This is a genomic window from Brevibacillus sp. HB1.4B (genome assembly GCF_013284285.1).
GTDB lineage: Bacteria > Bacillota > Bacilli > Brevibacillales > Brevibacillaceae > Brevibacillus > Brevibacillus porteri.
Genome location: NZ_JABSUT010000018.1, coordinates 1 through 57,671, shown reverse-complemented (window position 1 = coordinate 57,671; position 57,671 = coordinate 1). Strand labels below are relative to the sequence as shown.

Annotated in this window: 57 protein-coding genes (1 of these 57 running past the window's edge); 42 read left to right on the top strand and 15 right to left on the bottom strand. The window is 47.5% G+C overall.

The window, feature by feature from the left end; all coding sequences use genetic code 11:
* Positions 1-340, top strand: the final stretch of a protein-coding gene (locus tag HP398_RS29060; protein ID WP_017247091.1) for an ABC transporter ATP-binding protein. The gene continues 1,412 nt to the left of window position 1, outside the view; only the last 340 of its 1,752 coding nucleotides appear in the window; its start codon lies beyond the left edge, outside the window; the stop codon is at positions 338-340.
* A 70-nt stretch (positions 341-410) separates the two neighbouring features.
* Here the strand turns inward: HP398_RS29060 and HP398_RS29055 are convergent, their stop codons facing one another.
* Entirely contained in the window at positions 411-1,475 is a 1,065-nt protein-coding gene (locus HP398_RS29055; protein ID WP_017247092.1) for an SDR family oxidoreductase, read from the bottom strand.
* A 398-nt stretch (positions 1,476-1,873) separates the two neighbouring features.
* Between HP398_RS29055 and HP398_RS29050 the strand changes: the two genes are divergently transcribed.
* The gene (locus tag HP398_RS29050; protein WP_017247093.1) at positions 1,874-3,844 is read left to right on the top strand and encodes a methyl-accepting chemotaxis protein; all 1,971 of its coding nucleotides are present in this window, start codon (positions 1,874-1,876) and stop codon (positions 3,842-3,844) included.
* Positions 3,845-3,919: 75 nt separating this feature from the next.
* Here the strand turns inward: HP398_RS29050 and HP398_RS29045 are convergent, their stop codons facing one another.
* Complete coding sequence (locus HP398_RS29045; protein WP_173624353.1) at positions 3,920-4,501, bottom strand: TetR/AcrR family transcriptional regulator; 582 nt, start codon at positions 4,499-4,501, stop codon at positions 3,920-3,922.
* 250 nt (positions 4,502-4,751) lie between these two features.
* On the opposite strand from HP398_RS29045, the gene HP398_RS29040 reads away from it, so the two are divergent.
* The 5 genes from HP398_RS29040 to HP398_RS29020 all read left to right on the top strand — a co-directional run bounded on the left by HP398_RS29040 (position 4,752) and on the right by HP398_RS29020 (position 10,530).
* Positions 4,752-5,990, top strand: a complete 1,239-nt coding sequence (locus tag HP398_RS29040; protein ID WP_173624352.1) for an MFS transporter — start codon at positions 4,752-4,754, stop codon at positions 5,988-5,990.
* Positions 5,991-6,088: 98 nt separating this feature from the next.
* Positions 6,089-7,159 carry an LLM class flavin-dependent oxidoreductase gene (locus HP398_RS29035; protein WP_173624351.1) on the top strand — a complete coding sequence of 357 codons (1,071 nt, stop codon included), beginning with the start codon at positions 6,089-6,091 and terminating at the stop codon, positions 7,157-7,159.
* Positions 7,160-7,172: 13 nt separating this feature from the next.
* Positions 7,173-8,114, top strand: coding sequence for an alpha/beta hydrolase (locus HP398_RS29030; protein ID WP_173624350.1), 942 nt, complete (start codon positions 7,173-7,175; stop codon positions 8,112-8,114).
* A gap of 323 nt (positions 8,115-8,437) precedes the next feature.
* Entirely contained in the window at positions 8,438-9,817 is a 1,380-nt protein-coding gene (locus HP398_RS29025) for an amino acid permease (RefSeq protein ID WP_017247098.1), read from the top strand.
* Between the two features lie 188 nt (positions 9,818-10,005).
* Entirely contained in the window at positions 10,006-10,530 is a 525-nt protein-coding gene (locus tag HP398_RS29020; RefSeq protein ID WP_017247099.1) for a DUF420 domain-containing protein, read from the top strand.
* Between the two features lie 57 nt (positions 10,531-10,587).
* On the opposite strand, the gene HP398_RS29015 is transcribed toward HP398_RS29020, so the two are convergent.
* From HP398_RS29015 to mphJ, 3 genes are all read right to left on the bottom strand, one after another.
* The gene (locus tag HP398_RS29015; protein WP_017247100.1) at positions 10,588-11,097 is read right to left on the bottom strand and encodes a PepSY-associated TM helix domain-containing protein; all 510 of its coding nucleotides are present in this window, start codon (positions 11,095-11,097) and stop codon (positions 10,588-10,590) included.
* 116 nt (positions 11,098-11,213) lie between these two features.
* On the bottom strand, positions 11,214-11,531 hold the full coding sequence (locus HP398_RS29010; RefSeq protein ID WP_017247101.1) for a hypothetical protein: 318 nt from the start codon (positions 11,529-11,531) through the stop codon (positions 11,214-11,216).
* 147 nt (positions 11,532-11,678) lie between these two features.
* Positions 11,679-12,602, bottom strand: a complete 924-nt coding sequence (mphJ, locus tag HP398_RS29005) for a macrolide 2'-phosphotransferase MphJ (RefSeq protein WP_173624349.1) — start codon at positions 12,600-12,602, stop codon at positions 11,679-11,681.
* A gap of 225 nt (positions 12,603-12,827) precedes the next feature.
* Between mphJ and HP398_RS29000 the strand changes: the two genes are divergently transcribed.
* Together HP398_RS29000 and HP398_RS28995 are read left to right on the top strand one after the other, a co-directional pair.
* Entirely contained in the window at positions 12,828-13,589 is a 762-nt protein-coding gene (locus HP398_RS29000; RefSeq protein ID WP_173624359.1) for an exodeoxyribonuclease III, read from the top strand.
* A gap of 208 nt (positions 13,590-13,797) precedes the next feature.
* Complete coding sequence (locus tag HP398_RS28995) at positions 13,798-15,108, top strand: hemolysin family protein (protein ID WP_254476443.1); 1,311 nt, start codon at positions 13,798-13,800, stop codon at positions 15,106-15,108.
* Positions 15,109-15,267: 159 nt separating this feature from the next.
* On the opposite strand, the gene HP398_RS28990 is transcribed toward HP398_RS28995, so the two are convergent.
* Together HP398_RS28990 and HP398_RS28985 are read right to left on the bottom strand one after the other, a co-directional pair.
* Complete coding sequence (locus HP398_RS28990) at positions 15,268-15,819, bottom strand: dihydrofolate reductase family protein (RefSeq protein WP_173624347.1); 552 nt, start codon at positions 15,817-15,819, stop codon at positions 15,268-15,270.
* Between the two features lie 224 nt (positions 15,820-16,043).
* Positions 16,044-17,054 (bottom strand): alpha/beta fold hydrolase, encoded by a 1,011-nt coding sequence (locus tag HP398_RS28985; protein ID WP_173624346.1) that lies wholly within the window; start codon positions 17,052-17,054, stop codon positions 16,044-16,046.
* A 92-nt stretch (positions 17,055-17,146) separates the two neighbouring features.
* Here HP398_RS28985 and HP398_RS28980 point away from each other — a divergent pair, with 92 nt between their 5' ends.
* From HP398_RS28980 to HP398_RS28970, 3 genes are all read left to right on the top strand, one after another.
* The gene (locus HP398_RS28980; RefSeq protein ID WP_254476441.1) at positions 17,147-17,950 is read left to right on the top strand and encodes a MerR family transcriptional regulator; all 804 of its coding nucleotides are present in this window, start codon (positions 17,147-17,149) and stop codon (positions 17,948-17,950) included.
* 137 nt (positions 17,951-18,087) lie between these two features.
* A complete protein-coding gene (locus HP398_RS28975) occupies positions 18,088-18,867 on the top strand; it encodes a cyclase family protein (RefSeq protein WP_173624344.1) in 780 nt (259 codons plus the stop codon).
* A 4-nt stretch (positions 18,868-18,871) separates the two neighbouring features.
* Complete coding sequence (locus tag HP398_RS28970) at positions 18,872-19,261, top strand: hypothetical protein (RefSeq protein WP_173624343.1); 390 nt, start codon at positions 18,872-18,874, stop codon at positions 19,259-19,261.
* A 44-nt stretch (positions 19,262-19,305) separates the two neighbouring features.
* Here HP398_RS28970 and HP398_RS28965 read toward each other — a convergent pair whose 3' ends face one another.
* From HP398_RS28965 to HP398_RS28955, 3 genes are all read right to left on the bottom strand, one after another.
* On the bottom strand, positions 19,306-19,605 hold the full coding sequence (locus HP398_RS28965; protein ID WP_017247111.1) for an Ada metal-binding domain-containing protein: 300 nt from the start codon (positions 19,603-19,605) through the stop codon (positions 19,306-19,308).
* Between the two features lie 83 nt (positions 19,606-19,688).
* Positions 19,689-20,807 (bottom strand): deoxyribonuclease IV, encoded by a 1,119-nt coding sequence (locus HP398_RS28960; RefSeq protein ID WP_173624342.1) that lies wholly within the window; start codon positions 20,805-20,807, stop codon positions 19,689-19,691.
* 19 nt (positions 20,808-20,826) lie between these two features.
* Positions 20,827-21,759: a DNA-3-methyladenine glycosylase family protein gene (locus HP398_RS28955; protein WP_173624341.1), complete on the bottom strand. Its 933-nt coding sequence runs from the start codon at positions 21,757-21,759 to the stop codon at positions 20,827-20,829.
* Positions 21,760-21,928: 169 nt separating this feature from the next.
* Here HP398_RS28955 and HP398_RS28950 point away from each other — a divergent pair, with 169 nt between their 5' ends.
* The 6 genes from HP398_RS28950 (at position 21,929) to HP398_RS28925 (ending at position 25,793) form a co-directional block, all read left to right on the top strand.
* On the top strand, positions 21,929-22,489 hold the full coding sequence (locus tag HP398_RS28950) for a bifunctional transcriptional activator/DNA repair enzyme AdaA (RefSeq protein WP_035290891.1): 561 nt from the start codon (positions 21,929-21,931) through the stop codon (positions 22,487-22,489).
* An 82-nt stretch (positions 22,490-22,571) separates the two neighbouring features.
* Positions 22,572-23,678 (top strand): threonine aldolase family protein, encoded by a 1,107-nt coding sequence (locus HP398_RS28945; protein ID WP_173624340.1) that lies wholly within the window; start codon positions 22,572-22,574, stop codon positions 23,676-23,678.
* A 19-nt stretch (positions 23,679-23,697) separates the two neighbouring features.
* On the top strand, positions 23,698-24,252 hold the full coding sequence (locus HP398_RS28940) for a GNAT family N-acetyltransferase (RefSeq protein WP_371736813.1): 555 nt from the start codon (positions 23,698-23,700) through the stop codon (positions 24,250-24,252).
* Positions 24,253-24,313: 61 nt separating this feature from the next.
* Entirely contained in the window at positions 24,314-24,898 is a 585-nt protein-coding gene (locus HP398_RS28935; protein ID WP_017247116.1) for a TetR/AcrR family transcriptional regulator, read from the top strand.
* Between the two features lie 225 nt (positions 24,899-25,123).
* On the top strand, positions 25,124-25,459 hold the full coding sequence (locus HP398_RS28930) for a DMT family transporter (RefSeq protein WP_017247117.1): 336 nt from the start codon (positions 25,124-25,126) through the stop codon (positions 25,457-25,459).
* A 19-nt stretch (positions 25,460-25,478) separates the two neighbouring features.
* Complete coding sequence (locus tag HP398_RS28925) at positions 25,479-25,793, top strand: DMT family transporter (protein WP_017247118.1); 315 nt, start codon at positions 25,479-25,481, stop codon at positions 25,791-25,793.
* Between the two features lie 62 nt (positions 25,794-25,855).
* On the opposite strand, the gene HP398_RS28920 is transcribed toward HP398_RS28925, so the two are convergent.
* Positions 25,856-26,944 carry a response regulator transcription factor gene (locus HP398_RS28920; RefSeq protein WP_173624339.1) on the bottom strand — a complete coding sequence of 363 codons (1,089 nt, stop codon included), beginning with the start codon at positions 26,942-26,944 and terminating at the stop codon, positions 25,856-25,858.
* Between the two features lie 134 nt (positions 26,945-27,078).
* Here HP398_RS28920 and HP398_RS28915 point away from each other — a divergent pair, with 134 nt between their 5' ends.
* The 9 genes from HP398_RS28915 (at position 27,079) to HP398_RS28875 (ending at position 35,368) form a co-directional block, all read left to right on the top strand.
* Positions 27,079-28,476: an MFS transporter gene (locus HP398_RS28915; RefSeq protein ID WP_173624338.1), complete on the top strand. Its 1,398-nt coding sequence runs from the start codon at positions 27,079-27,081 to the stop codon at positions 28,474-28,476.
* Complete coding sequence (locus tag HP398_RS28910) at positions 28,473-29,561, top strand: saccharopine dehydrogenase family protein (RefSeq protein ID WP_173624337.1); 1,089 nt, start codon at positions 28,473-28,475, stop codon at positions 29,559-29,561. The genes HP398_RS28915 and HP398_RS28910 overlap by 4 nt, the downstream gene beginning before the upstream one ends.
* Before the next feature lie 35 nt (positions 29,562-29,596).
* Positions 29,597-30,100, top strand: coding sequence for a DinB family protein (locus tag HP398_RS28905; RefSeq protein WP_173624336.1), 504 nt, complete (start codon positions 29,597-29,599; stop codon positions 30,098-30,100).
* 208 nt (positions 30,101-30,308) lie between these two features.
* Positions 30,309-30,950, top strand: coding sequence for a nitroreductase family protein (locus HP398_RS28900; protein WP_017247123.1), 642 nt, complete (start codon positions 30,309-30,311; stop codon positions 30,948-30,950).
* 19 nt (positions 30,951-30,969) lie between these two features.
* Complete coding sequence (locus HP398_RS28895) at positions 30,970-31,920, top strand: ring-cleaving dioxygenase (RefSeq protein WP_173624335.1); 951 nt, start codon at positions 30,970-30,972, stop codon at positions 31,918-31,920.
* Positions 31,917-32,534, top strand: coding sequence for an alpha/beta hydrolase (locus HP398_RS28890; RefSeq protein WP_173624334.1), 618 nt, complete (start codon positions 31,917-31,919; stop codon positions 32,532-32,534). Before HP398_RS28895 ends, HP398_RS28890 begins: the two co-directional genes overlap by 4 nt.
* A gap of 280 nt (positions 32,535-32,814) precedes the next feature.
* The gene (locus HP398_RS28885; RefSeq protein WP_017247126.1) at positions 32,815-33,495 is read left to right on the top strand and encodes a response regulator transcription factor; all 681 of its coding nucleotides are present in this window, start codon (positions 32,815-32,817) and stop codon (positions 33,493-33,495) included.
* Entirely contained in the window at positions 33,492-34,883 is a 1,392-nt protein-coding gene (locus tag HP398_RS28880; protein ID WP_173624333.1) for a sensor histidine kinase, read from the top strand. The genes HP398_RS28885 and HP398_RS28880 overlap by 4 nt, the downstream gene beginning before the upstream one ends.
* Before the next feature lie 44 nt (positions 34,884-34,927).
* Positions 34,928-35,368: a hypothetical protein gene (locus HP398_RS28875; RefSeq protein WP_173624332.1), complete on the top strand. Its 441-nt coding sequence runs from the start codon at positions 34,928-34,930 to the stop codon at positions 35,366-35,368.
* A 67-nt stretch (positions 35,369-35,435) separates the two neighbouring features.
* On the opposite strand, the gene HP398_RS28870 is transcribed toward HP398_RS28875, so the two are convergent.
* Together HP398_RS28870 and HP398_RS28865 are read right to left on the bottom strand one after the other, a co-directional pair.
* Positions 35,436-35,909 carry a hypothetical protein gene (locus tag HP398_RS28870; protein ID WP_173624331.1) on the bottom strand — a complete coding sequence of 158 codons (474 nt, stop codon included), beginning with the start codon at positions 35,907-35,909 and terminating at the stop codon, positions 35,436-35,438.
* Between the two features lie 69 nt (positions 35,910-35,978).
* Complete coding sequence (locus HP398_RS28865; RefSeq protein WP_035290894.1) at positions 35,979-36,353, bottom strand: ArsR/SmtB family transcription factor; 375 nt, start codon at positions 36,351-36,353, stop codon at positions 35,979-35,981.
* 142 nt (positions 36,354-36,495) lie between these two features.
* Between HP398_RS28865 and HP398_RS28860 the strand changes: the two genes are divergently transcribed.
* Positions 36,496-36,792 carry a hypothetical protein gene (locus HP398_RS28860; protein WP_017247129.1) on the top strand — a complete coding sequence of 99 codons (297 nt, stop codon included), beginning with the start codon at positions 36,496-36,498 and terminating at the stop codon, positions 36,790-36,792.
* Between the two features lie 188 nt (positions 36,793-36,980).
* Entirely contained in the window at positions 36,981-39,212 is a 2,232-nt protein-coding gene (locus HP398_RS28855) for a heavy metal translocating P-type ATPase (protein WP_173624330.1), read from the top strand.
* Positions 39,213-39,265: 53 nt separating this feature from the next.
* On the opposite strand, the gene HP398_RS31310 is transcribed toward HP398_RS28855, so the two are convergent.
* Positions 39,266-41,269, bottom strand: a complete 2,004-nt coding sequence (locus HP398_RS31310) for an ABC transporter ATP-binding protein (protein ID WP_173624329.1) — start codon at positions 41,267-41,269, stop codon at positions 39,266-39,268.
* 245 nt (positions 41,270-41,514) lie between these two features.
* Between HP398_RS31310 and HP398_RS28845 the strand changes: the two genes are divergently transcribed.
* The 3 genes from HP398_RS28845 to HP398_RS28835 all read left to right on the top strand — a co-directional run bounded on the left by HP398_RS28845 (position 41,515) and on the right by HP398_RS28835 (position 43,800).
* Positions 41,515-42,165 (top strand): polysaccharide deacetylase family protein, encoded by a 651-nt coding sequence (locus tag HP398_RS28845; RefSeq protein ID WP_371736812.1) that lies wholly within the window; start codon positions 41,515-41,517, stop codon positions 42,163-42,165.
* A 69-nt stretch (positions 42,166-42,234) separates the two neighbouring features.
* Positions 42,235-43,200, top strand: coding sequence for a helix-turn-helix transcriptional regulator (locus HP398_RS28840; protein ID WP_173624328.1), 966 nt, complete (start codon positions 42,235-42,237; stop codon positions 43,198-43,200).
* A 54-nt stretch (positions 43,201-43,254) separates the two neighbouring features.
* Positions 43,255-43,800, top strand: a complete 546-nt coding sequence (locus tag HP398_RS28835) for a DinB family protein (RefSeq protein WP_254476437.1) — start codon at positions 43,255-43,257, stop codon at positions 43,798-43,800.
* Between the two features lie 283 nt (positions 43,801-44,083).
* On the opposite strand, the gene HP398_RS28830 is transcribed toward HP398_RS28835, so the two are convergent.
* The gene (locus tag HP398_RS28830; RefSeq protein ID WP_173624327.1) at positions 44,084-45,097 is read right to left on the bottom strand and encodes an ATP-binding protein; all 1,014 of its coding nucleotides are present in this window, start codon (positions 45,095-45,097) and stop codon (positions 44,084-44,086) included.
* A 195-nt stretch (positions 45,098-45,292) separates the two neighbouring features.
* On the opposite strand from HP398_RS28830, the gene HP398_RS28825 reads away from it, so the two are divergent.
* The 10 genes from HP398_RS28825 to HP398_RS28780 all read left to right on the top strand — a co-directional run bounded on the left by HP398_RS28825 (position 45,293) and on the right by HP398_RS28780 (position 57,456).
* Positions 45,293-46,942 (top strand): AraC family transcriptional regulator, encoded by a 1,650-nt coding sequence (locus HP398_RS28825; RefSeq protein ID WP_173624326.1) that lies wholly within the window; start codon positions 45,293-45,295, stop codon positions 46,940-46,942.
* Positions 46,943-47,054: 112 nt separating this feature from the next.
* Complete coding sequence (locus HP398_RS28820; RefSeq protein ID WP_173624325.1) at positions 47,055-48,059, top strand: iron-hydroxamate ABC transporter substrate-binding protein; 1,005 nt, start codon at positions 47,055-47,057, stop codon at positions 48,057-48,059.
* 18 nt (positions 48,060-48,077) lie between these two features.
* Complete coding sequence (locus HP398_RS28815) at positions 48,078-49,085, top strand: FecCD family ABC transporter permease (protein WP_017247137.1); 1,008 nt, start codon at positions 48,078-48,080, stop codon at positions 49,083-49,085.
* Complete coding sequence (locus tag HP398_RS28810; RefSeq protein WP_173624324.1) at positions 49,078-50,097, top strand: FecCD family ABC transporter permease; 1,020 nt, start codon at positions 49,078-49,080, stop codon at positions 50,095-50,097. The genes HP398_RS28815 and HP398_RS28810 overlap by 8 nt, the downstream gene beginning before the upstream one ends.
* Before the next feature lie 9 nt (positions 50,098-50,106).
* Positions 50,107-51,447 (top strand): alpha/beta hydrolase-fold protein, encoded by a 1,341-nt coding sequence (locus tag HP398_RS28805; RefSeq protein WP_173624323.1) that lies wholly within the window; start codon positions 50,107-50,109, stop codon positions 51,445-51,447.
* Positions 51,448-51,723: 276 nt separating this feature from the next.
* Positions 51,724-52,950, top strand: coding sequence for an MFS transporter (locus tag HP398_RS28800; RefSeq protein WP_173624322.1), 1,227 nt, complete (start codon positions 51,724-51,726; stop codon positions 52,948-52,950).
* Between the two features lie 31 nt (positions 52,951-52,981).
* Positions 52,982-53,365, top strand: a complete 384-nt coding sequence (locus tag HP398_RS28795; protein ID WP_106834331.1) for an MmcQ/YjbR family DNA-binding protein — start codon at positions 52,982-52,984, stop codon at positions 53,363-53,365.
* An 80-nt stretch (positions 53,366-53,445) separates the two neighbouring features.
* A complete protein-coding gene (locus HP398_RS28790) occupies positions 53,446-54,816 on the top strand; it encodes a sigma-54 interaction domain-containing protein (protein ID WP_017247142.1) in 1,371 nt (456 codons plus the stop codon).
* A gap of 405 nt (positions 54,817-55,221) precedes the next feature.
* A complete protein-coding gene (locus HP398_RS28785; RefSeq protein WP_017247143.1) occupies positions 55,222-56,604 on the top strand; it encodes a GntP family permease in 1,383 nt (460 codons plus the stop codon).
* A gap of 66 nt (positions 56,605-56,670) precedes the next feature.
* Positions 56,671-57,456 carry a 3-hydroxybutyrate dehydrogenase gene (locus HP398_RS28780; RefSeq protein ID WP_069852648.1) on the top strand — a complete coding sequence of 262 codons (786 nt, stop codon included), beginning with the start codon at positions 56,671-56,673 and terminating at the stop codon, positions 57,454-57,456.
* Positions 57,457-57,671: the final 215 nt, after the last annotated feature.

Sequence of the window (57,671 nt, the reverse complement as noted above, 5' to 3'; positions counted from 1 at the left end):
ACAACGAGGTGTCAATCTGTCTGGAGGGCAAAAGCAGCGCATAAGTATCGCCCGGGTATTCTTGAAGAATCCACCCGTTTTGATATTAGATGAAGCTACGAGCGCACTCGATAATGAGAGTGAAAGCATCGTCAAAGAATCATTAGAATCATTGGCAAAAGGACGTACAACCATTGTTATCGCCCATCGTCTTTCCACGATTCGCAATGCGGAGCGTATTATCGTATTAACCAAAGACGGTATTGCTGAGCAAGGCACACACAAGGAGCTGCTGGCACGCAATGGAGCGTACGCCCATCTCTATGCGAAGCAATTTGATAGGGTTGCTTCTCTGAACTAGAAGGAGAAGAAAAGAAAAGAGCTACTCTTTTAGGGTAGCTCTTTTTTCTTGGAACAAAACGAAATGAGAACTACGTAGCAAGCACAGCCTGCTTTTGAAACCCACTCATAATCCCAATCAGCATCTCTTTATCCATCTGCAGTTCACTTTGATCCACTTTTTGCAGTAGTTTCTTGGTGTTGTCATTCGGGAAAGAGATACTCCGCTTCCAATAGGAATGGAACAAGCTCATGGATGCATTGAAGGCTTTCTCTTCTTCGGTTAGCAGCTCGTCTGTTTCAAATGGAACAGGAACTAGATTCGGAAAATCCAAGACTTCTTTGATGCAATCGACCACCAATTGTTGGGTAGGTGGAACAGGGTTGGTAGCATGATAGATTTCCTTTTGTTCCCCATGAGTAAGTGCTGCGAGCAAGACAGAAGAGACATAGTCAACCGGAACGAGGTTCGAGTTCACGTCGACATCCACCAAGATCCGGTACTTTTGCTTGTCCCAGCCTTCTGTTCGCGATGCTCTTCTTTTCAGTACGCGAAGACCTTTTAATAATCCATACAACCCAAAAGTGGTATCGGCTTCGCCCGTTTTGGAATCGCCGATAATGATCGACGGTCTGACAATGATGGTCTCCATTTTGTCGCTGTAGGAGAAGACGAGATGTTCCGCCAAGCATTTTGTCTCTTCGTAGTTGTTTACGAAGGAGCGTTCCGGGCTGTACAGCGCTTCTTTTCCTTCTGTTTCGGTGCCGATGGTGTAAGCCGTACTCACATAGATAAAGCGGGGGGAGCGAATGGCTTCTGCGAATTGTAATGTATTTTTTGTTCCCTCTACATTTACCTCGTACGTCTGCGGTTTCTGAGCGGGATCGAAGGACAGGTATGCGGCAATATGGTACATCGCATCTATTTTTTTGTTGAGCTGTCTCAAATCATTTTCAGAGACGCCCAAGTCTTTTTTCGAAACATCACCTAGTAAAATATGTACCCGTGTCCGGTGTTTTTCGGCAAAGCTATGCAACAAATCGCTTGCCTTCTTTTCATTTCGAGCGAGTAAGTAAAGGGTATGGCCTTCGTTTAATAGATCTTGGGAGAGTTTTTTTCCGAGAAAACCTGTTGCTCCGGTTACAAGGATATTCATATGGTTAACCAGCTCCGTATGTTTGTTAGGTAGGGAGTTGCTGAAATATCAATAATTCATTATATGATGAAAAATGCAGCTTTGACGAGTGCGGATGAAACAGTATCGTGAAAATACACTAAAAAACCCTCCAGAGCTGCTACTTTTTAGGTATCTGAATTTTGGGGTGATTAGTAAACTGTCGTGTTTGGGTGTAGTAAAGTTTCAGAGTGGTAGTAATAGGGGAAATATACTTTACATGAACTTGATGAAGGTCAGCACATTTATGGTGCTTTGCCGTCTATCCGTACGCCTTTAGTCGACCTGTGAGGCGGTGTTTGGGCTGTCAAAAACGGTTTGGTTCTGTTGCTCTCACAGCAGCTAGTTAACCTATTTCCATAAGAGAGGAGTCATCACAGATGATCAAAAAGATGTTTACCGGCTATAAAGCTTCGCTATCCAAGCAGATGCTGTTTTTTCTCGTCTTGCTTATCGTTGTTCCTTCTGTCGTTCTCAGCCTTTCCTTGACACAACTGGCACGCAACCAGTTAGAGCGCGAATTGTTGTCCCAAGTTGAATCGGTTACCACGATGATTACACAAGTACTCAATAATTCGTACCGGGATTATTCTGTTACGATCGATAGCTTTGCGGATGTTCAAGTTCCTCCGGGGCAAAATGCGGATACGTATATCTACGATCGTATCCACAACATAGAGAAAGACATCGACAATGTTTTGGCTGCGTTTATGTACTATGACAATCGATACTACAACTCTGCGAAAAAGGAAATTGATCCGACTACGCGAGATTGGTACAAGCAAGCGATTCAGCATAAAGGGCAGATCATTGTGACGCCCCCTTACATCGACGCAGTCAGTGGGAGCTACGTGATTACGTTTGCCAAGACGCTCTCGGGCGGTACAGGAGTAGCGGGTATCGACGTTTCTATCGATCACTTAAACGAGCTGGTAAAGACGTACAAGATCGGTGAAAAGGGATATGTCAGCCTGTTCGATCAGAACAACGTGACGATGTCGCATCCGCGATTCCCACAAGGCAAGCCGCTTGAAGACGAGCGCTTCCAAGTGATGCGTGATCAAGAGCAGGGTTCTTTTGAAATGGACGTTGACGAGCTTCGTGAATATTACCATTTCAACAAGCAAAATTCGCTCGGATTGAACGTCGTTTCCGTGATTGATTGGAGTGAAATCAAGCAAAAAACAGGGCCACTGTTACGGATGTCGTTCATGTTTATCGTGCTTTTGCTTGCCCTTATTGCCTTGTTTGTCTGGATCTTCATGAAACGGACTGTGAGACCTATCCTGCAATTGAAGCAACTGACCGACTCGATCGCGCAGGGGGATTTGACAGTCAGGTCCATCGAGAGCGGAAGAATAGATGAGATTGGACAGCTACAATCCAACTTCAATACGATGTCGCAATCGTTGTCCGATGTTCTGCGTCAAATTACCGATCATTCCGAGCAAATCTCTGCTTCCTCCCAGCATTTGTCTGCCAATTCGGAGGAGAACGTGCAAACGATTGAACAAGTGGCAGCCTCCATGCAAGAAATAGCGTCCATGTCTTCCGATATGAATCGGAGTATAGATACCGTGAAGCAATCGGCGACGCAAGCGCAACAGGAGCTGGATGATGCCATCCGCATTCTGCGTGAGAGCACGGAAATGTCGCAGCTTATCACAGGTTTGGCCAATACCGGAGAGGAGTCCCTCGGAGCGGCGAGACAACAGGTGAATATGATCGTGGAGCATTCCACTCGTTCAAAAGATGAGATGGAGGAGTTAAAAGGGGTTGCTGGAGAAATTAGCGGGGTGACGAATTTTATCCAGGATATCGCCTCTCAGACAAATTTACTTGCGTTGAATGCAGCTATTGAAGCGGCACGTGCCGGGCAAGAAGGCCGTGGATTCGCTGTCGTTGCTGATGAGGTACGCAAGCTGGCTGATCAGACAGGTTCTGCTGCTGAAAAGATCGACAGTCTGATCGGCGAGGTTCAGAATCGCGTCCTGCACATGGTTAGACGTACGGAGGAGGGCGTGGATTCTGCTACAGCGGGAAGTGATTTGACACAATCGGTTGAGCAGCGTTTTACGGAAATGTATGAGGCCATTAACCGCATTGATGCGCACCTCGCGCAAGTAGCTCGCGTCAGCGAAGGGTTGATGCAATCAAATACATTGATGCTTGTGGCCTTTGGTGAATCGAGTGCCATGAGCCAAGCCACTGCACAAGAGGTCGACCAAGTCGCCGCAGCCAGTGAAGAACAGAATGCTTCGATGGAGGAAGTGGCGGCTTCGGCAGCGCACCTTGCTAACATTGCGGAAGAGTTGCAGTCATTGGTTCAGCGTTTTAAATTGCAACGCTAACAGTAGTTGTAGTGATGGAGAGAAAGAAGACCAACAGACGTTGGTCTTTTTTTTTGTCCAAGTAGATCGTAATAGTTACCTAAGTAACGTAAGCGTAACTTCTATTGAATTATCAACAAATGATCGATTTGGACGAGATTTCATGATTACGGTCAGTCCAATTAACGATACGATAAGCGCTTGTGCGGTAGCTTTCGCGTCTATACTCGAATCGAGTTCACCTGTTTGGATACCTCGCTCGATTGTTTCTTGAAAGATGACAGAGAGGTACATTTGGTGTTCCCTTGTCAAAATCTCAAATTTCTCATCATGAGGGGCAAGTTCGACCATGGTATTAATGCAAAAGCATCCGCGGCTGAGACCTTCCGTATATTCCTCGTCGGACACCTCTTTAAAAAAATGGCGAAACGCCTCTTTTACGGATGGATTGTTTTGAAGCTTCGTTCGTATCTCCGAAGCACGAGACATCGTGTATCTGCGTAGTGCGGCTTCGAACAATTCTTTTTTGTCCCCAAAGGTTGAGTAAATACTGGGGCGCTGGATACCCATTCGGGAAGTTAAATCACTTAATGAGGTAGCTTCATACCCCTTCTCCCAAAAGAGCTGCATAGCTGCATCGAGTACTTTTCCTTCGTCAAATTCGCGTGTTCTTGCCATAAAGAGTTCCTCTCATTACTCATGTATTCGAATCTATGTAACTGCCAGTGGATTTTTTGTACTGAACGGTAATTTATATTTTATTGGTTTTCATCTGCGTTGTCAATTTTAGGACGGTTTATCCTACCGTAAAAAGAATGGTGTTGACAGAAAAAGAAATAGTGGGATATATTTACTGGGCGAAATAACGTACCGATCAGTATGTTATTTTGTTCTAAACGTAAAATGAGAGGAGGTAAGGTGAAGACAGATGGAGGAGGTTAGCGAAAAAGTAGCGGCTAAAGCCGATAGGAAGGCAGATTCAGTGCAAGGCTCTCCCATGCCTCGCTATGTAACACTATTGTTTGCGGTTGCTTGCGGGATGTCGGTTGCGAATATCTACTTCGCGCAACCACTACTTGATCATTTGTCGATGGAGTTCGTAATTGACTATTCCATCATAGGGATTCTCATTACCCTTACGCAAATCTTTTATGCAGTAGGACTGTTGCTGCTCGTGCCACTTGGCGATCTATTGAATCAGCGTCGCTTGATTATCGGTCAGATGTTTTTATCTGTGGTAGCGCTGGTTATCGTAGGGACTGCCTCCACCGGCACAGTACTATTCGCAGGTATAGCTGCGGTAGGATTGCTTGCCGTTGTGACGCAGACAATTGTTGCATTTGCGGCGACAATGGCCGCCCCTGCTGAGCGAGGACGAGTGGTGGGAGTCGTTACAAGTGGAATCGTTATTGGCATACTTCTAGCGCGAACCATTGCAGGAGTTTTAACAGATCTTGCGGGGTGGCGTGCCGTATATCTGGTCTCTGCTGCATTTCTATTGGGATTGGTTTGTGTATTATTTCGGGTATTGCCAAATAGGGAGCGGGAGGTAAAGTCGCTATCCTACTTCCAGTTGCTTGGATCGGTCCTGATGTTGTTCGCGCAAGAACGGCTATTACGTATTCGTTCTGTTCTGGCTATGCTGATCTTTGCTGCCTTTAGTATTTTGTGGACGCCATTGGTACTGCCTCTGAGTGCGCCGCCATTATCTTTGTCGCATACGGCGATCGGGGCGTTTGGCCTCGTAGGAGTTGCCGGAGCGTTAGCTGCAGCAAGGGCAGGGAAGCTCGCAGATCGAGGTTACGGACAGAGAACGACGGGCTTTGCTTTGAGTCTATTGCTACTATCGTGGCTGCTAATCGGCTATTTAGAACAGTCGCTATTTGCCTTGGCGATAGGTATTGTTTTGCTTGATTTGGCGGTGCAGGCCGTACATGTTACGAATCAAAGTATGATCTTCACCTTGGGTGCAGAGGCGCGGAGTCGGCTCACGGCGGGGTACATGGTTTTCTATTCGATTGGCTCTTCTGCTGGCTCTATTACCTCGACCTATACATATGCGCATTTTGGTTGGGAGGGAGTATGCTTGCTCGGAGCCTCTGTCAGTGCTTTGGCTCTGGTGTATTGGGCTGTGACCAGACGCGTTTCGGCTATCCCAAGGAAATAGAGCTACCAAAATAGTTCGAAGTGAAGATATATAAAATAAAACTATTTTGCTTCCAGAGCTGTTGACTAATACAAGTTTTGCAAAAGGAGAGATGGTCTGTGGAGATTGGGATTACTTCGTTTGTGGAAACGACGCCGGATGTTCAGACAGGTGAAGTGATGAGCCACGCACAGCGATTGCGTGAAGTTGTCGAGGAAATCGTCCTCGCTGATCAGGTTGGGCTTGATGTATTTGGCATAGGTGAACATCATCGCAAGGATTATGCGGCTTCTTCTCCAGCAATGGTGCTGTCTGCGGCTGCGCCACTGACAAAAAGGATTCGGCTGACAAGTGCTGTGACAGTGCTTTCTTCGGCTGATCCAGTGCGTGTTTTTCAAGATTTTGCGACACTCGATGGCCTTTCAAATGGACGGGCAGAGATTATGGCGGGACGGGGTTCCTTTATCGAGTCTTTTCCCCTATTCGGCTATGACTTGAATGACTATGATGAACTGTTTGATGAACATTTGGAGCTGCTCCTTAAAATACAGGCGTCCGAAAAAGTAACCTGGAGGGGCGGTCATCGGCCAGCTATACAGAATTTGGGCGTGTATCCACGGCCTGTTCAGAATCCTTTACCTATATGGATTGGCAGCGGAGGTAATCAGGAGTCTGTTGTTCGTGCAGGTCTGCTGGGATTGCCACTGATGCTAGCGATCATTGGTGGAAGTCCTCGGCAGTTTGCACCACTTGTGCAGCTTTATAAGAAGGTGGCCGTGCACGCTGGTCATGACGTATCGCGATTAACAGTTGGGTCCCATTCACTAGGATTTGTTGCGGAGGATACGGAACTAGCGGCAGATACATTTTTTCCTTCTACCCAAGCAGGAATGAATAAAATCGGAAGGGAGCGGGGCTGGGCGCATTATAACCGTGCTAGCTTTGATGCCGCACGGAGCTTCGAAGGAGCGTTGTATGTGGGTGATCCGGAGACGGTTGCTCAAAAGATCATTCACCTTCGCAAACGGGTAGGCATGACACGCTTTATGATGTATGTGCCGATATCTACGATGCCTCATGATCAGGTAATGAGAGCCATTGAGCTCTTGGGAACAGAGGTAGCGCCTCGGGTGCGAGAGGAAATAACCAAGTGGGAAGCAGAGACACAGCAAGAATCAACATTTGCTTAAGGGAGGGATTCACGTGGATTTTCATCGTCGAGTACTGCCGGAATTAAGGCAAACATTAGCGCAATTCCCTGGTTTTCAACTCGAAGAAAATTTGGAGTCGAGCAGGGCCATGCTGAAAAATCCGCCTATTGTGAAGTCAGAGCATGTACGTACCACAAGTCGAATGATTCAAGGCGCAGCAGGAGAGATGCTAGCGAAAATATACGAGCCCGCCCAGCGAACAGGCAGTAAGCTTCCGGCCATGCTGTGGATTCACGGAGGAGGCTATGTGCTGGGGCACCCCGATATGGATGATGCTCTCTGCGAACGCTTCGTACAAGCGGCTAATTGTATCGTCGTATCGGTCGATTATCGTCTGGCTCCCGAACACCCCTATCCAGCTGCCATCCATGACTGTTACGCCGGGTTAACGTGGATGACAGACGAAGCTGAGTCACTCGGCATCGATTTGGATCGGGTTGCGATTGCTGGTGCAAGCGGGGGAGGGGGGCTGACCGCAGCACTTGCTTTAATGGCTCGCGACAAAGGGGGACCAGCCCTTATTTTCCAAATGCCGTTGTATCCAATGATCGACAACCGTAATCGTACAGCGTCGAGCTATGAAATTGAGGCTGAAAATGCAACCTGGAACCGGACAAACAATTTGACTGCGTGGAGTATGTACCTGGGCGAAGGTACCGACGACAGTCAGCTATCCGCATATGCGGTGCCATCGAGAGCAGAAAGCTTGGCGGGGCTGCCGCCGACCTATACGTGCGTAGGACAGCTCGATTTGTTCCGAGATGAGACGATCGAATATGTGACGCGACTTGCACAAGCGGGCGTAGACGTGGAATTTCATCTGTATCCCGGTTGCTACCACTGCTTTGAAGTGTTTGTCCCCGAAGCGGAAGTGAGCCAGTGTGCCAGCCAAAGCTATGTGGATGCGATGGCAAGAGCGCTTAATTCTAAATAATCGTGGAGGCAAAAAGCACAACAACCGATCGAGGGAGATCTCGGCGATTGTTGTGCTTTTCTATCGTGTAACCTAGTTTAGAAGAAAATGTTTTTTCAGTAATATATATTTGGTTATATTTTTCTTAAACATATCGATTTACAAATTGTTTATAAAGTGAATATAATAATTAACGTTAGTGAAATTTATTTTACAAATAAACAAACAATTCGGAAGTGAAGCACAACGTAAGAAAAAGGAATAATCTTACTAACGATTAGGAATGCTTTCTATGATGGCTTTCCTAAAATACCGCCAACAGCAGAGAGGAAGAGGAATCTTACGTGGAAAACAAAGAACTGAAGAGAGGCCTGGAAGCCCGTCATATTCAGATGATTGCTTTGGGCGGTACGATTGGTGTTGGGCTATTTATGGGGTCTGCCAGCACGATCAAATGGACAGGACCATCTGTCATGCTAGCGTATGCAATTGTAGGAATTTTTATTTTTTTCATCATGCGTGCAATGGGTGAAATGTTGTATATGGAACCGAGTACGGGTTCATTCGCGACTTTTGGGCATAAGTATATCCATCCGTTAGCAGGTTATATGACGGCTTGGAGTAACTGGTTCCAGTGGGTCATTGTCGGGATGGCAGAGATCATCGCCGTTGGGCAGTATATGCAGTATTGGTTCCCGGATTTACCGCCTTGGATTCCAGGCATAATTGCCATGGTGATTCTCGGTGCAGCAAACCTGGTCTCGGTAAAATCATTTGGTGAATTTGAGTTTTGGTTTGCCATGATCAAAATTGTAACGATCGTTTTGATGATTATTGCAGGGTTTGGATTGATTTTCTTTGGCATTGGAAATGGTGGAAACGCAATCGGATTATCGAATCTGTGGGAGAATGGCGGATTCTTTACGGGCGGTTGGACAGGCTTTTTCTTTGCCCTTTCCTTGGTGATTGGGGCGTATCAAGGTGTCGAGCTCATCGGGATTACCGCAGGGGAAGCAAAAGACCCGAGAAAAACATTAACGAGTGCGATCCAAAGCATTATCTGGCGTATTTTGATTTTCTATATCGGTGCGATCTTTGTTATTGTAACCGTTTACCCTTGGGATCAATTACAGGCAATCGGCAGTCCGTTCGTTGCTACTTTTGCGAAGATTGGTATTACCGCTGCTGCAGGTATCATTAACTTTGTGGTGATCACTGCTGCTATGTCTGGCTGTAATAGTGGGATTTATAGTGCAGGGCGTATGCTGTATACCTTAGGTGTTAATGGCCAAGCCCCGAAAGTTTTTACGAAGCTGTCTTCGAATGGTGTGCCGTTGTTAGGTACGATTGGTGTGCTGATCGGTCTGGGAATTGGCGTTATCTTAAGCTATATCGCCCCAGAAAATCTCTTCGTGTATGTGTATAGTGCGAGTGTTCTGCCTGGTATGGTACCGTGGTTTGTCATTTTGATCAGTCAAATCAGATTCCGAAAAGCAAAGGGTGCTGAAATGGACAACCATCCATTCAAAATGCCTTTTGCCCCAGTGAGCAACTATTTGACTATTGCTTTTCTCATCATGGTACTCATTGGTATGTGGATCAATGATGACACACGCGTTTCCCTGATTGCCGGAATTGTCTTCTTGGCGATTGTGGTCATCAGCTTCTTTGCACTAGGAATTAGCAAGGCCGTACCACTGGACGAGCAATCAAATAAGAAATAACGAAAGGGACCAACATTTGTTGGTCCTTTTTTTTGTTCATCAAATCGCCTTTGTACGGCATACCTACTTCGTTTATCATTAGGATGACTGGACTGGTTAACCGTCTTCGGCTGCCAATGTCCGGGCTCGTCAATGGGTAGACTAAAGCGGGATACTCATTCATGATCTGAGAAAAAAGGAGCATAAGAATGAAACAACGCAACTATACACCGATTATCGTTATTCTCACCATAGCGATTAACACGCTGATCGCCATCTTGTACTTCATGCCGAAGAACAATGATTTCAGCCATCTCGATCTGACGTTTCTGCCGTTTTTTAATGCGGTCATGAACAGTTTTACCTTTGTATTTCTGGTTGCCGCACTCGTTTCCATCCTGAAGTTCAAAAACATGAAGATGCATCGAGGATATATTTTTGCAGCCTTCTCGACAACAGCTCTCTTCTTGGTTTCGTATGTGATCTACCACGGAATGGCACCTAGCACTTCCTACGGGGGAGAGGGAATTCTGCGGCCGATCTATTACTTCATTTTGATTACACATATTCTGCTGTCGGCGCTTATCGTGCCTTTTGCGCTGATTACGACTGCACGTGGACTCAACATGAAGGTGGAAAAACATAAAAAAATCGCCCGCTGGACGATGCCGATGTGGCTGTATGTCAGTGCGACGGGTGTCATTGTTTACATCATGATTTCTCCGTACTATTAATCAAAAAAAGAGCATTAGCTGCTGAAGGCTAACGCTCTTTTTTTATGGCCGAAGCCTTTATATTTTCGTTTCACGTTTCTTAAACCAGCGTTTGGGCAGGAAATAAATGAGCCCGGAGACGACAAGAAAAGCAGTTAAAATGGAGATAATCTCTAACACAGTCACATAGTTAAGGTCTTCCCATTCGCCCACATGCAGTCCGTAGAAGAAATCTAAAATGGGATCTTGTTTCAAGGCTGTGATGTGCCCTTCTGAAGAAACAGTCAGCCGCAGAATAGGTTCTCTGCTGACGTAGACTTTGAAAGAGTCACCTGATTTTGCGATCGATCTGATCTCAGCCCAAGAATATTCCCCAGTTTCTACTAACTTCTCCCCCACATAGGCAATGGTTAGCTCTTCTGGTTTTGCGGGTACCTCGATCATTGTGGTTTTCAAGTCTGTGGCTTTTTCCTGATACCAAGGAACATTTAACAGGAGAAAACCAGTAATGGCCCACATCAGTAAAAAAAGGCTAACGATGAGTCCGATGTAGCGGTGGAAGTTACGGTTCCACTTCTTAAATAGCATGCAGGGTTACTCCTCTCGATGACGTTCTTGATGATTATATAAACTTTGTTGATAAAAGGAGATGGCTCACATGAGCTATTTTCCTTGAACAATTCGTGAATCAGAACGTAGTGCAGTTACCAGTCCCATTGGCTTTGTTTTATTCCAAGATTTTCAGCGAGTATGGAAGCGATCGGTTGCTTGATGGGGGCAAGTGAATTTGCCGTGCAGCTGGATTCTGGCTGATAATTCAATTCCTGCGCTTTTTTCATATCAGCTTCGGCTAGATTGTTCGTTTTGTTAGCTTGCTCATAACAGGGCGGTGAAATATACGTCTTGTTCGTGTGCTCCAATATGATTCGTGTGTCGGGTGAGGGGCCTGCCTCAACAGGAATGGAAAGCACGCCTGTTACTACAACCACAGCACAAATGCCAATAAGAAGTCCTCGCTTCATCATATTCACTCCATCTATTTAATAAAGGATTGTCCAAATGAGCCGATTTATTGTAACACCATATCTCCAAGACAGTAATGGCTCATTGTAGCTATTTACATGGAAAAACCACCGCCTCCAATCGGGGACGGTGGCTGGTTTTATTTATTAAGAAATCTCTTTGCCGTTTTCATCGACTCCCAGAGCTTGTTGTGCCATGATCTTGAACTCTTCCAGTCCTGATTTCAACGCAAAGGTGGCAAGAATGACGGGATACACGGATGTCATTTCTGCAATGTGCTCATGCATGCGCGGCCATACACGGCCTCCTGCTTTTTCGTAGCGTTTGATGAAATCAGCCAAGCCTGAATCCCCAAACAACATGTAAAAGACCGTAAAGTCCGTCGCCGGATCAGCTACTTCGGCCTCCGTCCAATCCAGGAGCCCCGTTACCTTTCCGTTTTCATCAACCAGGATATGCCCCGGATGGAGGTCACCATGCACGAGAACGGAGTGAGCAGGCCAGAATGTATCATCCATAATCCAATTTTGCCAACGATCCCATAGCGCTTGAGAAACGCCAAAGACGCGTTTGACATCATTCATCTTTTCTCGAAGGCTTGCTCGTGCTTCGCTAGGCTGCTTGACGCGGATACCAGCATCTCGAGCAAGATCATGATGAATACCGTGTAACTCGACCAATGCTTCTGCCCATGTTTGTAAGCACAGCTCAGGTAGAGATTCAGGGTTCAAATACCACTCATAATTTTTTGTTTCCATATTGATCGTTGCCATCGGTGTGCCACTTAGGATCGGATAAGCGATGAATTCAGAGGTGTGAACCTGCCAATCCGGTACTTCTACACGTAGATGTTTTGCCACGAGATCTAACACCTTTTTCTCGTAACGAGCTGTCTCCACGACATCGTCACGGCGCGGTTGGCGCAATACCCATGGAACGCCATCTATCGTACTTGCAAAAATCGCAAGGAAATCTAAGCCGGATTCATTCACCTTCACGGTAGTTGGGTCTACAAGGATTCCGTTGTTTTTCGCGATGGCGAGCATTTGCTCTACATTGTTTTTAGACATAATAAAAACACCTCATTCATGAATAGTTACAATCAATCAAACACAAATAAACTCATCCCACTCCGTTTTTGAAAATGGCTGAGCCGACTTGGGGTCTTGTCGATTTTAACGAAGTCTCATGAATGCGATGCCCATTGCAATGTCCATCATTGTACCCTCCTATAATTGAAAACAAAGATAGTGTACCATGGAATCTAACGAATAGCGACGAGGAGATAAGCGATGATGAAATTGATATCTTGGAATGTAAATGGACTTCGCGCATGCGTAAACAAAGGGTTTTACGAGTACTTCAAAGAAGCGAATGCCGATATAGTTTGCTTGCAGGAAACGAAGCTGCAGGAAGGTCAAATCGAGATGGAGATCGGCGAGGAGTATCATCGATATTGGAACTACGCAGAGAAAAAGGGTTATTCCGGAACGGCTATTTTTACAAAAATGGAACCACTCTCTGTTCGTTATGGGCTGGAAGAAAACCATGAGCCTGAGGGCCGCGTGATTACTTTGGAGTTTCAGGATTTCTATTTGGTCACGGTCTACACCCCGAATGCGAAGCGTGATTTGTCGAGATTGGATTATCGGCTGGAATGGGAGGATCGGTTTCGGAATTACTTGTTGGAGTTAGATGCGAAGAAGCCCGTGGTGGTTTGTGGGGATCTGAATGTCGCCCATCAAGAGATTGATTTGAAGAATGCGAAGTCGAATCGCAATAATTCTGGCTTTACTCCTGAAGAGCGTGAGAAGATGACGAGTTTGCTGGCAGCTGGATTTGTGGATACCTATCGATATTTTTATCCGGATCAGACAGATGCATATACGTGGTGGTCTTTTATGCCAAAAGTAAGAGAGCGGAATATCGGATGGCGTATTGATTATTTTCTCGCGTCTGAGAGGCTAGCTCCATCGTTGCTCGGGGCGGGAATTGACTCACAGGTGATGGGAAGCGATCATTGTCCGGTCATGTTGGAGTTAGGCAATTTCGAATAAAGAGTAGGAGGCAGGGAAGGATAGGAGTAAGTATGCCATGCCTGTAGTCAGCAATTGTAAGGGTGAGTGACCTGAAATAGCAAAACTGCCTATAATCAAACAATTAAGACGAAATTGGATATAAGCGAACTTTGATATGAGGGAGTGGAGTTTCGTACAATGAAAAGGTAAGACTTCTAAATGAAGAGGGGATAGGATATTGCTAACCATGAATTTGTTACTAATTGCTTTTCTGATTGTTGCTACTGCATTTTTTGTGGCAACTGAATTCGCAATTGTAAAGCTTCGCCCAAGCCGTGTGGACCAACTGGTCATGGAAGGGAGAAAGAATGCTCTTGCTGTTCAGAAAGTAGTTAGTAACCTGGATGGATATTTGTCAGCGTGTCAGTTGGGGATTACGTTGACAGCCATTGGCTTGGGGGTATTAGGGAAACCGACGATTGAAAGCATCATTAGCCCATTTCTTACGCCTTATTTACCCGAACAAGTCGTTGCAGTCCTGTCGTTTGTGATTGCTTACTCGCTTGTTACGTTTCTACATGTGGTTGTCGGGGAACTGGCACCGAAAACAGTGGCGATCCAAAAGGCAGAAGCGGTTAGCTTACTGTGTGCGAAACCTATTATTTGGTTCTATAAATTGATGTACCCTGCAATCTGGGTGCTGAATGGCTCTGCTGCTCTACTTGTGCGTTCATTCGGGATGAAACCGACCAAGGAGCACGAAGAAAGTCACTCAGAAGAAGAACTGCGAATCATTTTGACGGAAAGCTATGAGAGCGGCAAAATTAATCAGTCTGAGTATGGGTACGTTAGCAATATCTTTGCTTTTGACGAGATGCTGGCCCGCGAGATTATGGTCCCACGGACAGATATGAGCTGCTTGCACAAAGAATATACTCTTGAGCAAAACCTGCGAATCATGAAAGAAGAACAATATACCCGTTTTCCGGTTATATCGCAAAACAAAGATCATATTATCGGGATGATTAACACGAAAGAGTTCTTTCTGAATTATGCCGATGATCCAAATTTGGATATGTCCAAGCTCATCCGACCGTTTTTGACGGTTTCAGAGGCTACTCCTGTAAAAGATCTTTTGAAAAAAATGCAGAAACAAAGAACGCATATCGCCATCCTGATTGACGAATATGGCGGTACCTCCGGAATGGTTACGATTGAAGACATTTTGGAGGAAATTGTAGGTGAGATCCGTGATGAGTTCGACGCGGAGGAAAAAGCCGAAATCGAAATCGTGGAAGAGAATAGCCATGTGATTGTGGACGGAAAGGTACTGCTCTCCGAGGTTAACGATTTGCTTAACGCCAATATTAATGAAGAAGAGCTCGATACCATCGGGGGTTGGCTATACAGTCAAAATTCGACGCTCAAAGAAGGTATCCAATGGCAATACGATGATCTCGTCTTTACGATCAGAAAGAAAGACAAGCATCGCATACGGAAGATTGAGATTCAGAAGGCATTGGAAGTCCCAGCTCGTGAATTGCAGGATGTAACGTAACGAAAAGATGGTACCTTATTGAAAGTATCGGCAAAAGGAGCTTACGTGGAAAAATACGAGCGTGTAGAAGCTGCGGAAGTACTGAAAAATATTACGTTGTAATCTCAACAAAAGAAACGGGGCCGAATGATGGGGTCCCGTTTCACTTATTAAGCGAGATTATATATAAACAATGTTGTAAGTAGGTTTCGTTACGCCGTTCGCGTACTGTTTCATGTTCACTAACTCGAGTTTGAGACGTGGCTTCGCACTTCCGAATAGAGGGATACCTTCACCGACCATCACCGGATTCACTTTCAGCACTAATTGATCAATTAGTTGATGTGCCAGTAACGCTCCTGCCAATTCACCGCCCCCACACAGCCACAGCTTGCCGTTTTCTTGCTGCTTGAGATTCTTGATAAATTCGATGGCATCGCCTTTGATCAGCTCGACTTCTGCATTGGATTCAAACTGCATGGAGTTTGAGAAAATATAATGCTTGATTCCCTTATAGCCTGGTTCGCCCGGCTTGGCACCGAATTTAAACCCAAACTCGTAGGTTTTGGCGCCCATCAGCACAGCATCATATTCCTGAATTTCAGATAAAAAGTCCGGTACATGTTCTCCCTCAAATAAAAAGAGAGTGTTTTCAATATTTCCATCCATGATCCCTTGATCGGCAATAAAATTGTCTAATGATACGGCAACATGATAAATTAATGAGGCCATTTGGAAGTCCCTCCTTTTTTCTCCATTTCATTTTATGTGAAAATAATAAGGGCTTGCACGCATTTTATTTGAAGAGGAGGATCGACATGAAACAAATGACGCCGGAAGAACAAGAGCTTCTTGAGGAATTATATAAATCGGACGACAGAAAAGTAGAAATTCTCCACTCCTTGCGAAAAAATAAGGAAGGGGCACCTCTATAGGTGCCCCTCTTCTTCGTATTTTCATTTTGTCTCCAACAGTTCCTTTAAGGCGTTATCAATAAACGCGGTATCGACAGGGTTAAGCCCAAACCCAGCCAAGTGTCCCCAGATTGATTCAATCGGCGTAAAAGTAGCGTTGGGGATGTGCTTCGTCTCATACTCACTGTCTTCTGGCGTGAAATACAAATCAGTCCGTACAGGCATCACAACCGTTCGTGCCTGGATGCTTCGCAACGCCGCCTCAAAGTCTCCGTTGTACCTATCATTTTGACTAATGTCGGCATGCTGCCAGGTCCACATCATCGCCAGCAAATCGTTTGCATCCGACGGAACAAAGCTCTCCTCCCAAAATCCCGAGATAAATTCGGAAAGGGTCTCATAGCCCAAAGCTTTATAGCATGCCTCGCGGTAAAATGGCTGTGAAAACCCCCAACTCGCATAAACGCGCCCTAAGGTACGTAAGCCAACCTCGGGAGATGCTGTATACTGCCCGTTGTTCCAAGCTACATCGGCCTGCAAGGCTGCTCGGATGCCTTCGATCAAGACGATGTTATGCGGCCATGTTTTTGCGGTTCCGGCAAAAGGAGCCAATCGTTCGACCATATCTGGGTAGCTCGCCGCCCAATGAAAAGCCTGGATGGCCCCCATCGACCAGCCAGTTGCCAGCGCAATTTTTTTGATGCCAAACCGCTCCGTAATGAGTCGATGCTGAAGGGCGACATTATCGTAGATCGTAACGTGTGGAAAATTGGCCTGATCATACGGGCTGGCTGTATTGCTCGGGGAGGACGATAGCCCGTTGCCGAGCATGTTGGGAATGATGATAAAATATTGATTCGGATTCAGAGCCTTATCTTCCCCGATAAGCCATTCGTTTTGGTAATGCTGGTCTCCAAACGACGTAGGAAATATAATGACGTTATCCTTGGCTGCGTTGAGCGTGCCGTACGTTTTGTAAGCAATATATGCATGTGGGAGGGTCACTCCTGACTGCAAGCGCACCTCTCCCAAGTGAAAAATATCGTAATCCATCTCGCATTGCTCCTTTGTAAGCATGATTTTTTTCAACTATAAACGTTCCCGTACAGGGGAAAGTCAAGGGAATGATAGATTGGGGTTTTTCCATGTTTAAGATCAGTGAATTTTCCCGATTGAGCAGAGTGTCCTTAAAGACGCTTCGCTTTTATGACCAGATTGGTATTTTGAAGCCAGCGGATATCGACAAAGAGACTGGCTATCGGTTTTATGCAGCAGAGCAATTGGTTACGCTCAATCGAATCCTCATGTACAAGGACTTGGGATTTACGTTGCAACAAATTCAGGAATTGCTTCATGAAGAGATGTCCCTGGAACAACTACAAGGCATATTCAGGCAAAAAGAAAGGGAAATGAAACAGCTCCTTGAGGAGGAGCAAGCACGATTGAATCGAATCAAGGAGCGTCTGCTATCGATCGAGCAAAAGGGGTATGGAGAACAAGAGGTTGTCTTTAAACGAGTCGAAGCTCAAAAAGTTGTCTCGTTCCGTGCGGAAGGGAAGGTGGAAGAGATTCCGATGCTTTTCGATCGACTGGCTCATTATGCAGGCAAGCAGCAGAGAGGGATGCTTTCTCCCATCGTTTTGTGGAAGGAATCGGAGAGGGACGAGACGGCATTCGAATTGGAGATCGGCTATGTACTCAAACAGGACATTTCCTTGCCATCTGATAGGCTGGAAATACGTATGCTGCCAGAGGAGCCGATGATGGCCACCCTGGTCCAACGTGTAGAGCCATTCGTTCCTTCTACGGCCTGTATTGACTTGGCAAAATGGATAGAGCGCAATCAATACCGGATCAAAAAAGATCAGCCAGGCAGAGAAAACTATCTGCAATCCCCAGATGGGGGCGATACGTATGTAGAAGTACAAATTCCTATTGAATCTCCATAAACAAGGCCAGTACCTGTATAGACGACGAGGTACTGGCCTTTTGCTTGTGTTCATTTGACGCTGGTGGAAGGCAGGTAGTACAGTAATGTTGAACGAAAATACAGAAAATTACAAAGGGGAAAGAAGGGAATCCTGCTATGAATAGAAAAGCACGTCGGTTCATTGATCTGAGTGTGCCTCTTGATCGTCTGGCAAAAGAACCGTTTCCACCTGAGATTCAATACAATAGTCATGAAGAAGGGGCTGTCCAAGCTGCGCAGTATTTCGGACTCCAATCAACGGATTTTCCCGAGCAGAAGGCTTGGGCGAGTGAAACGGTGACACTCACGACACATACAGGGACACATGTAGATGCACCTTGGCATTACTGGCCTACTTCCGAGGGAGAGCCGGCAAGAACGATTGATCAGTTACCGTTGGAGTGGTTCTACGGAGATGGTGTCTTGCTTGATTTTAGTGAAAAGCCGTCTGGCTACGAAATCACGGTAAATGATGTAAAGCAGAAGCTCGCCCAAATCCAATACGAACTAAAACCGTTCGATATTGTCCTGATCAGGACGGATGCAGATAAAAGATACTATGAAGAACACTATTTCCTATCACATGCAGGGGTATCGGCGGAAGCAACCCATTGGCTGATTGATCAAGGAATTAAGGTCATGGGAACCGATGGGTGGGGATGGGATATCCCGTTTTCCGTTCAAGCCGCTAACTATAAACAAAATCCGCGCGATGGCGTATTATGGGCGGCTCACTATGTGGGAAAAGAGAAAGAGTATTGCCAAATTGAAAAGCTGGCGAACTTGGAGCAATTGCCGAGACCCTACGGGTTTACCGTTTCTGTGTTTCCTGTCAAAGTAAAAGGGGCGAGCGCGGGATGGGCGCGTCCGGTTGCTATTTTTGAAGAAGAGGAGTAGTTGCATGGGCATAAACAAGAGAGCGAAAGTTCTGTTCCTCCTATTCTTCTTGGGCTTTTGTTTCATCATGATCGCGTATGTTTCCCTGATCTGGTATCCTGCATTACCATTCGATTCCAAGTCCAAAAGAGAAGTGACAGAGCTGTTGGGCGAAAACACGGGAACCATCGTCAAATTGACGACGGAGGAAAACGTCGATTGGTATGGGCCGCAAGCGAATCAAGCATCAGCGGCAGAAGCGATGATACGAGCAGTGACAGAAAAAGGCTGGACCTTTATCCAGCAAGAAGGGGCCGGATACTTTTTTGAACGGAGGAAAGAGAAGCTGATTATCACGTCACAAATGTGGACGGGCAACTATGTACTCTTTCGAATCCCCGCAGGTGTTCTATAGAGATACCATGAGGCAAAATGAACGGAATGGCAGGACGCATTGATCTACGCACGCATCACTTTCCACAACAAATATTTCTCTCGTAAACAAACTGCACAAGGCCGATATCCCGCAGCAATAGCGGTTGCTTCATCCGCAAAAAATACGCGATGGCGCACATAACCGCCTCGCGTAATGGCTCTGATGGCAGAGGGACAATCCAGTCGGCCATATATCCTGCCTGGTCGATACCCTCCTAATGTACCCGGAGTATCACTTTGATAAAAAGAGCGATCAGCTCCGAGCAGGGTGTATGTTTTGGCAGAGTCAGCATCTTGAGGTGCTGGCTTTTTTGGCGTAGGCATATGGCTCCCCCTCTATCGGTACGTGTGTCGGGTTCACTCCAACAGGAGGAAGCCACAGTCAGCCTACATCAAGCGCTTTGACATTACGAGAATGCTGGAATCGCGAAGTAGGCACTCAAGCGGTGGTTGATCTGCTCCTCGGTAAGCTCAGGGAACAATCTCGCTTCCTTCACCATATCGTACAGACGCTCCATCGGCTCGCGGCCATCGGCTTTCTTTGCCTTCGCGTCGTTTTTGAGCAACTCCCAAATCCCAATCACATACTCGCGTCTGGTGATATCTTGTTTGCGGAAAAAGAAATCGAGGCGCTCCACATGGTCCATGAATTCATTGCCGAAGCGCTTGTCCACTTCCCCGCGCAGGAGGGCGATTTCTGCTTCGTACATCGGACGCTCGTTGCCTTTCTCCTTGCTGATCCAAGGTGTCTCCAGTACAAGCGGCAGGTGGCGGATTTTCTCGTGGTTCACGATGTAGTTCATCGCATCAAAGCCGATGAGTCCCGCACCGATTGGCGCATGGCGGTCTTTGCCTGCCCCGCGGAAGTTTTTGCTGTCATTCAAGTGAACGACGGCGAGACGGTCCAAGCCGATTGTCCGGTCAAACTGTTCCAAGACGCCATCGAAGTCGTTGACGATATCGTAGCCAGCATCGTGAATATGGCAAGTATCCATGCAGACGGTCAGCCTGCTGTTGTCTTCTACTTTCTCGATGATGGCCGCGATTTCCTCAAAGCTGCGACCGATTTCCGTTCCTTTACCCGCCATCGTCTCCAACGCGATTTTCACGTTGGTGTCTTTGATGCCTGTCAGAACTTCATTCAAGCCTTCTGCGATTCGGGCGATGCCGTATTCTGCATCCTTGTCTGTGTACGCGCCAGGGTGCAGCACGATATTTTTGACGCCAATGTAGTCGGTCCGGCGAATCTCTTCTTGCAGAAAGCGGACAGCGAGCTCATAGGTATCGTCCTTGTAAGAGCCCAAGTTAATAATGTACGGGGCATGTACCACAATCTCATCCACGCCCTGCTTCGCCATTACTTCTTTGCCTTCCGTAATGTACTGGTCCTCGATCGGCTTGCGGCGGGTGTTTTGCGGTGCACCCGTGTAGATCATAAAGGTACTCGAGCCGTAGGTGGCAGCTTCTTCGGCGGCATTCAGCAGTCCCTTACCGGAGAATGATACGTGCGAACCTATTTTTAGCATAGGATAGAACCTCCTTTGATTAATAAAGAAAACGCCATAAATAAAAAGTAGCGTACGACTCCCAATTCGTCCAAGCCTTGGACAGCTCTCGTATTTCTGCTTTTGTCGGCTTTTTTTCGTTGCCGAGTAAAAATTTGATTGCATTGTGCAGGCCGACATCATCAATGGGAAAAGCAGAGGGAATTCGCAGACAGCGCATGAGCACATAGTTGGCCGTCCACGGTCCAATCCCGCGAATACTGGTCAAACGTTTCTCCGCGGTTTGATAATCTCCTCCGTCCCATAATAGCTCTTTCGATAGTTTCCCTTCAACGATGAGTTGTGCGACGTCAATCAAATACTCGCATTTCTTGGTCGTCATGCGCAATCCATCCAGATCAGCGACGGATAATCCGGCGATTTTTTCCGCTGTGGGAAAAAGCCAATACGTCTGTCCTTCGAACTCTACCCGTCTTCCGAATGTCTCTACCAACCGTCGTTTAAGCGTGTACGCATAGGTCAGGTTAATTTGCTGTCCAATGATACCCCAACTGAGCGCTTCAAACAGGTCGGGAATACCCATGGTCCGCAGCCCGTAGAACTTTTCAACAGCCTGCTGTAGAAGAGCATCCCCTGCGGCAAGCTCATAAAACGGAACCAGATTTCGATCGAGATCGAACCAATCGCGAACATAGCGTGCTACCTCCATCCGGACTGTTTCAGTGGGAAGCGAAGGGCTGAGAAAACGCACAGTCAATCTTTGATCGTTATCTGCGTGAATTTCGACCACTTGTGGATCTTGTTCAATCGGGATGGCTTTGTAGAGGCGCCCGTTTTGAATGTGAAACATGCATTCGTTGGATGCTCTGGACAAGTAGTGAAGATTTTGCGAAAAACTGAATTCCGTAGGTACGGACAAGATTATTTCTTCTCTATTATCGACCCAAGCCTCGTGTGATAGACCGCTTGTCATGCGAAAACCTCCTGTCTGACTTCCTTCTAGTTTTATAACAAGAAAAGCGATACTGTCATTTCGTTATCTTGCTATTTTAATTTTCTAGCAGTACGGATCACGTAGCGTAGGGGTATACTGTCAATAAGAGCAAGCGATTCGATAACGGCTATGGCAAAGGAGATGACATGTGTTGGAGGAACGGGTAACCGATGAGCGATGGCAGGCCATTATTCATAACGATGTGTCTTACGATGATCAATTTTTTTATGCGGTAAAAACGACGAAGATCTTTTGTAGACCGTCGTGCAAGTCAAAGCCGCCGAAGAGGGAGAACGTGCGAGTTTTCCAAAATGCAAGCCAAGCTATGCGGGAAGAATTTCGCCCATGTAAACGATGCAAGCCCACGGGAGAGAGGTTGCCTGATCGTGAGTGGGTGGCACAAATTACACAGTATATTGATTCTCATTATAACGAAAAGCTGACGTTGGAGCATTTGGCGGATATGTGCCATGGCAGTCCGTTTCATTTGCAGCGAACATTTAAGCGACTCATGTCAATGACGCCCGTGGAGTACATCCAGAAAAAGCGGATAGACAGGGCGCGAGAGCTGCTGGTTCATTCGAACAACCAGATCGCGGATGTTGCGCAATTGGTAGGAATGCCGAATACACCGTATTTTATCACGTTGTTTAAAAAAATGACGGGCAAGACCCCGAGTGAATATCGCCAACAGTGCGTCAAACAATAAACGACATAAGCTGCTCGTGAAATGTAATATCTTTAGAAGTAAGAAGCTTTGAAGATGAGAAAGAAAAAGGAGCACTGCCAAAATGAGCGATATGAAAACCTTGCGAGAAGTATTTAAAAAGACCACTTATCAAATCGCCGGGCACAGCAAGAGAGACCTCCATCAATTGCAGCAGGTCCTGTCCAGAGTGGATGGGAATGTAGAGGGTGATATGTACGGAACAGGCGAACTCATCGAGAATTTCGAGAGCAAGATGGCCGAATATTTGGGCAAAGAGTCTGCCGTGTTCTTTCCCAGCGGTACGATGGCCCAACAAATCGCGTTACGCATCTGGTGCGATGAGAAGGGAATCAAAAAGGTCGCCTATCATCCGCTCTGCCACTTGGAGATTCACGAGGAAGATGGGCTCAAGGAGCTGCATCAGATTGAGGCGGTCTTGCTGGCGGATAAAGACAGAGTGATTGAACTGGACGATGTTCTCGGCATGGACAACGATATCGCGTGCCTGTTGCTGGAATTGCCACAGCGTGAGATTGGCGGACAGCTGCCCTCGTATGAGGATTTGGAGGCGATCTCCCAGTATTGTCGGGAAAAAGGAGTTCGGTTGCATCTAGATGGTGCCCGGCTTTTGGAAATCCTGCCGTATTACCAGAAATCAGCCGATGAGGTATGCGCATTGTTTGATAGCGTGTACGTTTCCTTTTACAAAGGGATAGGCGGAATTGCCGGAGCGATCCTGGCTGGGGATGAAGATTTCACGAAGCAATCGAAGGTATGGAAAAGACGCCATGGTGGGGATCTGATTAGTTTGTACCCGTACATTGTTACGTCAGAATACCATTTTGAGCAAAGAAAACATAAATTCAATCAATATTACGAGCATGCAAAAGAGCTGGCGAGATTGTACAACCAATGCCAGGGGATATCTACGAGACCGGCCGTGCCTGTGTCCAACATGTTTCATGTGCACGCAGATTTGCCGCAAGAAGAGCTCGAGCGTATCATGGTCTCACTTAGTGAAGAGACAGGGATTGGCTTCACGCATTATGTAAGACAGAAAGACGAATCTTCTAGCTCCTATGAGGTAAGTATTGGCGATCGGTATGCGATGATCCCGAAAGAAGAGCTAGCATTGGCATTCGAAAAGCTGAATCAAAAAATAGGGGAACAGAAATCAAAAGCCGAGTAAATGAATCCATTTCGGGGCGGTGGCAGACTGGTGCTTACAGATTCATACCGGGCTGCCACAGTATGTTCCGAAAGAAGAGAAAGGGAGCATTATGTTCATCATCAGACCGTACAAGAAAAGCGACTACCCTTGGATCATGGCGTACGATTTGCCGCTAGAACAAGCGATCTACACGTCTATGCCAGTCGATATCATCGAAGTATCTCAAAACAATTCTGATCAGCAGCCCTATGTGATTTTTGACCAAGGTCATTTAATCGGCTGTTTTGCCTTATTCACACCACAGACAGGCAATCCCTACACACCAAATGAACAGGCGATTATTTTTAAATCGTTCTCGATCGATTCCCGTCATCAAAAAAAGGGCTACGCTTTGAAAGCTTTACAGAGCTTGCCTGACATCGCACGAGAGTATTACCCGATGCGGGATGAAAGTGTGTTGACGGTTCATCATACAAATACCCCAGCAATCCAACTGTATAAAAAGGCGGGTTTTGTAGATCAAGGATTAAGGTTTGCGGGAGAATATGGCGAGGAGCTGATTTTTCATCTCGATTTGACAGTTTCAAAATGAGTTGATAAAGTGAATGACAGTCAGTCAGTTGTAATCGTTCGCTTAAAAGGAGGGAAGTTACTTGGCGGTCAGCAAAGACGATAAATATTCCAAAATCCTCAACGCGGCTATCGAGATCATATCGGAAAAAGGACTGGATAAGACGTCCATATCCGATATCGTAAAAAAAGCAGGGATTGCCCAAGGGACGTTTTACCTGTACTTCTCATCCAAGATGGCTCTGGTTCCAGCGATTGCTGATAATCTGCTGACGATTACCTTCCAGCGGATCAATGATAAGCTGAAGGGAAAAAGTGATATCGAGAGCGTTCTCGAAGTGTTGGTCGATGAGACCTTTTCCTTTACCGATGAATACAGGGATGTCATCATCCTTTGCTATTCCGGATTTGCACTTGATAATTCATTGGAGACATGGGGAACGATCTATAAGCCTTTTTATGAGTGGATGGAAGGCGTCCTCGTGCAAGCAATCAGTGATAACGCCATCTTGAAAGATATTGATGTGAAATGGACGGCCAAAATTATTATTACGCTTGTCGAGAATACAGCGGAACGCTATTACAGTAGCGATCAGAAGAACGTAGCACCAGATGAATATAAAGCGGAAATCCTGCGTTTTTGCAAAAGATCACTAGGTATCCAATAAAGAAGTATTGGAGCATATCCAATTCTTTTTTTTACGTGTAAGAAAGTTTATGTACCAGCGTGTAAAAGCGACTTTGCATAAACTTTCTGGAGCGCATAAAAACTTTCCGCTAAAGCGCGGTCGCTCCTCCATAGGAATGCCTCGATAGAGGTTTTTTTATTTGGTACAAAATGACTGACGTTCATTCATTGTTAACACAACAAGAACAACGAAGAGGTGATCACCATGGCATGGTTTTATTTAATCATTGGCGGAATGATCGAAATTGCTTGGGCATTGGGACTGAAGTTCTCGGATGGATTCACGAAGCCCGTAGTGAGTGTCGTCACGGTTCTATTGATCGTTACCAGCTTCTACTTTTTTGCTCAGGCCATGAAACGAATTCCAGTCGGAACTGCGTATGCGATTTTCACAGGGATTGGTGCAGCGGGAACGGCCGTCGTTGGATTTACGTTTTTGGGTGAGGATGTCTCTTTCTTGAAAATCTTTTTTATCCTGTTGCTGCTCACGTGCATTATCGGATTGAAGCTGTCGAGCAAGCCAGAAGAAGAGAACGCATAACAACTTGGAGGTGGACAGTATGGCATGGGCGATGTTGATTATCGCTGGTTTTGCAGAAATTGGTGGAGTGATTTCGTTAAAATTGACCGAAGGATTTACAAAATGGAAGCCAACGGTTGCTTGTTTGATCTTCGCAAGTATTAGCTTTTATCTGCTCTCGTCCGCTGTACAGACGCTCCCGGTCGGAACAGCTTATGCTGTATGGACGGGAATTGGCTCAGCAGGAAGCGTGCTGGTAGGGATGTTGTTTTTCAAAGAGTCGAGGGACAGGAAGCGGATTCTGTTCATGACAGGGATTGTCATCAGTATTGTTGGTTTGAAGTTCATCGCATAGTGATAGCGAAAAGCCCCTTTCTAGCAGCGTGTGCTGTAAGAAGGGGGCTTTTCGCTATGGTTTCACTGGTTCGCCTGTACGCCAAATCGGGTAAACAATTGCCAGATCAGCTCTCGTCTGCTGGATACCCCAGTTTTTACGAAGATGGACTTCAAATGATCCTGAACCGTATAAGCGGAGATGTGCAGTGTGCGTGCGAGCTCCTTCGTGGAAGCGCCGCGGACAATCTGGTCGAGTATTTGCTTCTCCCGTACAGACAATCCGTATGATTCGGCGATGAGCGGCAGCATGTCAGCAGGTTTTGCGGGACCGAACAATACAGCCAGGTGCACCGTGCTGCTTTGGGTGTTCATCGGGCTTGCCTGAATCGTCATGTAAGGGCCATCTGGCATGCGAATGCAGACTTTTGCCATGGATGTCTTGTGACCTGATTCTGTCAGCTGGGAGAGTGCCCGCGAACAAACCGCTCGCACTGGTCGGGGCAAGGTATCGCGATTAATCGACTCCCATTGGCGCAGCAAGGTCAGCCATTTTTCCGCTGTGGGATTGGCAGCGAGTAAGGTGAACTGATCCGACAGCATCAATATTCCCATCTCTTCTTCTATCCACGTATTTTCCTCAGCGGGTAAGGACAGACTCGTCTTTCGCAACTGATACCCAATCAGCGGCGCCAAAGCCAAAATACATTCACGCTCCTGCTCAGAAAAAAAGGGATGCCCCTGCGAACGAAACAACGTTAAATAGCCCCAGCATGCACCGTCGTACTTAAGGGCAGCACGCATCTCATCATGAAAACCGGCGGGGAGCAGAACATTGCGATAGCGGTCACTGCGTGCAAGCTGGCCATCGGTCGCTTGACTCAACGTAGCGACAGGCTCAGCCGCTTTGCACAGATGATCATATCGATTGAAGTCCTCGAGCAAGTATTCATGCTCAAAAATGCCATGATGAATGGCTTCCACCCCGTCTTCCGTAATGGCTCCGGTGGATAATAGCGTTTGCGGATCAACGGCTGTACAGCAGGCCCCGTCAAAAGGGACGAACTCCCGCAATAGCTGCAAGAGCGCTGTCCGATAGTCTTGTGAAGAGTGAGAAAAGCGTTCAGCTAGTGCCATCACTTTTCGTTTGCTCGCTTCCCGATTTGTGCTCATCTGTATTCTCCTGTACGTCTATTGGCAAAGGAAAATCCCATCTTTGTGGGATGGTGCTCTCCTCGTTCCTCTTTATAATTGAGAATAATTCTTAGTCTAAATTTACAAGATACGCGAGGAGTTGGAAAGACCATATGAGCCAGCGGCAGCGCTTTTTCATGATGATCGCGATTTGTCTGGGTGCATTCTTGTCTCATTTTACGGCGGGGATTGTCAATGTATCGCTCCCTCAGTTCACATCCATTTTCCAGACGGAGCTGGCGATCGCACAATGGATTACAACGGGATATTTGCTTGTCATTGCGTCTCTTCTTCCTTTCATGGGCAAGCTGGGAGATCGATACGGGCATCGTGTGCTGCACAATTACGGCTTCCTGCTGTTCACGGTAAGCTCTGTCTTGGTGGCATTTTCGACGACGATTACGATGCTGTTGATGCTTCGAATCGTGCAAGCCGTCGGAGCGGCTATGTTCCAGGCTACCAATATCGCGCTCATTGCGATGTTGCTCCCAAAAGAAATGCGGGGAAGGGCAATGGGGATCATGAGCACAGCTGTTGCGCTTGGTGGCATGACTGGACCGATTGCAGGTGGGATGATCGCGTCGTGGTTGAGATGGGAGTGGTTGTTCCTCATTCATGTTCCTGTCGCTATCTTGGCTACGGGGCTGGCTTTTCGTTACATTCCTTCTCATAAGCAGGCGAAGAAGGCCCGTTCACTAGATCTCGTTGGGGCAGGTCTGTTCATGCTACTGGTCAGCTCAGTCATTATGGCGATCTCCAATGGAAACGGGTGGGGCTGGGATTCACAAGGGATGCTCATTCTTTTTGGATGTGTACTCGTCTTGGCAGGGGCGTTTGTCTGGTGGGAGCGGCGACAGTCCGTGCCGTTTTTGCCCGTGGCGGTCTTTCGCCTATCAGCTGTGTCCAGTGGATTGTTTATTAGCTTTACTTCGTTTGTGCTCGCGAATCTCGTACTGGTTGTCATGCCGTTTTACTTACTTGATCAAGCGCATGTTTCCCCTTTGACGGCAGGGTATATGATGACTGCTTACCCACTGATGCTGGCGTTGACGGGTCCTTTTAGTGGCTGGGCTTCGGATCGCTATCGGGCACGGCCACTCATTTTTGCAGGTCTTGGTGCGATGGGGGCAGGGATAACCGTATTGGCGATCTGGCTAGAGGTATTATCAACGGTGGAAATCATCGCGCTACTGGCTTTGGTGGGGGCAGGTATGGGGCTGATTGCTTCGCCCAACAACAGCTACATCATGCGCTACGTCCCGTTGGAGCATGCGGGTGCGATCGGAGGCATGATCGCCTTGACACGCAATGCAGGGATGGTGGTCGGCGCAGCGTTGGGACTGGGCATGATGAATGGCGAATCGAATCAAGCAGTGCAGCCGATGATCGATGCGTATCGTGCGGTTTTTGAAGCAGGTGGCCTGATTTGGCTGAGCGGTTTGTTGGTCTGGTGGTATGCGGGACGTCTGGAGTGGCAGAAAAAGAGAGGCACAGAGGTGGAGAAGGCATGAGCAAGGATCGAATTGTGGTAGTCGGGGGGTACGGTCATGTAGGGGCAACGATTTGCAAGAATTTGGGTAACGCATATCCGGGACGGGTGTATGCTGCTGGACGCAGCTTGGAGAAGGCGGAAGCATTTTGCCGAGAAGCAGATGGACAGGTGCTGCCGCTTGAGCTCGATATTCACAAGCCGTTAGACCAAAGCATGCTGGAAAAAGTAAAGCTGGTGGTCATGTGTCTGGATCAGACGAATACGGCTTTTGTAGAAGGGTGTGTGCGGAATGGAACGCATTATCTCGATATTTCAGCGAATGGCCATTTTTTGACGCAAATCGAACAATGGGGGAGCCGAACTGAAACGAAGAACAGGGGAACTGCCGTACTCAGTGTAGGACTGGCGCCAGGTCTGACCAACCTGCTCGCGGGGGAAGCTCATCGCTTACTGGACCAAGTGAGTGAGCTGGACATATTCATTATGCTTGGTCTCGGTGATCGACATGGGAGGGCCGCGATTGAATGGACTGTCGATAACTTGTGCACGAGCTACGAGGTGATTAACAATCATCAGCGTGTAACCGTAGAGAGCATGACAGAGGGCAAGCTCGTTGATTTTGGACCGGGGCTGGGGAAAAAGCGCGCGTATCGATTTCCGTTTTCTGATCAGCAGACATTGGCACGCACCTTGTGTATCCCTACAGTATCTACCCGACTTTGTTTTGATCTGAATGGGATGACGAGAGGGGTGGCGGCCCTTCGGAGTATAGGAATTTGCCGATTACTCCATCAACCAAAAGTACGGGAATCCGTGATGGAAGCGTTTGGGCGTTGGAAAATGGGGGATGATCGGTTTGCCATCAAGGTAGAGGCACGGGGAAAACGGGGAACTAACGAGGCGACAGTAGAGTGTCTGCTTTTTGGGCGCGATCAGTCCAACATGACCGCAATGGTGGCGGCTGCCGTAGCAAAATCGCTGTATGAAGAAGCGTTTCCTCCAGGAGTCCACCACATGGAACAACTATTTTCATTAGAAAAAATGAGATTTTGGCTGGAGCAGGAAGCATCACTGACCATATTTGTCAGGGAAGCCGGTCTATGATAGAGCTATCCAAGAACTAAAGAGGGGGCTTTATCATGACGCACTATGCCAAAAACATGTACGACTTTCACACGTGGGCGAATCAAACGTTAATCAATCGCTTGAAGGAACTTCCGGAAGGTGTTTACGAGCAGGAGGTCCAAAGCGTTTTCCCGACAGTAGCAAAAGTGGTGGAGCATATTTATATGGTGGACCAAGGCTGGCTTCACATTTTGCAGGGCATGGACATGCGAGCGGCATTGAATGAGGCATGGAAGAAGGAACAGGAATTAACGGGAAAAAGCTTGGAGGAAGTAGAGCAGATGTATGCCGAGCTGGTCGAGCAATACAGAGTGTTTCTCAGCCAAGAAGAAGATTTGGATCGCCACATTGTCCTCGACAATTCGTACACGAGAGTACGCGATACGAGCTTGGCAGAAATCATCATGCAAGTGGTCAATCATGGAACGTATCATCGTGGAAACATAACGGCGATGCTGCGCCAAATGGGGTATCCTTCTGTCATGACCGAGTATGCTCTTTACTGGTACGAAACCTGATAAAAGTGCGTGGGGCTGGAAGAGATTTCATTCTTCTGGCCTTGGGGTGTTGACAAGGGAAAATTTTAGTCCTATAATTATCTTAAATTCAAGATATTAATTTTTGTAACATTGTCATCCTACTTCCCCAAGAAGGTGCTTTTTTAAACATCATTATCTTTAATTTAAGATATTAAAAAATGAATGAAAAAATCGAGGAGGAAGTCCCATGAGTGAATTCACTACCCTTGTAAAAAACAGAAGATCCGCAAACAAGTTTCTACCGGATGTAACGATAACACCTGCTGAGATCGATGAAATCATGTCGCTGGTCAAGTTCGCGCCATCTGCATTCAATTTGCAGCATGCCCACTATGTAGTTGTCACCGATCCAGAAGCAAAAGAGCGTGTATATGAAGCGGCATATAGACAATATAAGGTAAAGACCGCTTCGGCAGTTGTGCTTGTATTTGGAGACAAGGAAGCGTACCAAAGTGTAGAGCGCATCAATGAAGGTCTCCTTCATTTAGGGATCATGGATCAACGCGAGTACGATCACAATAATTCTTCTGTCAGAGCGATGCACGAGTCTGGAGGAGAGCAGTTCAAGCGCGATGAAGCGATCCGCAATGCCAATTTGTCCGCAATGCTGTTCATGCTCGCTGCAAAGGATAAAGGCTGGGATACTTGCCCGATGATCGGATTCGACCCAGCAGCCGTTCAAGAGATAGCAAAGGTTCCGGACAGCTTTGTGCCAGCTCTGATGATCACGATTGGAAAAGAAGATACATCCAGCCAGCGTGTGAGAGGGTACCGCAAGCCCGTTGGAGAGTTTGTGAGCTACAACACATTCCAAGCAAGTAAATCATAATTAGAGGAGGCTATTCAAAATGACACAGCAAACAGCAGGGATTCACCATATCACAGCTTTTGTCACAAGCGCTCAAAATAACGTTGATTTTTATGCAGGGTTTCTCGGATTGCGCATGGTGAAAAAAACGATTAACTTCGATGCGCCAGAAGTGTATCATCTGTACTTCGGGAATGAGGTCGGCAGTCCAGGTACAGCGATCACCTTTTTCCCGTGGGAATCTGGTCGCCGCGGACGCGTGGGCGGTGGACAGGTGGGCTATACGACTTTCTTGATTCCGGTAGGGGCGTTTTCCTTCTGGGAGGATCGACTGAAAAAATTCGGAATCGAGTACCGTCGCGTGGAGCGTTTTAACGAAACGTATCTGCAATTTACGGACAGAGACGGCTTACAGCTGGAGATTGTGGAACGTGAAGGAGGCCCAGCGAGCAAATGGTCCTTTGGCGGAGTGCCGGCTGACAAGGCGATCAAAGGCTTCGGCGGAGCAATCTTGTACAGTATGGCTCCAGCCCACACCATGGATGTTCTCGAGAGACTGATGGGACTAACCAGAGTCGGCGAAGAAAACGGCCTTGTCCGTTTCCAGGCTCACGGTGATTTGGGCAATGTTATTGACGTGAATGCCGAGCCGATACCAAGAGGAGAAGGTGGCGCAGGAACGATTCATCACATCGCATGGCGTGCTATAGACGATCAGGATCACCAGCAATGGCAGCAGCGCGCGGCTCAATCCGGTCTTCATCCAACAGATATTATTGACCGTCAATACTTTAACGCCATTTACTTCCGCGAGCCGGGCGAGATTTTGTTTGAGATTGCGACCGATCCTCCGGGCTTTGAACGAGATGAGCCATTTGATACATTGGGCGAAAAACTGATGCTCCCCGAGTGGTATGAGCCACATCGCGCCCAGATTGAGCAAGGCTTGCCACCGATTACAGTCAGAGTGTTGGAGGAAGATAAATCATGAATTTGAAGCACATTTTTCGAAAAGGAACCGATTCAGAAGCACCAACACTGTTGCTGCTACATGGAACAGGTGGAGATGAAAACGACCTCTTGCCACTGGCCAATCGCATTTATCCAGGCGCTTCTGTTCTGAGTGTCCGTGGGAATGTTCTCGAAAACGGCATGCCACGATTTTTCCGACGCTTAGCTGAGGGTGTTTTTGACGAAGAGGATTTGGTCTACCGCACGCAGGAGCTGCATGATTTTTTGGATCAGGCGGCGGTTACGTATCAGATCGAGCGAGACAATATCGTGGCAGTCGGCTATTCGAACGGGGCGAATATCGCAGGTAGTCTCCTGTTCCATTACCCGAATCCGCTAAAAGGGGCGATTCTTTACCATCCAATGGTTCCACGCCGTGGGATAGCGCTGCCTGATATGTCAGCCATTCCGGTGTTTATTGGAGCGGGCACGAATGATCCGATTTGTACGGCACAAGAGACGGAGGGGCTGAACCGACTACTGACAGAAGCAGGTGCTGACGTGACTGTGCATTGGGATTCATATGGTCATCAGCTGACGGTGAAGGAAGTAGAGGCTTCCGCCGCGTGGTTTACAGAGATGTTTCGCAAGTAATCGATGAGTAACAAGAGCGGCGGGCCCATGTCTGCCGCTTTTTTGTGTGTGCAAACAGTTGTTTTTCCGGGAAAAGAGCAGCTTCCCGCAGATTTAATCAGATGTGTAAAAGTCTTCAAGAACCAACAGTATTCATTCATCTCTTGTTCATATTGCTTCTTTACTATTGATCCACGTAGGTGCAAGCCATTGACGATTTGCAGGATGGTAGACAAGTGAGTATCATTCAAAATAATGAAGCAGGAAAACCAGAAGGCGGAGTAACAAGGGGGCCAGCTTGATGAAACTGACGATTCTGATTGCAGATGACGATCCACATGTACGTGAGCTATTGCGATTTTATTTAGCAAAAGAGGGATACCATGTCTTGGCTTGTGTGGATGGAGATGAGGCTTCGCAGCTGTTGGAACAGGAATCAGTCCAGCTCGCCATCGTGGATGTGATGATGCCAGGCAAAAACGGCTGGGAGCTGTGCCGGGAGATACGGGAATTTTACGACCTCCCTGTCATCATGCTAACGGCAAAGGGCGAGGTGCGCGATAAGGAAAAAGGCTTTTTGGCGGGGACGGATGATTATTTGACCAAGCCATTTGAGCCTACCGAATTGCTGTACCGCATCAAGGCCTTGCTGCGTCGTTATCAGATGGTCAGCAAACAAATCATCGTCATAAACGATACCGTCATCGATCGGATCAGCCATGTTGTGAAGGTGAAAGAAGAGTTGATTCATTTACCGTTAAAGGAATTTGAACTGCTTGCCCAGCTTGCCAGTTTTCCTGATCGGATCTTTACCCGAGATCAACTGTTGGAGCTCGTATGGGGCGGCGATACCGAGAGCGATAGTCGGACCATCGATGTGCATATTAAGCGGCTGCGAGAAAAATTTACGGAGAAAACAAATGACTTTGTCATTTCTACTGTTCGCGGCTTAGGCTACAAGCTGGAGGTACGAGGCCAGTGAAATCTCTCTACGTCCGGTTAGTTCTTACCTTTGTCGCAATTGTACTGATCAGCGGCACACTTGGATTTTTATTGGCAAATGAGTACTATCAACGAAATTTGCGCGCTTATAATGAACAAAAAATCACGAGCATCGGACAGCAAATCATCGATTTGTATGAGCATAAATCCACACTCGACCTGCCCGCCTTCATGACGCATGTCGCCAATTTGAATTTTCAGCTACATCTCGTGGATGAGAATGGCGCAGTAAGCCAATTCGGAGCACCTTTTCGCGATCAGCAGATAGAGCCTGCCATCGTTCAAAGAGTGTTGGCGGGTGAGACTTACAGAGGGATTACAGAAGAACAGCACAGCTGGTTTGTGACCGGATTTTTTGAAAACACGCTGACAAACAGCATTGGCTTGCCGCTTACAGCAGAAGGGAAAAAATACGCCCTGTTTGTACGACCAAATATTGAACAGCAGTTTGGCGAAGTGCATATTATGTTTGCCTTGCTGCTGGCAGCGATGTTTGTACTTAGCCTGATCCTGATTTTGATATTTACCCGTTATTTGGTGAAGCCGATCAAGAAGCTGAGCCATGCGACCAAAAGGCTGGCAGAAGGGCAGTACGACATCCACCTGGACATCTCACGCCGTGACGAAATCGGCGATTTGGCTATGCATTTTGCCAGGATGACAGAGTCACTCAAACAACTAGACGAGATGCGCCAAGAGTTTGTCTCCAATGTCTCACATGAAATCCAGTCTCCATTGACATCGATCCAAGGCTTTTCTCAAGCTATCCGCAGCGGCGGTGTGACAAGTGAACAGCAGGAGACGTACTTGACTATCATCGAAGAGGAGAGCAGGCGGCTGTCTTCCTTGAGCAAGCAGCTGTTGACGCTCGCTTCCCTGGACAAAGAGACAGGTCTGTACGAACCGACACGTTTCCGACTGGATGAGCAGATCAGGCAAGTCCTCTTAATTTTGGAGCACCAGTGGCAACAAAAAAAGCTCGTGATGGAGCTAACTTTACCGGAGACTTTCATCGTGGGTGACAAGCAGCTACTCAATCAAGTATGGATGAACCTGCTTGCCAATAGTATCAAATTCACCCCAACGGCTGGCTCTATATCTATTGCGATACAAAAGGATACGCGAATCGGCGTGACCATTCGGGATACGGGGATCGGCATGTCAGAAGAAGAGCAGGAGCATGTCTTTGACCGTTTTTACAAAGGAGACAAGTCACGCAATCGGGAAGCGACGGGAAGCGGCCTCGGTCTTTCTATCGTACAAAAAATTTTGCAGGTCGCAAAAGGTAGCATTCACATTCAAAGCCGTATAGGCAAAGGGACAACGGTCACGGTCAGCCTACCGACGGGTGAGCATCCTACTGCGTGAACGACAAACGATTCATAATGAAGCGAAGCAAGGGAGTGATTTCCATGAATATCGGCAGGCGTGTACTCGCCGCAGTCATATCCGCTTTTATTACGGGTCTGTATGCTGCGTTGATCATCTACATCTATCGTGATCCAAGCGCGCCGTATGGGTTCGGACAAGAGTATTTGCTGGGTGTGCTCTTCAGCATGGCATTGAATCTAGTTGTCTTCGTATGGCTGTCGGTATTCGTGGACTTGCTAGTGAGTCGATCACACTTGATCGGGTGGAATAAAAACGCTGTGCGTTTCGGCGGGTATGCGGTCATCGGCTATGTGCCTGTGTTTTTTCAATGGCTAATGAGTGTTGATCCGCATGCTGCCTTGTTTTATCCGCAGGCAACGGTTTTTGTGTTTGCTGCAATATGTTACTTCCTTATATTTGTGGGAATAGAGGCGGTCAACAAGCGTCTTCATACAGAAACCGAGCCATCCGTAAAAGGCTGATTTTATAAGGATTTACCCGGAAAAACGAGGGAACCCCTCATGGTTAATCAAATGTTTAAAATACTGATTAAGCGGTTGTGTACCATTGAATGACGTAATAATGGTGTGCGTTACCACCGAATAATAGAAAATCATTCCACTCATCATAAATCAGCGTGTTAGTGGACCCAGCTGTCACAATGGAGCCAAAATCAATTTCAATACCTAGTTCATCTAGTTTGCCAAGCGTATTTTTTACGTCTATTTTCATGAATACCCCAAACCTTATGAGGGGATCAATGACCCGACTAAGTACAAGCAGTCTGTTGCTATTTTTGACGTTCATCTCTTCCCAAGCCCACTCTTCACCCCAGTATTCGGGACGCTCCATTAAAAGTAGAAAAGCATCCACCGGATGAGGGACTTCTGTTTTTTCGAGAGACAAGAGGTAGGCTGAAGCCTCCCAACGTGGCTGCCGGTCTTCTTGAATATGAAAATGATCGACGAACTTTCGGTTATGGATACCCTGTAAACAATGGATTACAGCATCCTTGTTTATCATGTGCGAACACACCTCCTAACTATTTCTTAAAAAAGTCATCTTAGACCTATAACAAAAAAGCCCGAGCAATCAGGTAGCTCGGACAATGGTTTTCTGTTCTTTGGCGTGTTCAATCCCCGCAGATATGAGATGGCGTACATGGTCATCATCCAACGAGTAAAAAACGAGTTTACCTTCTTTGCGGTACTTGGCTAGTCCCATGTTGCGAAGTAGCCGCAGATGGTGGGAGGTGTTAGCGATCGAGCTTCCGATGATAGCAGCCACATCACAGACACAGAGCTCGTCTTCCATCGAGAGGATGTGAATGATTTTGGCGCGGGTGTCATCGGCCAACGCCTTGAAGATTTTTGCTACCCCTTCTGATTCTGTGGCGAACGGCTTTAACCGATTTACTTTTTCCTCATCAAAACATTGGATTTCACAGATGTCATCCACTGTAACCATCACCTCATGCTCTACAATGTCCTACTATTATAGACATTCGCGGAGAAAGTGAAAAGGAAAAACGACATTTTCATGGCAGTGTAGTGTCCCTCTTCGTTTTCGTGTAAGATGAACATGATCCAAGAAATGGGGAGAGAATACCATGAGTGCGCAACCAAAGTGCCCGAAGTGCCGGTCTGCAAAGATCGATTTCACCGAGTCGATCAATAAGCCATTATACATAACCATTTATGTAACGGTTTTGGCAGTGCTTGCCTTGATCGGCATTTCCGTGAAAGGGACTCCTGTCATCTTTTTGTTCCTCGGACTGTCAGGGGCATTTATTCTGTTTGCCGTTCGTCTTGCCTTAGAAAAGCGTAAAGTAATCAAGTGCAAATGTCTGGACTGTGGGGAGCGTTGGCAGACCACCCCAACACCTGTAGAAGCTCGTACCAAGTAACAAGACTCCTAGTAATAGGGGTCTTTTTTTATTCTCGATCTGTAAAAAAATGGGCGGAATATTCAAATCAATTCTTGAACGAACCAGAAGGATGCGATAATATAATAATTAAATATTTGTTTGAATGTTTGTGGATTGATTTCATTCGAAGCTGGGCAAAATAGATGCTTGGAAAAAGGTGAGAACAGATGGCAGAAGAACGAAAAAAAGAAGAATGTTGCAGTGGGCATCAATGCGGCAGTGAGCATACGCATGCTGGTAAAATTCTCACGGTTCTCGAGCCTGCGGCTGCGGCAACAGAAACCGCAGGAATTCTTTCTTCACAGGCTGTTGTCTATCGCGTTACAGGTATGGATTGCAGTTCGTGCGCCAAATCGCTGGAAAAGCATATGCAGACGTTGCCAACCGTAAAAGAGGTAAACGTGAACTTTTCCACGGGTAAAATGCAGCTCGTCGCGGATGGACTAGGAGCCGATGTGGTGGTGAAGGAAGTCGCCAAGGCTGGATACAGTGCCATGCTACTTACGAGACGTACCGCCAAAGCAGTACCGAAAACGGATCAAGCAGGGACGGTACTGACGACAATTTCGGGTGTGTTATTGGCTCTCGGTTTTCTAGCCTCCCTTTCACCAAGCGTATCTCCACTAGTCGTTACTGTGCTCTATGCGTTGTCGATCATAAGTGGCGGCTACCGACCTGCGCGCAGTGCTTTTTACGCGATCAAAAGCGGTTCACTGGATATGAACGTATTGATGTCTGTTGCGGCTATTGGAGCAGCATTAATCGGTGAGTGGCTGGAGGGCGCGACGGTCGTCTGGCTCTTTTCCATCGGAAACTTGCTGCAAACCAAGTCGATTGAAAAAACACGTGACTCCATACGCAATTTGATGGATTTGGCTCCGCCTGAGGCATGGGTCAAGGTAGGGGAGACTCTTACCCGCAAGCCAGTTGAGGACATTGCTGTCGGCCAAGTCATCGTAGTGAAGCCAGGAGAGAAAATCCCGCTGGATGGGGTGATTGTACACGGGACATCGAGCGTCAATCAGGCCCCGATTACAGGTGAATCGATTCCCGTAGATAAACTGGTCGGCGACAGCGTTTTTGCAGGGAGTGTCAACGAAAGCGGCGCGGTGGAGATCAAGGTAACAAAGCTGGTGGAGGATACGGCGATTGCCAGAATCATTCATCTCGTGGAGGAAGCGCAGGAGAAAAAAGCGCCTACTCAGGCGTTCGTCGACAAATTCGCTGCGATCTACACGCCAATCGTGCTCGTGCTTGCTTTGTTCGTGATCGTATTCCCGCCATTATTCGGACTCGGTACCTGGGGAGAATGGTTTTACAGAGGACTTGAGCTGCTGGTTGTTGCTTGCCCGTGCGCACTGGTCATTTCTACGCCAGTTGCGATTGTGTCTGCGATTGGAAATGCCGCGAGAAACGGCGTCCTGATCAAGGGCGGTACGTTTTTGGAAAAGGCAGGGGCGATCAACGCCATTGCCTTCGATAAAACGGGCACATTGACGGAAGGGAAACCACAGGTTGCAGCGGTTATCGAGATGGAGGGAAGCGAAGACGAAGTAGTGTCGATCGCCAGAACGATTGAAGAGCGTTCTTCCCATCCGATTGCACAAGCGATTCTCACCTATGCGAAACAAAAGCAGGTCGCTTCCCAGAGTGGGCAAGATTTCAAGGCGATCGTCGGAAAAGGGGCGAGCGCTGTCATTGGAGCCGAGACATTTTATGCAGGGAAGCCCGCCTTGTTTCAAGAGCTGGGAGTCGATTTGTCGGCATGGCAAACGCAAATCGAGTCGTTGCAGAGTGAGGGACATACGCTGGTGGTTATCGGTACCGCAACGAAATTGATCGGGATGATTGCCGTTGCCGACACCATTCGTGAGATTACGGTTAGTGCCATTGGCAAACTCAAGGCGGCAGGTATTGAAGACATCGTGATGCTGACTGGTGACAATGCTGGTACGGCGAAAAAGGTAGCGAGTCAGACGGGTGTAAATCGTTATTTTGCAGAGTTGTTGCCGCAAGATAAGGTAGAGGCGGTTAAGAAACTCCAACAAGAAGGCAAGGTCGTCGCCATGGTGGGTGACGGGATCAACGATGCGCCTGCTCTCGCATCAGCTGACTTGGGGATTGCCATGGGTGGAGCTGGTACCGATACGGCAATGGAAACCGCGGATATCGTATTGATGGCTGACAATCTCGAAAAGCTGCCGCACACGATGAAGGTCAGCAGAAAAGCACTCGCGATTATCAAGCAAAACATCTGGTTTTCGATCATCGTAAAGCTGGTCGCACTCGTGTTGATATTCCCAGGCTATCTAACCTTGTGGCTGGCGGTGCTCAGTGACACGGGAGCCGCATTGCTGGTCATCTTAAACAGCATGAGACTCTTGCGAATGAAGGACTAAATAAAAAAGGGAGATGAGCTGTCGAGGCTCTCTCCCTTTTTTCTGTATCAGGTTTACACCAAGACTCCGCCGCCGTATCTTTCGAATTCTTTCTGGGTGCAAGCAACAAAGTGACCGCGCTCAATTTCACGCAAGACGCGTTCTTCCCCTTGATCTCGCAAATATTCCTGATCATCGAAAACGATGCGCTTACGGTTGCGCTCATAATCAGGGTCTGGCAATGGAATTGCCGAGAGCAACGATTTGGTGTACGGATGAATCGGATTCTCGTACAGGCGATTACTTTCTGCCAGCTCCACAATACGTCCGCGGTACATCACACCAATGCGGTCACTGATGTATTTAACCATGGACAGGTCATGGGCGATGAACAGATAAGTCAGGCCTTTTTCTTTTTGCAGGCGCTTGAGCAGGTTAATGACCTGCGCCTGAATGGACACGTCGAGGGCAGAGATCGGTTCATCGGCAATGATGAATTCCGGATCAACAGCCAATGCCCGTGCAATCCCGATCCGTTGGCGCTGTCCGCCGCTGAACTCATGCGGGTAGCGGTTTGCGTGCTCGCGGTTGAGGCCAACGGTTTCCAACAGCTCGTGCACCTTGGCGATGCGTGCTTCCTTGGTCGCCAGACGATGAATGTCCAGACCTTCTGCAATAATGTCGGATACAGTCAGACGTGGATTCAACGACGAGTACGGGTCTTGGAAGATCATTTGGATTTTGCGGTTGAGCCATTTCTTTTCTTCAAGTGTTTTCTTTCCGTGTACACTGTTCCCATTGAACAAGACCTCTCCGCCAGTTGCATCGTACAGGCGAAGGATGGTTCGTCCTGTAGTGGATTTACCGCAACCGGATTCACCCACAAGACCGAAAATTTCCCCTTTGTAGATGTCAAAGGTGATACCATCTACAGCTTTCAGCGTATGACCATTCCCGAGGTCAAAATGCTGTTTCAAATCTTTGACTTCAACCAGCTTCTCACGGTTCTCGTAGTTGATCATTTTTTTGGTGCTTACTGGAGCCTCAGTCGCATCATTAGAATTGACTTTTCGTCTCACAGCCGAAGCAGGCGGTTTGATGTCAGGTGCCATTTCATGCAGGAGCCATGTTGCCGCATAGTGCGTGTCGGAGATTTTGAACATCGGTGGTTCATATTCCAGATCGACCTTCAACGCAAATGGGTTACGAGCCGCGAAGGCATCACCTACAGGTGGCTTGAACATGTCAGGCGGCGATCCAGGAATGGACATCAGCTCGTCGTCGCTGGCATCGAGGCTAGGCATGGAACCTAATAGACCCCAGGTATACGGGTGTTTAGGATCGTAGAAAATTTCATCGACTTTACCGATTTCCACAATTTTACCTGCATACATAACCGCTACACGGTCTGCCATGTTAGCAACTACACCGAGATCATGCGTAATAAAGATGATCGAAGTACCCATCTTCTTTTGCAGTTCCTTCAGCAACTCCAAAATCTGCGCTTGAATCGATACGTCCAGAGCAGTTGTCGGCTCATCGGCGATGATAATTTTTGGATTGCAGGCCAGTGCGATGGCAATGACAATCCGTTGGCGCATCCCACCGGAAAACTGGTGCGGGTATTGATCGACACGTTCCTTGGCAAATGGAATCCCTACCATTTCCAACAGTTCAATAGCACGGCTGCGCGCATCTGCACGGTTCAGCTTTTGGTGCTTGATGAAGCTCTCCATGATTTGGTTACCGATAGTCATCGTCGGATTCAAGGAAGTCATCGGGTCTTGGAAGATCATCGAGATATCGCGACCGCGAACATCCTGCATTTCTTTTTCGGAAAGCGTAACCAAATCTCTTCCTTCAAAGAGAACTTGTCCTTTTGGAATGCGTCCAGGAGGAGAAGGAATGAGGCGCATAAGTGCTTGTGAGGTTACGGATTTACCGGAACCGGATTCACCAACAATTGCTAGCGTTTCTCCTTTTTCCAGATCAAAGGAGACGCCTCGTACTGCTTTGACTTCACCTGCATACGTATCGAATGACACATGCAAATCTTTTACTTCTAAAACTTTTTCCATATAATCCTCCCTTTCGAGCATGCTTTGCCGTGATTAACCCTCCATGTATATCCAACAATCTCTCTAGTAGGAATTTTTACGAAAATGAAAATCATTATCATCATTATACTATATTCATTAACTATTGTTAAAAAATTTTTTTATACGTTGCATATCCATACAGCTTTTTTAGCGTTACCAAATGAGAGCCCAGTCATACTATGCATCAATGCAGCAGAATACTGGCTTTAGGGAGGGTAGCGCTTGTGAACAAGCTCAATCAGTCAAAGGAAATCGCACTCACTTTTGATGATGGACCAGATCAGTTGTGGACGCCTCGTGTGTTAGAAATATTAGCCCACTATCAGGTAAAGGCAACTTTCTTCTGTGTGGGACAAATGGTGAAGTACTACCCGAAAATACTGGAGCGGATCGTAAGGGAAGGTCATATTGTAGGAAATCATAGTTGGGATCACCCTGACTTTACGAAAATACCTCTCTTGGCTGTTCAGGAGCAGGTAGAACGTACCTCGGATCAGATCGAAAAGGTAGTAGGAGTGAGTCCTCGCATAGTTCGGCCGCCATATGGAGCAGTGAATGAGGAGGTCATCCAGCTGCTTGCAGCGAGAGACTACGAAATGATTTTGTGGGATATAGACAGTTGGGATTGGAAAGGTCTCACCGGCCCGCAGGTAGCGAGAAACATCTTGGGACATGTTACCCCAGGCGCAGTCGTGCTTCAACATTCCGCTGGCGGTACAAAAGACACGCTAAAGGGGAGTGTGGACGCCTTGCCCTATGTCATTGAGGTGTTAAGTGAACAGAAATATACCTTTTCAACCGTTTCCGCCATGTTTCAACTGACAGCGTATCGAGAAAAGACCTGTCCTGTCGAGAAAAGGAGAAGGGGCAGATAGAGGAAATGGATTGAATTCTGTGGTAATTAGTAGAATCAGAAGATTTCTTTCAGGGGAGCGAATCCGTCCATGTCCAAAGCCGATAATATGCTCTCCATTTTGTGGCTGTTGAAGACCGGCAAGCGAATGACAGCCAAGCAATTGGCAGAGATTCTCGAGATCAATATTCGCACCGTTTATCGCTATATCGACTCACTGTGTGCGAGCGGTGTACCCATCATTTCCGATGCCGGACACAATGGTGGCTACAGTTTACTTCAGCATTTCAATGAAGCTCCGCTGTTTTTCGACCTCAACGAGCAAAAAGCCCTTATTCATGCAGCGGCTTTTGCCCAAGAGGCCGGTTATCCCTTCGGAGCAGATTTACACCGGGCCATTTCCAAGCTAAAACGTTATACAAATGAAGAGCAGCGTGACGCGATTGACCGACATAGTATCGGCTTCGAGGTGATCCAGCCTCCTGTTGATCCTTCTCTCGAATCTACCTTACAGGAACTGGAGCTGTCTGTTGCCAATGGATACACCCTTTCGATGGAGTATCAGAAAGCCTACCAGACAACGAGACAGAGGCGTCAAATTGATCCATACGGGCTCGTTTATTGGAAGGGAAACTGGTATATCGTTGCCTATTGCCATCTCCGTAGTACCATTCGCAGCTTTCGTGCAGATCGTGTCTATGAGATCCAACGTACAGAAGCCAGCTTTCAACGCCCTCCTGAATTTTCTGCGCGCCATTTTTTTCTCTCGAATTTACTACCGGAAGCAGACAAGCAGGGCAACACCATTTTGATCAAGGTCAAAGGAAGACCACAGTCACTCGCTGATTTGTGCAGGCATTGGTATCTCGGACATACGGTGATCGAGCGCAACGAGGCACAGGTGATCTTTCAAGTAGATGAGCAAATGGCCCATTCGATCCTTTCTCATTATCTTTTGCCATACGGAAAATCCATTCAAGTTGAAGAGCCAGCCTTTGTAAAAGAGCGTTTGGCTGCTATAGCTGCCGATTTATTTCATTTTTATCAGTCGACTTGAATTCACTGACCATTTTTGTCAGGAGAGTTGATTTATATTGAAAGCAAAGAAGAGATGGAAAAAGTGAATGGAGGCAGATTGATTATGAAGCATGAAGCATTGCGTTTGTACGAATATCATGTATGGGCAAACGAAAAGGTATTCGAGCGGTTGCAGGAGGTACCAGAGGGAGTAAGTGAGCAGGAGGTTCCGAGTGTGTTTCCGACGATCACCCAGACGTTGGCTCACGTTCTCAAGACGGATTATGTTTGGTTGTTGGCCATGAAGGGGGAGAGCTACGAAGAGGTAGGACCAAAAGTAGGGGTTCTCTTGCAGGAATTAAAAGGGAAGAACGTACACGAGCTGCGAAAACGGTTTGCCGAATCAGCCCAGCAGTTCAGAGATTTCTTCGGGCAAATCTCTATGGAAGACACCTCGGCCTATACGCACCCGGCATTGGGCACGGTTCATGCTCGCTATGCCGACATCGTCCAACACGTCGCCAACCACGGAACCTATCACCGAGGCAATATCTCCGCCATGCTCAGACAAATGGGTCACGCGGGAGCTTCCTCCGATTACATTTTCTATTTGTTCGAAACCTCCGCGGTAGAACAGTAAAGGTTTTTTCATCTTTTATCAGCTACCGAAAAAACAAGCAGCTTGTAGAGGGAACAGGAGAAAACAGCGAAGATCTTAGGGACACCGACCGAGACGTAATGCAAAAAGCGAAACACGCCCTTAAGCGTCCACCTCTGAGAAACATCCAGATTGGACCACTTTGGACACGGTTTCGCTTTTTGCATGGAGTCGGCCAGTCAATCCCCCAATGGGTGGCCCTAGAAGCTGAGTCGTTTTCTCCTGTTCCCTCTCCTCCACTACAGCCACGCAAACTTCTTGTTTTTTACGGATTCATCGTCCGAGCAATCCGCCCCTCGAGCCCGTTCAAGAACTGACTAATGTTCGGTTTGGTGTCACCGATGATGCTTTCACCAGGCTTGCCGGGTTCAAAGATCACGTCCTCGTTTTTGGTGACCTCGATCAAATAATCCCTGACGATCTGTCCTGTTTTCGTAGCGTCATATTTCTTGGCAAAGTTCTGATACTCTTCTTTGACGGCTGGGAGTAACTTCATTGTTGCTTCGTCTATTGTCTCATATCGGTAATCAGACAAGTATGTTTTGAGATAGTCGATATAGAGCGTACGGAGCTTCACTGCACGTGGGCTGCTGCGGTAGTTGACCAAATACTCTTCGACTTCAACCATTCTCGGTCCGAGCTCAGCTCGCGTGATTTGCAACCCGCCGTCACCCAAATACGGTTTGCCCGTTTCCGTTTCTTGAATGGACAAGTAGTCCTTCCCTTCCTCATCGAGCGAAGCGGCATATTTTTGCAATGCCTTGTAATCCACTTGCCAGTAGAAGGACATGTCTTTCGTCGCCTTTAAGACGAGTCCGCCCTCTGTTTGGTGGAGGAGCCATTGCTTGAAGCTGTCATCGCCTTCTAGCTTGTTGAAATCGTAAGGGTATTGCAAGGCATACAGCTTATCCGCATTTCCCGGCTGGGCGAGGAGTGCCTTGAAGTTATCGTTTATCGTAGGCAGATGTTTTTCATAATACTGATCAAGGGCAAAAAATAATTGATCGGCGGTTTTCGTGTCCGTTTTCGCCAGATGCTGATCCAAAAAGGCGATTAGCTCATTCGCTTCCTTGGCTTGCGCAGCTAGTACGGTGAACTGCTTGAGCAAATCATCCGCTGGCTTTTCGGCTTTTGTTGTATCAGCAGGGGACTTCCTTGTGTTTTCCGTTGCAGGTGGGGTGGGGTCTTTTACCGTTAGTTGATCAGAGGTAGAGACGCACCCTGTCACAAAAGTAATCGCGACGAGGCTAGAGAAAAAAGGTAGAACATATTGTTTCATATCTTCATTTTCACTCCGTTATGTTGAATGGTTGGTTCCCTTTCTATTGGTACGTACCATACCACGTTCAAGTTATCGGTTCAAATCGATCAAATATTCCTGATAGGAAGCAAGCGTCACTTTTGATATACTTTCTCTATTGTTGATGAGAATGATTATCAACATCTACACAGAGGATCGGGCAGAGGTGAGAACATGAACGAAACACAAGCCTTGGTTCAACAATTCACAGAGAAGACCATGGCAGAAGCCATTTTTAAGCTGCGTGACATTACATGGTTCAAAGCACAAGGACATGACCGACTACGCCAACAATTCACTCATACGCATATTTTGCTGGTAATAACCGGGGGACGTGGGCGCCTGCGACTGGAGAACGAGGAGTACCAATTGCGGCAGGACGCGATTTACGTATGTCCTCCTATGCTTACGTTTGGCATCGTCCCTGATTCGGCTGATCATTTGGAGATGTACATGCTTCGTTTTGATGTCTTTATGGAAACGAGAGACAGACATCGGTGCTTCCAAGCTCTTCGGGAAAAGGATCTGTTTCCTTTTCGGGGAGAGATCTCTGTCCAATCGGCAGGGCAGCTGCCTGTCTATTGTGATTTGATCCAGAATCTATGGAAGCAGGAGACGGCACTCGAGCGTTTTCGAGGTCAACACACTTTTCAAGAGCTATGGTACCACATCGTCAAGCATGCTCACTTCTCGACAACAGATTCTGGAATGGCGCTGGAGCGGGCACGTGCACATATGGAAGAGCATTACTCGGAAAATGTGACGATAGAACAGCTGGCTCGCATCGCAGAGGTGAGTCCAAAATATTTCGTCGATCTGTTCAAAAAAACGTATGGCATCTCAGCTATGGACTATTTGGCAGAGCTTCGCATTAGCCGGGCGAAGCAGATGATGGTGCAGTCGCATGCCAAGCTGCGCGATATCGCTCATCAAGTGGGCTACAATGACGAGTTTTACTTTAGCCGAAAATTCAAGAAAGCTGTCGGAGTTTCACCGACTCTCTATATGAAAAGCCGCCAACGAAAAATTGCGGCGTACGGCTCGACCGTTATCGGGCATTTGCTGGCTTTGAAAATGATTCCTTACGCGGCGCCACTGCACCCGAAATGGACGGCTTACTATCATCACACCTATCGAAACGATATCCCGGTCCATCTGAGCGCGTTTCGAATTAACCAAAATTGGAAAGCCAACATCGAAATGCTTCGCGATGCCAAGCCAGACGTCATCATTGGCTTGGACGAGACGAGTTTGCAGGAACAGAAGCATCTGGACGAGATTGCGCCCACTTTGTATGTACCTTTTGAAGAGCAGGGGTGGAAAGAACAACTGCAGCTTATGGCCGACTTTTTGGGAGAGTCCATGGAAGCGCATCATTGGCTTTGCGAGTATGAGAAAAAGGTGAAGAGGGCCCGGGCAAAGCTTCAACATGCTCTGGGCGATGAAACGGTGCTCGTCGTGCGGATATTGAAAAACCAGCTCTATGTCCACTGCAATCGCAGTATGAATGAAGTGTTTTATCAAGATCTGCAAGTCAAATCTGCTTTTGTCTCGGAACAGAACGAGTACGACCAGCTTGTGACCGTACAGGAATTAATTGCACTCGCGCCAGATCGCTTGCTGCTGTTGGTTTGCCAAGAGGCTGAAACGTTGGCATGCTTCCAAGCCTTGAAAGCATCGGGATCATGGCAAGAGATCGAAGCAGTCCGCAACAATCGGGCGCATGTCATTATGTCGGACCCTTGGCGTGAATACTCGGCAACGGCTCATGAACGGATCGTGGAAGAGAGTGTGAGATTGTTTTCAGGAGATCGTCCATGTTGATTCTGGATTTCGTCCATGGTCGGGCATGAGTGGATGCTTTATAATCACGAATGATAATCGTTATCACTCATGTGGAGTGAAACCTTACATTTCTGAGAGGGGTCTTTCAAGAATGAAAAAGATATACCTAGGCTTGAGCATTGCAGCGTTGACATTGGCTCTGACTGCGTGCGGCGGAGGAAAAGAAGCAGCGAATAACACGACTGCACCTACCGCAGCACCTGCGACAACAGCTACAGCAGAAAAGCCGGCCGATGATGCCAATAAAGCAGAGACACGCACGATTAAATATTTAGATAAAGAATACACCGTCCCTAGCAAAACAGACCGGATCGCCATTGTAGGCAGCATGGAGTCCATGGAAGATTCACTTGTGCTGAACGTAAACCCGGTAGGCGCGATTTCTGTAGGCGGCAAATTCCCGGAGATGTTTGCACCGATTACAGGCGAAGCCACATCCATCGGGGAAAAAATCCAACCGAACCTGGAAACCATCTTGTCCTTGAAGCCGGACGTGATCTTGGGCAGTAGCAAATTTCCACCAGAAATGGCTGAGAAGCTGAACAAGATTGCTCCTACTTTCCCCGTTTCTCACATTTCAACCAACTGGGAAGCGAATCTGCAATTGTTGGGTGAATTGACTGGCAAGCAAGCTGAGGCAGAGAAAGCACTCAATGAATATAAATCAGGGATTGAAGCGGCAAAAGCAAAATTGGGAGACAGCGTGAAGGATAAAAAAGTATTGGTGATTCGTCTGCGCCAAGGAAACATCAACATCTATCCAGAGAAGGTGTTCTTCAACCCAGCTCTGTACGCAGACCTTGGTTTGACTGCACCTGAAGAAGTAAAAGCGGCGAAGGCACAAGAAATTATCTCCATGGAGAAATTCAGCCAGATCAACCCGGACTACCTGTTCATCCAATTCTCTCCAGACGAGAATAAAGACAAGCCGAACGTATTGGAAGATTTGCAGAACAACCCGATTTGGAAGAGCGTGAATGCAGTGAAAAACGGCAAAGTTTACGTAAACGTAGTTGATCCTCTCGCACAAGGCGGTACTGCTTGGAGCAAAACACAATTCCTGAAGGCGGCTGTTGAAAAATTGTCTGCCAAGTAAAAGTGGGCGAGGTAGGCTATGCAATCCAAAAAAGCAACTTCCATGATCATACTAGCTGTTTCGCCATTGGTGATCCTGCTTACAATCTTGCTCTCCATTCATTACGGAGCCAAGTCGATTGATGCCGGGACCATTTATCAAGCTCTCTTTGCCTTTGATGAAGGGAATGTGGATCATCAAATTGTCATGCACTCTCGCTTGCCGAGGGTTTTGGGCGCACTCATGATCGGAGCATTTCTGGCGATATCAGGAGCGTTGATGCAGGGGATGACGAGGAATTACCTCGCGTCCCCCTCTATTATGGGCGTGTCTGACGGTTCGGTCTTTGCCGTTACGCTGTGCATGGTTTTCCTTCCATCCGCTACGAGTGTCACGATGATTACCATGTCCTTGATCGGTTCAGCATTTGCGGTGGCGATGGTTCTCGCTTTTTCCCGACTGTTGCCAAACGGCTTGACACCCGTGGGTATGGCGGTCATCGGCACGATTACGGGTACCTTTTTGAGCAGCATTTCAGCTGCGATTTCTACTTATTTTCAAGTCTCGCAAAACGTCAGCTTCTGGTACAATGCTAGGCTGCATCTCTTGGAGCCGGGCCTGGTGAAGCTGGCGGTTCCTTTTGCCATCGTCGGTATTATCCTCGCACTTCTTTTGTCCAAATCGATTACGATCTTATCCTTGGGCGACGAAGTATCTCGCGGTCTCGGACAGAGAACGGTGATGGTCAAAGTGCTGGCAACGACTGCTGTTGTCATTCTGACAGGCATTTCCGTAGCGTTGGCAGGAAAAATCGCTTTTGTCGGGCTGATTATTCCGCATATTACCCGCTTTTTGGTAGGTCTCGATTATCGATGGATCATTCCATGTGCAGGTTTATTGGGCGGTATTTTCCTTGCCTTGTCTGACGTTCTCAGCCGATTTATGAACAGTCCGTTTGAGACCCCAATCGGTGTGGTGACAGCATTTATTGGCGTTCCGTTCTTCCTCTATTTGATTTACAAGAGAGGAGGGGGAAAGCATGCCTAATCAAAAAGGTAAATTTCGTTTGCTGTTTCTCGTCAACATCGCCTTGATTTTGCTGGCGATTTATACCAGCCTGACCAACGGTGTATTTGACATGACGGTGTTGGATGTCATCCGTACGTTATTGCGTATTGATCCTGTAGCGGAATACGATTTGGTTATTTTCGATTTCCGCCTGCCGCGGATTGTTATTGCGGCGTTAGTCGGCTTTGGCTTAGGAGTTGCTGGTACCGTCATTCAGGGGATCACCCGTAACGGGCTGGCTGATCCGGGGATTTTGGGTATTAACGCCGGGGCAGGAGCCGCTATCGTCGCCTTTATGTTTTTCTTCGGTGGACAATTTATGGATGCGAGCTGGTATTCCATCATCGCCATGCCTTTGTTCGGTTTGACAGGCGGATTGCTTGCGGCTGGACTGATTTATCTATTTGCTTGGCGTAACGGAGCGCTAGACCCACAACGACTGATTCTGGTGGGGATCGCCATTGGTTCCGGATTGGGTGCCGTGTCACTGTATCTCTCGTTAAAAATGAATCCCAACGATTTTGAAATGGCAACCGTATGGCTCTCGGGAAGTATCTGGAGTGCCAACTGGACGCATATTGCTGGGATGCTGCCATGGCTAGTCATCCTCATTCCTGTTTTGATGCGCAAGGTGTATATTCTCGATTTGCTTCAACTGAGTGAGGAGTCCGTCAAGAATCTGGGTGTGTCCGTGGAAAAGGAGCGCAATATTCTCCTGCTGTCGAGTATCGGGATCGTGAGCGCGTGTGTCTCGGTTTCGGGAGGCATCGGATTCGTCGGCTTGATGGCACCGCATATTGCGAAGCGTTTGGCGGGAATCCAGCACAGGTATGTTCTTCCCTTGTCAGGGACAATCGGGATGCTTATGGTCGTGGTAGCTGACTTTATCGGCAAAACTGTGTTCACACCCATTGAACTGCCAGTGGGTATCGTCATTTCGATCATCGGTGTACCGTATTTCTTCTATCTTCTGAGTAGAAGAAAAAAATAAAGAGGGGACGTGCAAATTGTGAAGGGACAATTGTTTGCAGAAGTATGCCATCACCGAGCATTGCTCGTATATTTGCCGCCATCCTATTACAAGAGTACGTCCCGTTTTCCCGTCATGTATGTCCATGATGGCGGTGACTTGTTTGATCCTGCGTTTAGTACTGCACTCGATGTAATCGAAGATCAGTTTGCAGAGGGAAAAATTCCTGAGCTAATTCTCGTCGGCATCCAGCCAGGAAACCGCAGGGATGACTATACGCCTTGGTTCTCCAAAGCGATCTCGCCTGAGCGCAACATTGATTTTGGCGGGCAAGGAGATGCGTATCTTTCTTACGTCGCCAATGAATGTAAGGCGTATATCGACAGCAAGTACAGGACAGACCCTCGGCCGGAAAAAACAGGGATCATTGGATTTTCGCTTGGTGGCTTAATCTCGATGTACGCTGCGCACCAATATCCGGACGTTTTCACGAAAATCGGCAGCATTTCGGGATCGTATTGGTATGAAGGCATGGTTCCGTTTATGCGGGAAAAGAAAATGTACCGTCCCGGACTGCGCATCTACATGGATGTTGGCAGTAAGGAAGGTGCCAAAAAACAAAACATCCAGAAACAAATGGTCCCGCTGACAAAAGAAGCGCATCAGATATTGGCTGATAACGGCTTCACAGCAGATCAGTTAGTCCTGCTCATTGACGCAGGGGCGGATCATTTGAGTGAATGTGCAAACGCCAGATTTCCGGGGGCGTTGCAATGGCTTTTGAATGAGAAGGAGGAGACAGAAATGGAACTGGCCAAATTGATTAGAGAGCGTCGCTCGATTCATCGCTTTACAGATCGTGAGGTAGACCCTGCGTTGGTTACAGAACTGATGGATACAGCCGTGTGGGCGCCGAATTATCACATGACACAACCGTGGCGCTTTATTGTGACGTACGGGGAAGGCAAGAGAAGAATCGCCGAGGCCGTGCGGATCATGAAGGAAAAGCGGGAGATTGATCCTGCGAAAAAGAAAGAGGTCGGCGAGAAGTTTTACAATAAAATCATGGCGATTCCGATGCTGATGACGGTGATCATGGAAGAAAGTCCGAACTTGATTACGCGCCAAGACGACTTTGCTTCGACCAGTATTGTCATTCATAACTTTAGCTTGCTGGCGTGGGAAAAAGGCATCGGTCTGACGTGGGAGACGTACCCATGGATTCACGAGCCGGAATTCCGTGAAGCGATGGGCATTCGACCAGGAGAAAAAGTGCTGGGGAACTTGCATATCGGTTATCCAGCCGCGATCCCTGGCGCTCAGCCGCGAATTCCTGCCGCAGAGCGCATCACACTTGTCGGCAAAGCATAGGACAAGATCAAGTGAATTTTTCTTGTCACAGAATTACTTTTTGTGGTACCCTTGGGTCATTCTACAAGAAAGGGTGACCATTAAGCCAATGATCTGCTAACTCCTATTTCCGCAAAACCAATCGGATAAAACGATGCGTTTTTGGATAGGGGTAGTATGTGCATATTGGCGAATAGATGGTAGATCCTTTTTAGACTCACTAAGGGTTTCTATGTCTTTTTGGCGATAATATGCGTAGCCTCCTGTCCAGATCGCAATGGATAAGGAGGCTTTTTTATGTCAAATGTTTTGAAAAATCGCTATGTGAGGGCTATTTTGTTATCAGCATTTCTGCTGCAAATCGGAGTATGGGTGCGTAACATGGCGATTCTGCTCTATGTGATGGATCATACAGGAGGCGATTCGTTCGCTGTATCCATGATTTCTGTGGCGGAGTATGCGCCAATCTTTCTGTTTTCCTTTCTTGCTGGTACGTTTGCTGATCGCTGGCAACCGAGAAAAACGATGGTCTGGTGTGAGGTGCTCAGTGCTCTATCGGTTGTCGGAGTGCTGCTTACCTTCGTTTACGGCTCGTGGAAGGCCATCTTTTTTGCCACACTCATTTCAGCCATTCTTTCTCAGTTTTCTCAACCGTCCGGAATGAAGCTGTTCAAGCTGCATGTACCTGGTGAACAACTTCAGGTAGGAATGTCAGCGTATCAGACTATTTTCGCGATCTTCATGGTATTTGGTCCGATTATCGGTACGTTTGTGTTCCAGCAATGGGGGATGGAGGTAGCTATGGTCATCACTGCGGTTGCGTTTCTCTCTGCGGCCGGTGTCCTGTATTTGCTGCCGCCAGATCGCGTCGAGAAAGAAGAGCAGCAAGAAACGGCACTGCTTGGGGAGATGGTCAGCGGGATTCGTTATGTGTTCTCCAGTCGCGTATTGTCAATGCTTGGCTTTTGCTTTTTGGCTGTGGGTTTCTCATTGGGAATGATTCAACCGCTTGGGATTTTTATCGTGACTGAACAACTGCAATTGCCAAAAGAAAGCTTGCAATGGTTAATTACCGCCCAAGGTGTGGGGATGATTGCTGGAGGGGCCATGACGATGGCAGCTGCCAAAACGATTCCGCCGCAAAAGTTATTGGTCATGGGGCTTCTTGGAAATGCGGTCGCAGTAGCAATTTGCGGGATGTCCACGAATCTGTGGCTGACGCTTGTTGCCCAGTTCATCGCGGGATTGCTCTTGCCCTCTATTCAAATTGGGATCAACACTATGCTGCTTAAAAATACCGAGAGTACCTTTATCGGTCGGGTGAATGGAATACTGACTCCGTTGTTTACAGGCTCTATGGTCGTCATGATGAGTATTACGGGGGTATTGAAGCTGCATCTCCCGCTCGCAGTCATATACGGAATCGCTGCATTCCTGATGATCATTGGTCTCAGCTTTATTTTGCCGCTTTATCGTATGAGGGAAGGAAACGTGGTGCAAAGTACAGAACAGACTGGTATATAAGGGTTTGGTAGCAAAGGGAGGCTTGGACCAGATGGTGCACGAACAGATTTCTTCTATAGAAGGTTTGAAGATGGTAGCTGCTGTTCGCGAGCTGGCGATGCGGTTGCCAGAAGTAACGGAGCAGGTAGACGCTTTTGGACATACATCGTTTCGCGTAAACGACAAGCCGTTTGTCATTTTGGGAGAGGGGGGCACTGAAGGCCCCTCCCTTTCTGTGAAGGTGCTGAAGACGACCCAAGAGATTTTGCTTACGCAGGAGCATTTTTACAAGACACCGTACATCGGTCATCACGGCTGGGTTTCGATCCTGAACAAAAACGTGACTAGCTATGGTGAAATCGAGGATTACATACGGGAAGGCTATATGTGCGCGGCTCCCAAGCGATTGGTCAAGCAATTACAACACCTCCCCTGATCGTTCCTGTATAATTTGGGCGTAACGAGTAATGAGCGAACGTTCGACACAGCAGCATTCAGACAAAGGGGGAGCCGGTTTTGGATTGGAATCTCCAGCAGATGAGCAAATTGCTTGAGGTCGTTTTTGAAAATGCCCATGAACCAATGATCGTAACCGACAAGGACGGAAAAATACTCTTATTGAATCGGAGTTATCGAGAATTTCTGAATGTACAGGACGTGATCGGACAGCCAGTGACGGATGTCATCGAAAACACGAGGATGCATATTGTCGGTCAGGAAGGTGTTGCCGAGATCGCCGACATTCAGCAAATAAAAGGACAGAACATGATTGCGCATCGCATACCGATTATGGACGAAGGGAAAGTGATTGCCGTTCTGGGAACGGTGCTGTTCCAGGATGTGCAGGAGCTCACTGCCTTGGCTGCGATGGTTGCTCAGCTGAAGGACGAATTGACCTATTATAAGAAAGAGCTGCGGCGGCGAATGGGGGCTACCTATCATTTTGATCAAATCGTCGGGTACAGCCAGAAGCTGCAGGAGCTTAAAAAATTTTCTCAGAAAGTTGCGAAAAGCGATTCGACTGTGCTCATCACAGGTGAAAGCGGGACAGGCAAGGAGCTGTTTGCCCACGCTATTCATGCCGAGAGCAAGCGCAAAATGGGTCCTTTCATTCGGGTGAATTGTGCCGCTATTCCGGATTCTTTGCTAGAATCAGAGCTGTTTGGCTATGAAGAAGGTGCGTTTACTGGAGCTGTTCGCCGCGGAAAAAAGGGAAAGTTCGAGCTGGCTAACCACGGAACCATTCTGTTGGATGAGATCGGGGACATGCCGTTGCCGCTGCAAGCCAAGTTGTTGCGCGTGTTGCAGGAAAAAGAAGTCGAGCGAGTAGGGGCTGTACGGACGACGCCTATCGATGTGCGGGTGATCGCTTCCACGAATTCGGACATGCTTCAAAGCATCAAGGAAGGGAAGTTTCGGGCGGATCTCTATTATCGGTTGAATGTCGTGTCACTCTCGATCCCTCCGTTGCGAGAGCGTCTGGAGGATTTGCCGGAGCTGGTTTCGAATCTGCTCAAACAGCTTGGCGAGTCCACTGGCGTAGCGGTCAGGGCCATTGATGAAGAGGTATGGAACGTACTTCGGGGCTACTCCTGGCCAGGCAATGTACGAGAGTTGAAAAACGTGCTGGAGCGAGCCCTGCATCTAATGGAAGACGATGTCCTGAAAAAGGAGCATATTTGGCTGCCTGTATCGGACGAAGGGTCACTCGCGTTCTTATCGGTTCCAACTCATACCGTTCGACCATTGAAACAAGTTATAGAAGAGGCTGAGCAGGAAGCACTTCGACAAGCGATGCAGCAAGCAGGGGGGAACAAGCTTACCGCCGCCAAGCTGTTGCAAATCAGCAAGTCCAGCTTTTACGAAAAGTGGGAGAAGTACCAATAGTACGAGGCGCGTATAAGTCGGGGATGTGGTGTTGAACCAGGTTCGCGGCTTTTTTCATCTGTAGGAATAACGTTTTGGTAGATTCCGGTTTTCTGGAATAGAGCAAGGTGGCCTCCCGCTTTAACCCAGTAGCCTTCCTTGACCAGATTCCCGAAAAGGTGGGCTGATTTTTGCTAGATTCCATAAAATCGGACAATAAATTCCGAAAATCCGGAAAAACTGCAAGCGCTATCATCTGCTTGCAAACAGTCGAGGCACGATGAACGGGTATGGTTGAACGATTTTTCTGGAATCGGCTGGAGTTGGCATGGTCCATGCAATTGAGTTGGATATGAAAGCGTTTTCTTCGTGTGAATACACACCATTTCCTCTGTAAGCGGAGGAGAAAATTGAAAGGAGAATTATATGATCATCGAAGTGTTATCCATCTTGATTTCGCTCGGTCTCCTGATGTTTTTTGCGTATCGGGGCTATCCTGTTATCGTATTTGCCCCTATTTTTACGCTGCTGGCCGTTGTCCTTTCCGGGATCTCTCTACTGCCGAGCTACACCGAAACCTTTATGACGAATGCAGCAAACTATGTGAAATCATTCTTCCCTATTTTCTTACTGGGTGCCATTTTTGGAAAAGTCATGGAGTTGAGCGGTGCTGCCTCGTCCATTGCCCACACGATTGTGAAGGCACTCGGCTCCAATCGTGCGATCTTGGCTGTCGTTTTGGCCTGTTCGATTTTGACGTATGGCGGGGTTTCCCTGTTCGTTGTGGCATTTGCTGTGTATCCGTTTGCCGCTGCGATTTTCCGTGAAGCCAATATTCCGAAGCGTCTCATTCCAGGAACGATTGCGCTCGGTGCTTTTACGTATACGATGGACGCTTTGCCAGGTACACCACAAATTCAAAACATCATTCCTACGACTTATTTCGGTACGGATGCTTATGCTGCACCTGTTCTTGGAACGATCGGCGCCATTATGGTTTTCGTTGGCGGGATGCTATGGCTGGAGCGCAGACGCAAGCAAGCTGTCACTGCTGGGGAAGGCTACGGCGAGGGACATACGAACGAGCCAGAGCTGATCAAAAATGAATCCTACATGAACATCTGGGTCGCGATTCTCCCGTTGGCATTAGTGCTCGTGGGTAACTATTTGTTCAGCAGAGGGATTTGGACAGTAGAAACGTGGTACGATCCGGCGATCCTCAAAGAATCATTTAAGATTGAGAAAGTGAAAAATGTTGTCTCTTCTTGGTCACTGATTATTTCGCTCTGTCTTGGAATTATTGCCGCAATTTTAATCAATGTGAAGCAAGTCAAAAACAAGCTGGCGAGTGGTTTGACGGCAGCTGCGATGGGCTCTCTCTTGGCGATCTTCAATACTGCTTCCGAAGTTGGGTTCGGAAACGTTGTGAAAACATTGCCGGGCTTCAAGCTCATCCAAGGCTGGATTATGGGCGCAAGTGAACATCCGTTGGTATCTGAGGCACTGGCTGTAAACGTACTGGCAGGTGTGACAGGTTCAGCGTCGGGCGGTATGTCGATCGCGCTGGAGGTTATGAGCAAGCAATACCTAGAGATGGCAAATGCTGCGGGAATCAGCCCTGAGTTGCTGCACCGTATTGCCTCGATGTCTTCCGGTGGTATGGACACATTGCCGCACAATGGAGCGGTCATTACACTGCTCGCGATTACTGGTTTGACTCATCGTCAATCGTACAAAGACATTTTCGCGATTACGGTTTTGAAAACAGCTGTCGTGTTCATTCTGGCATTCGCCGTTTCTATTTTCTAATTTTCATCAGAGATCGACCAGTTTATAGACAGAGAAAATGAGGGACAGGAGAGGAGATAGTAGGATATGGAGAAATTGTTGGAGCAGCAGGTAGCAGTAGTAACAGGGGCTGCGAGCGGAATTGGATTGGAGATTGCCCGGACGTTTGCCGAGGAAGGGGCGAAAGTCGTCATACTGGACTTGAATGGGGAAGCAGCGGAAGCAGCAGCAGCCCAATTGCAAAAGGAAGGGCATGAAGCAATCAGCTTTGGTTGTAATGTTACTGACGAGGTACAAGTGCAGGCGTGCATCCAGCAGACAGTCAAGATTTTTGGCAGACTCGATATCTTAGTGAATAACGCCGGATTGCAATTTGTCTCTCCAATAGAAGAGTTTCCGACTGCAAAATTTGAACAAATGCTCAGTATTATGCTGACAGCGCCTTTTGTTGCGATTAAACACGCGTTCCCCATTATGAAGCAACAAGGTCATGGCCGTATCATCAATATGGCTTCGATTAACGGCTTGATTGGCTTTGCGGGGAAGGCAGCGTACAACAGTGCCAAGCACGGGGTCATCGGGCTCACCAAGGTTGCAGCCTTGGAAGGGGCAGTGGCTGGTATTACGGTAAATGCCATTTGTCCGGGGTATGTCGATACGCCGCTGGTACAAAACCAATTAGCGGATTTGGCTAAGACAAGAAATGTGCCGTTGGAAAAGGTAATGGAAGAAGTCATCTACCCGCTCGTGCCGCAGAAGCGACTGCTGCAAGTAAAGGAAGTAGCGAACTACGCTGCCTTTTTAGCTAGCAAGAAAGCGTCAGGTGTCACGGGTCAGGCTGTCGTCATCGATGGCGGGTATACAGCGCAGTAAGCCTGTTAAAGTCCCTATTTTTATAGGGGCTTTTTCATTTTCGCTATCTTTTTTAAAAAACTAGTAAAAAAGGTCTTGTATTCTCTTTTTCTATGTGATAGATTATTACTTGTCGCCAAGAACGACGACAAAATACGAGAAAAGAAAACGAGATTCGATAAAAAACTTCTTGACTCGCAAATAACGAACGTGATAAGATATGAAGCGTTCGACAA

Bases quoted from the DNA above. Each gene is read 5' to 3' on its own strand.
- HP398_RS29055 (WP_017247092.1), bottom strand. From the start codon at position 1,475: ATGAATATCCTTGTAACCGGAGCAACAGGTTTTCTCGGAAAAAAACTC.
- HP398_RS29050 (WP_017247093.1), top strand. From the start codon at position 1,874: ATGATCAAAAAGATGTTTACCGGCTATAAAGCTTCGCTATCCAAGCAG.
- HP398_RS29045 (WP_173624353.1), bottom strand. From the start codon at position 4,501: ATGGCAAGAACACGCGAATTTGACGAAGGAAAAGTACTCGATGCAGCT.
- HP398_RS29040 (WP_173624352.1), top strand. From the start codon at position 4,752: ATGGAGGAGGTTAGCGAAAAAGTAGCGGCTAAAGCCGATAGGAAGGCA.
- HP398_RS29020 (WP_017247099.1), top strand. From the start codon at position 10,006: ATGAAACAACGCAACTATACACCGATTATCGTTATTCTCACCATAGCG.
- HP398_RS29015 (WP_017247100.1), bottom strand. From the start codon at position 11,097: ATGCTATTTAAGAAGTGGAACCGTAACTTCCACCGCTACATCGGACTC.
- HP398_RS29010 (WP_017247101.1), bottom strand. From the start codon at position 11,531: ATGAAGCGAGGACTTCTTATTGGCATTTGTGCTGTGGTTGTAGTAACA.
- mphJ (WP_173624349.1), bottom strand. From the start codon at position 12,602: ATGTCTAAAAACAATGTAGAGCAAATGCTCGCCATCGCGAAAAACAAC.
- HP398_RS29000 (WP_173624359.1), top strand. From the start codon at position 12,828: ATGAAATTGATATCTTGGAATGTAAATGGACTTCGCGCATGCGTAAAC.
- HP398_RS28995 (WP_254476443.1), top strand. From the start codon at position 13,798: ATGAATTTGTTACTAATTGCTTTTCTGATTGTTGCTACTGCATTTTTT.
- HP398_RS28990 (WP_173624347.1), bottom strand. From the start codon at position 15,819: ATGGCCTCATTAATTTATCATGTTGCCGTATCATTAGACAATTTTATT.
- HP398_RS28985 (WP_173624346.1), bottom strand. From the start codon at position 17,054: ATGGATTACGATATTTTTCACTTGGGAGAGGTGCGCTTGCAGTCAGGA.
- HP398_RS28980 (WP_254476441.1), top strand. From the start codon at position 17,147: ATGTTTAAGATCAGTGAATTTTCCCGATTGAGCAGAGTGTCCTTAAAG.
- HP398_RS28975 (WP_173624344.1), top strand. From the start codon at position 18,088: ATGAATAGAAAAGCACGTCGGTTCATTGATCTGAGTGTGCCTCTTGAT.
- HP398_RS28970 (WP_173624343.1), top strand. From the start codon at position 18,872: ATGGGCATAAACAAGAGAGCGAAAGTTCTGTTCCTCCTATTCTTCTTG.
- HP398_RS28965 (WP_017247111.1), bottom strand. From the start codon at position 19,605: ATGCCTACGCCAAAAAAGCCAGCACCTCAAGATGCTGACTCTGCCAAA.
- HP398_RS28960 (WP_173624342.1), bottom strand. From the start codon at position 20,807: ATGCTAAAAATAGGTTCGCACGTATCATTCTCCGGTAAGGGACTGCTG.
- HP398_RS28955 (WP_173624341.1), bottom strand. From the start codon at position 21,759: ATGACAAGCGGTCTATCACACGAGGCTTGGGTCGATAATAGAGAAGAA.
- HP398_RS28945 (WP_173624340.1), top strand. From the start codon at position 22,572: ATGAGCGATATGAAAACCTTGCGAGAAGTATTTAAAAAGACCACTTAT.
- HP398_RS28930 (WP_017247117.1), top strand. From the start codon at position 25,124: ATGGCATGGTTTTATTTAATCATTGGCGGAATGATCGAAATTGCTTGG.
- HP398_RS28925 (WP_017247118.1), top strand. From the start codon at position 25,479: ATGGCATGGGCGATGTTGATTATCGCTGGTTTTGCAGAAATTGGTGGA.
- HP398_RS28920 (WP_173624339.1), bottom strand. From the start codon at position 26,944: ATGAGCACAAATCGGGAAGCGAGCAAACGAAAAGTGATGGCACTAGCT.
- HP398_RS28915 (WP_173624338.1), top strand. From the start codon at position 27,079: ATGAGCCAGCGGCAGCGCTTTTTCATGATGATCGCGATTTGTCTGGGT.
- HP398_RS28910 (WP_173624337.1), top strand. From the start codon at position 28,473: ATGAGCAAGGATCGAATTGTGGTAGTCGGGGGGTACGGTCATGTAGGG.
- HP398_RS28905 (WP_173624336.1), top strand. From the start codon at position 29,597: ATGACGCACTATGCCAAAAACATGTACGACTTTCACACGTGGGCGAAT.
- HP398_RS28900 (WP_017247123.1), top strand. From the start codon at position 30,309: ATGAGTGAATTCACTACCCTTGTAAAAAACAGAAGATCCGCAAACAAG.
- HP398_RS28895 (WP_173624335.1), top strand. From the start codon at position 30,970: ATGACACAGCAAACAGCAGGGATTCACCATATCACAGCTTTTGTCACA.
- HP398_RS28890 (WP_173624334.1), top strand. From the start codon at position 31,917: ATGAATTTGAAGCACATTTTTCGAAAAGGAACCGATTCAGAAGCACCA.
- HP398_RS28885 (WP_017247126.1), top strand. From the start codon at position 32,815: ATGAAACTGACGATTCTGATTGCAGATGACGATCCACATGTACGTGAG.
- HP398_RS28875 (WP_173624332.1), top strand. From the start codon at position 34,928: ATGAATATCGGCAGGCGTGTACTCGCCGCAGTCATATCCGCTTTTATT.
- HP398_RS28870 (WP_173624331.1), bottom strand. From the start codon at position 35,909: ATGATAAACAAGGATGCTGTAATCCATTGTTTACAGGGTATCCATAAC.
- HP398_RS28865 (WP_035290894.1), bottom strand. From the start codon at position 36,353: ATGGTTACAGTGGATGACATCTGTGAAATCCAATGTTTTGATGAGGAA.
- HP398_RS28860 (WP_017247129.1), top strand. From the start codon at position 36,496: ATGAGTGCGCAACCAAAGTGCCCGAAGTGCCGGTCTGCAAAGATCGAT.
- HP398_RS28855 (WP_173624330.1), top strand. From the start codon at position 36,981: ATGGCAGAAGAACGAAAAAAAGAAGAATGTTGCAGTGGGCATCAATGC.
- HP398_RS31310 (WP_173624329.1), bottom strand. From the start codon at position 41,269: ATGGAAAAAGTTTTAGAAGTAAAAGATTTGCATGTGTCATTCGATACG.
- HP398_RS28840 (WP_173624328.1), top strand. From the start codon at position 42,235: ATGTCCAAAGCCGATAATATGCTCTCCATTTTGTGGCTGTTGAAGACC.
- HP398_RS28835 (WP_254476437.1), top strand. From the start codon at position 43,255: ATGGAAAAAGTGAATGGAGGCAGATTGATTATGAAGCATGAAGCATTG.
- HP398_RS28830 (WP_173624327.1), bottom strand. From the start codon at position 45,097: ATGAAACAATATGTTCTACCTTTTTTCTCTAGCCTCGTCGCGATTACT.
- HP398_RS28825 (WP_173624326.1), top strand. From the start codon at position 45,293: ATGAACGAAACACAAGCCTTGGTTCAACAATTCACAGAGAAGACCATG.
- HP398_RS28820 (WP_173624325.1), top strand. From the start codon at position 47,055: ATGAAAAAGATATACCTAGGCTTGAGCATTGCAGCGTTGACATTGGCT.
- HP398_RS28815 (WP_017247137.1), top strand. From the start codon at position 48,078: ATGCAATCCAAAAAAGCAACTTCCATGATCATACTAGCTGTTTCGCCA.
- HP398_RS28810 (WP_173624324.1), top strand. From the start codon at position 49,078: ATGCCTAATCAAAAAGGTAAATTTCGTTTGCTGTTTCTCGTCAACATC.
- HP398_RS28800 (WP_173624322.1), top strand. From the start codon at position 51,724: ATGTCAAATGTTTTGAAAAATCGCTATGTGAGGGCTATTTTGTTATCA.
- HP398_RS28795 (WP_106834331.1), top strand. From the start codon at position 52,982: ATGGTGCACGAACAGATTTCTTCTATAGAAGGTTTGAAGATGGTAGCT.
- HP398_RS28785 (WP_017247143.1), top strand. From the start codon at position 55,222: ATGATCATCGAAGTGTTATCCATCTTGATTTCGCTCGGTCTCCTGATG.
- HP398_RS28780 (WP_069852648.1), top strand. From the start codon at position 56,671: ATGGAGAAATTGTTGGAGCAGCAGGTAGCAGTAGTAACAGGGGCTGCG.